The following is a 56,061-nucleotide window of genomic DNA, read 5'->3' as shown; positions in this document are numbered from 1 at the left end:
CGGTCAGCAGCAGCACTTCCAGTTCGATATCAAAAGCACCTGCGGCCTGGTCACGCTTGTCCAGCAGATACGACAACGGCTGCGGATCGCCCTCAGGGCGCGCAGGCTGGGCACAACGGAAAGGCTCCAGGGCCTCGGCGGTCACCACCCAGGGGGAAACCGTCGAGATAAAGCTCTTGGACAGGAACGGGCCCAGCGGCTGGTATTCCCAGGCCTGGATGTCACGGGCAGACCAGTCATTGAGCAGACAGAAGCCGGCGATGTGCTCAGCCGCTTCGGCGACCGGAATCGACTCGCCCATCTCGTTACCCTGGCCAATCCAGATGCCCAGCTCCAGCTCGTAGTCCAGGCGTGCACAGGGGCCGAAGCTTGGCTCGCTCTGCCCGGCTGGCAGGGTCTGGCCCTTGGGCCGGCGCACATCGGTGCCGGACGGACGAATGGTCGAGGCGCGGCCGTGGTAACCGATCGGCACATATTTGTAGTTGGGCAGCAACGGGTTGTCCGGACGGAACAACTTACCAACATTCTTGGCGTGCTCGATGCCCACATAGAAGTCGGTGTAGTCACCGATCTGTGCTGGCAGATGTAGCTGGCACGCGCCGCTGGCAAGCAACAGCGGCTTGAGCGCCGCCTGATGCTCGCTGTGCTCGCCAAGCAGTTCCAGCAGACGCTCGCGCAAGGCCACGCGGGCATCGCGACCCAAGGCGAAGAAAGCGTTCAGCGCGCCACCACGGGTCGCCTCGACGGCGGCACGGGCCTGGCCCTCGAACAGGCCAGCAGCCAGCCCGCCTTCAAGGTCGAGAATCGCATCGCCAATGGCCACACCGCAGCGTTTGCCCAGATCCTTGTGAGTGAAGATCCCCAGCGGCAGGTTCTGCAGCGGAAAATCGCGATGACCGTTGGCGTGTTCGACCCAACTGCGGGCAATAGCGGACTGATTCATGGGTTATCTCCGATTCGGGGTGAAGGTGCTCGGCAATGAAGCCCAGCAACTATCGTAGTCGGCCTGCAGCTGCGGGCACTCAAGGGCATGGCGGCTCGGGCGCAGCACCTGGCTGGTCTCGAACATGAAGGCCATAGTGTTGTCGATCTTGCTTGGCGCAAGTTCGACGGCGATGGCCTTGGCGCAGGTTTCCGCGTCCGGGCCATGGGCGCTCATGCAACTGTGCAGGGACGCACCGCCGGGCAGGAAGCCTTCGGCCTTGGCATCGTATTCGCCCTTGATCAGGCCCATGAACTCGTTCATCAGGTTGCGGTGGAACCACGGTGGACGGAAAGTGTTCTCGGCCACCATCCAGCGTGGCGGGAAGATCACGAAGTCGAGGTTAGCCATGCCCGGCACACTGGTCGGTGAAGTGAGCACAGTGAAAATCGACGGGTCCGGGTGGTCGAAGCTGACCGTACCGATGGTGTTGAAGCGGCGCAGATCATATTTGTACGGCACGTTGTTGCCGTGCCAGGCGACCACGTCCAGCGGCGAATGATTGAGCTCACAGCCCCACAGCTCACCGAGGAATTTTTGCACCAGCGGTACCGGACCCTGATGATCCTCATAATGCGCCACCGGTGCGAGGAAGTCGCGCGGGTTGGCCAAGCCGTTGCTGCCGATTGGGCCCAGATCCGGAATACGCAGGGGTGCGCCATGGTTTTCGGCGATGTAGCCGCGGGCCTGGCTGTCGAGCAACTCGACACGGAACTTCAAGCCGCGCGGCAGCACGGCGATTTCCAGCGGTTCGAGCACCAGCACGCCCAATTCGGTGACCAGACGCAGGCGGCCCAGTTCCGGCACCAGCAGCAGCTCACCGTCGGCGTTGAAGAACACCCGCTCCATGGAGCGGTTCGCGCAGTAGGTGTAGATGCTGATACCGGCCGGTTTCTCGCTGGCAGCGTTGGCTGCCATGGCGACCCAGCCATCAATGAAGTCGGTCGGCTCACTCGGAACCTCCTGTGGGCTCCAGCGCAAGCGATTTGGCGTCACCGCGCCCAGCGGGCCACCGGCCAGTTGCCGCTCCAGGCGCTCGAAACGCGGATGCAGCGCAGACGGACGGATGCGATACAGCCAGGTGCGGCGCATCTCGCTGCGGGTCATGGTGAAGGCGGTGCCGGAGAACAACTCGGCATACAGGCCGTAAGGCGCCTTTTGCGGCGAGTTCTGCCCCACCGGCAGGGCGCCGGGCAAGGCTTCGCTGGCGAATTCGTTGCCGAAACCGCTCAAGTAGTCGAGGACGGGGGTGCTATCGAGGTTCATCGAGCCTCCTGGCCCACTGCAGGCCGGTTGATGGCAGTTGGCTGCGCGCCGTTCACGGCAGCAACACTTCTGCGTTATTTTTATCGTAATTACATTACGCATAACGTAATTTGATTGACGAAGACCGTCAAGCTATAAAGACGCCCACCTGGACTACCCGGATCGAATGCACCATGGCCAAAGCCAGCTCCCCCGCCGACAGCGCCGGCAAACAAAAGGTCCGCTCGGCCGAAGTCGGCACCGACATCCTCAAGGCCCTGGCCCAACTGTCGCCCTCGACCTCACTGTCGCGCCTGGCCGAGCATGTGGACATGCCGGCGAGCAAGGTCCACCGTTACCTGCAGGCGCTGATTGCCAGCGGATTTGCCGAACAGAACCCGGCCACCAACCACTATGGCCTGGGGCGTGAAGCCTTGCGCGTGGGCCTCGCCGCCTTGGGCGGGATGGATGTGCTGAAAGTCGCGGCCATGCCGCTGTCGCAGTTGCGCGACGCACTCAACGAAAGCTGCTTCATTGCCGTGTGGGGTAACCAGGGGGCAACCGTGGTCAACATCGAGCCAGCAGTCCGCGCAGTGACCGTCGTGACCCAGATCGGCTCAGTGCTGCCACTGCTCAGCTCATCGACCGGGCTAGTGTTCGGCGCCTACCTGCCGGAGCGCGAGACTGTCGAGCTGCGCGACCAGGAGCTGGCCACCCTGGGTCACAGCGCCAGCGAATATGAAGCGCTGTTTGCCACTATCCGTCAGCGTGGCCTGCACCATGTCCATGGTTTGTTGATGCCCGGTGTAGATGCGCTCTCGGCACCCGTGCTCAATGCCGTTGGCCAGATTGCCGCCGTATTGACTGTGGTCGGTCCGACTTCGATCTTCCATGCCGACGAACAAGGCCCGGCAGCGCAGCAATTGCTGGCAGCGGCGAAGATGATCAGCTGGCGCATGGGCTACGAAGAAACCCCTTGAATCTGCTTACAAAGGCTCACACTCATTCACAAGATCCTGCGCTAGTGTGAACAGCGCTGCACTGTTGCCAGCCGTGCAACAGTGAATGTCTCAATTGACTATTTTTCCTTCTGAGTCAGCGGCTTATTCTGTTTTCAGCTGGACCGCGCCATCGCTGGCAGCCCGTCTGGCCTGGGAATTTCAGGCGTATACACCGCGCCTCCAGGCAACAGATTCACCGACGTTGATTTTGAAGCTCCTTGATCTACGTCTTACTTGGCCACTGCAGTGCAGCGGCCTTTTTTATGGCTGATTCCAGCCTTGCCCGTTCTCTATTAACGGGAGCTCGTACAACGATACGTCGCCCTCGCTTCAGGCTTTTGGGAACAGCTTGATCAAGCCCAGCCCCAAGAGCAGCCAAACTCCTCCAATTATTGCGAGCCACAAGGAAGTAACCAACCAACGCCGAAGGTAGGCGGGGGAAGTTATGTACATCATCAGCATCCACTAGCCCTTTTCGAACGCTGTACTGTGGAAACAGCATGAAACCGCTGATACCAGCGATCATGTTAAGACGTGATATCAGCAAGATAACTCCTCCTTTGTAGAGCTGCTCCTGAGGCCAGGCGCTATTTGGCAGCGCTGCGAACATGATCTGAAAGTGGCGACTACAGGCGACGTAGTAGTTAATGGCCACACCTGACAAACCGATCACAAAAGGGCAAAGCAAGAACGCAAACTGTATACCGGGATGCCAGAAGTGAACGTTGGCAGTCATTGCTCTATCCAGTTGTAAAGCACATCACCCATGAGCTCACCACCTTTAGTGCCTCCAGCGCCGCCAACTAGCGACCCGGCTCCGACCAGTACAATGGCGCACACTGGTGTAGCAATTCCGCCTGAGAATGCCACCACTGCGCCACAGACAACACCAGCGGCAGCTTGTCCCATCAAAGCACCAACAGCACCACCACCTAACCCTCCGGAGAAGCTTTCTGCCTGAAGTAAATCGAATCTTTTTACACGCCCCCGTCTCTTCCGCCCGGCACACTTCCTGGACCGTTAGAGCAGATACTCCCCCACCCAAAGCGATACCCACATACCCTCCGTACTTAAGGTACTTCGCCGTCTTCGACACCTGCTCCAGATGCGTGGCATAACCCGGAATCTCACCAGGCGCACCGGCTCGGCTCCAGTGGTGCACCAGGCTCTTGGTGGAAATACCCAGGTCACGGCGCAAGCTGTCGTAGCTGCCCAGATTCAACTGCTTGTTGAGGAACGCGCTCTTCAACTGGGCATCCAGCTGGCGGTACAACTGCTGGCGTGAGGCGAAGAACTCCGGGCTCTTCAGGTGCCCATAAGTGCTGAACATGCGTTGCTGCAGTTGCTCAAACGCCCGCAAGCCGCCTTCGACCTAGCGTAACCCCTGGTCGAGCATGTCCTTGCCAACCCCCATCGACAGGCTCGCACCACTGAGCAACCCGGCAATCTCACCTTGGTAACGGACCATGAAATTGGCCTCGTCCTCGTTGAGCGGTGCCAGAGCCTCACGCACTTGGGCGGCAGCAGCCATCAACTGGGCCTCCTCCTGCGTACAGGCCGTGCCGTTTTCAGGATCGCCGATGACGAACAGTTCACCCGCCTTGAAGCCCTGGGCAAAGGTGGGATTGAGCCGGTGCAGTCGGGCGGTCAGATAGCGGCTTTCACCGCCGAGCTGGGCCAGCACCTGCTGGCCGGACATGCTGCGTGGCACCACATAAAAGCCAGGTTCCAGAGTGCCCGGCGCGGCGGACATGGTCCGCATCGAGCGAGCTGAGGAAGCGGCGCTGGACGTGGACTTCGACGAAGACGCGTTGATGGCCTGAGGGCTTGGCTCGGAAAAACCGCGGGTGGTGCGCGCAACTGGAGACTCCCTGCCGCCCAGGGGCGCTATCAGCCGGTTTCTGCCGGGCGGGCAGCCGAAGTTGATCTGCACACCGTCAACGGCAATCGGTATTCCGTTAACGTTCCAGGCCGAGCACGGCATTTACAGGCAAGAACTCAGCGCATAACGATAGAGAAAAGTCCCACACCACTCTTGTAAATTGCCACCTGCGAGACTAGGTGCTGGGAGCGGGCTTGCCCCCCTGCCAATCAATCATCAGCTTCGTCAAAGTGAAACCGATGCAACAGTCGATGAGCGATGGGGGCCAGAATCAGACCGATACTGGCAACAAACACCAACCCGACATACAAGCCGTAACCGGCAAAGAACAGCTTGCCGCCAATGCTCTCGGGCAAGATCACCGGCCCTACGCCACCCAGCAGCAAGGTGGCGTTGAAGATCGCGTCGTGTAAGGGAATGTGCGGTTCGAAATACAGGTGCCCCAGCACGCCGAAGAGGATCGAAGCAATCAGCAGCAGGCAAGCCGCCAGGCCATGGCGTAGCAATCGAAAGCGGAATTGGCGGGACGAAATGACCGCTTCGGTTCTGGACTCGTACATACTTTGTACTCCTGCATCGGTCGTGGCCGCCCAGCATAGGCAGGAACCTCCGGCGACCACAATCTCAGGCAGTCTTCAGTTCTGCGCGAACTTTTGCAGATTGGCCATCATCTGCTGCAACGCCTCCAGGCTGTCGCTCGGGTGCACGGCGTCAGCAAAGTCGCCAATAGCCTGCCAGTTGGCCGCGACATCCTCTGGGCTAAACCCCTGATGCGGGTTGAAGCCCACGCCAAGACTACGCTCCCAACGCACTTTACCAACCCAGCCGCCGCCCACTTCATATAGGCCACCGCTGTCCTGGCACTGCTCGCTGCCCAGGTAAACCACCAGCGGGCTGACCAGTTCCGGCTTGAGCTGTTCGAAAATCTGGGGCGGAATCAACCCTTCGGTCATGCGTGTGCCACCGGTGGGTGCGATGGCGTTGACCAGAATGTTGTGTTTGCGTCCTTCAATGGCCAGGGTCTGGGTCAAGCCATACAGTCCGAGTTTGGCCATGCCATAGTTGGCCTGGCCGAAGTTGCCATAGATGCCCGAGGTCGAGGCGGTGAAAATCACCCGCCCCCAGTTCTGCTCACGCAGATACGGCCAGGCGGCACGGGTCACCTTGTAAGCGCCTTCGACATGCACCTGATAGACCTGCTCCCAGTCGCTGTATTCCATCTTGTGGAAAGTCTTGTCGCGCAGGATGCCGGCATTGTTGATCAGCACATCGACCCGGCCAAAGGTATCCAGCGCCTGTTCGACAATACGTTGCCCGTCGGCCACCGAATCATAGCTGGCCACCGCCGTACCGCCCGCTTCACGAATCTGCGCCACTACCCGGTCAGCCGCAGAGACGTTGGCGCCTTCACCATGGCTCGAACCGCCCAGATCGTTGACCACAACCCGCGCACCGTGCTGGGCAAACAGCAAGGCATGGGCCCGGCCCAAGCCACCGCCAGCGCCGGTAACAACCACCACTTTATCGTCCAGCCGCAGCGAATCGTTCATGTTCAACACTCCAGTGAAATCAGCAAGGAATGCCCGAGTGTCGGCCAGCACCGGCCAGCACACAATCAAGCGGGCACAGGGTGAATGGCAGGCGATAAGGCCAGAAGATGATACTACCGGCCTGGCCCTTCAGGACCAGGCCACCTTCTGCGGTACATGCTCCAGTGGCTGCTCGCGAAAAGCCAGATAGTGGCGCAGCACCTGTACCGGTGCTTCGATGTGGGGGTAGTGACCGATGCCTTGCAGCAGCACGGTATCGGGATTTGGTACCAGTTCCAGGTAACGCTCAAGCATGTGTCCACCAGACACCGGATCGACCGCGCCATTGATAAAGCGCAAGGGCACGCCCTCATTCTGCAGGGCAGCGACCCAACGTTCGCGGTGGACCGCACGCTCGGGCACATAGGTGACCAGCTTGTGCAGGATCCGCGTGCCGCAGTTCGACGCAATCAGGCTCCAATAGTCATCAAGCGCGCTTTCGCTGGGATGTGTGCAAGGGCCATAGATCTGAGTGACATGACGCACCAGGTCGTCGCGCCCGAACGAACGCGCCACTAGCCAGCCCAGTCGACCGAGCAGCAGCTTCTGGATCAGCAACGATCGATGGCGCTCAGGAAACAAGCCGCCGTTGAGAAACACACAGCTGGCGATACTCACCTGCCCTGCATGGTGCCGCGCCAGCAGCTCCTGGGAGACGCTGTCGCCATAGTCATGGGCGAGCAGGTGCACCGGCTGATCAACCTTCAGGTGTTCGAGCAAAGCCTGCTGCAGATCAGCCTGCTCGAGCAGGCTGTAATCGTGATGCACGGGCTTGGACGAGTCGCCAAAACCGAGCATGTCACAGGCAATCACGCGGAATCGCTGGGCCAGTGGTGCCCACAGGTAGTGCCAATCCCAGCTCGCAGTGGGAAATCCGTGGATAAGCAGCAGCGGCTCACCTTGCCCTGCCGTCCAGTATCGTATGGTCTGGCCGCGGAACGAAAAATTCAGGCCCCGGGTACGCCAGACACACAATGGAATCTCGGCCAGAGGCATCAGCGTAGCCCCGGTGAATAGAAGAACGTCGTGTTGAGCAAGGCATCAGTTGCGATCATTGCAATCACCTCGGCACATTCGTGTGCTCTACTGTGCAGCAGTCTAGTCAGCACGCTGGCAAAGGTGAGTTGCATTGGCAGCCAGCTTATTGACCTTGTGAGTCAGTCAGCAAAATCGCGTGCTCCGTCACACTATCAATGTCAGCAGCGGCGCCGCCAACAAGTTGAGCAGACCGGTCAGGACCATCACCAGGCCCGCAACAGAGCCCTCCTCGCCGCCCACTTCATGGGCCCGGCTGACCCCGGCACCATGGGCGCCGACGCCGAACAGCGCACCACGGGCCAAGGGCGTGCGCAACGGCAGGAACCTGAGCAGCACCCCGCCGAACATGGCCCCCAATACTCCGGTAAACATCACGAAAACCGCTGTCAGCTCCGGTATCCCACCCAGATCCCGGGCCAGTGGCATGGCAAAAGGTGTGGTGATCGAACGGGGCAACAGCGACAGACTCACCGCGTTATCCAGCGACAATAGATGCGCCAGGCCCCAGGAGCTGGAAATGGATACGGTGCTGCCCACCAGCATGCCCAAGGTCAATGCTGGCCAGTGGCGTGCCAGCAATGCACGCTGCTGCCAGATCGGTACGGCAAAGGCTACCGTCACCGGCCCCAGTACCGACATCAACCAATGGGTATCGCGCGAGTACTCGGCATAAGCGGTGTTCAGGGGAATGGCAACCGCCAGCAGCACCAGCGGCACCAGGATCAGTGGCGACAGCAGGTAACGACCGGTTCGCCGGTACAACCAGCGGCTGCCCAGGTAGGCCAGCAGGGTCAGGGCCAGCCAGAACAGCGGCATGGGCTCAAGCGTCATGGCGCATCCTCCAGCGGCACACCCACTCCACGGTCAGCGCCGTCAGCACCATGACCATCAAGGTACTGACGCCGATCACCAGCAGGATCCGCCAGCCCTCATCGCGCAGCAGGCTGGCGTAGTCGAGCAGGCTCATCAGTGCAGGAATAAAGAACAGCAGCATTTCAGCCATCAGCAAACCGGCACCCAACTGCAAGGCAGCCGGTTTCAGCCAGCCCAGGGCGAACGCCAGCAACAACAGCGCCAGGCCCATGACTCCGCCCGGTATCGGCCAGCCCAGCCAGGCCGCCAACTGGCCGCCTAAAACATAAAGCACAAGGAACACCGCCAGCTCGGCGAGCAGGCGCAGGAAGCGTTTGACTGATGCGGGTTTCATCGCGGGGACCTCTTCAAGGCTCTATTTTAAGAGCCCCTTCGCCACGCTAAAAACGAATTGTTAGACTAGCATCCATTCTGAAATGGAATTTCAATGATGGAATTCAAACAGCTGCGCAGCTTCATTGAAGTGATCCACCGCGGTGGCTTCACCCAAGCCTCCCACACCTTACACATCAGCCAATCGGCGGTAAGCAAACAGGTGGCCCAGCTGGAACAGGGCCTGGGCGTTCCCCTGCTTGAGCGTCAAGGCTCGCAGTTGCACCTGACGGCCGCCGGCAAGATTGTCCTGGAACGTGGCGAAGCAATGCTGCGCCTGCGCCAAGAGCTGCAGAACGAACTCGATGACCTCAGCCTGCTGGGTCGCGGCGAACTGCGCCTCGGCCTGCCGTTGCTAGGTAGCGACGCGCTTTTTGCCCGACTGTTTGCCGAGTACCGTCAGCGTTATCCGAACATCACCATTCACTTGCTTGAAGGCGGCAGCCGCAGTGTCGAGCAGGCGGTATTGAGCGGCGAACTGGAGCTGGGTGGTAGCCTGACGCCGAACGATCCGGCGTTCGCTTTCCAGCCGTTCTGCAATGAAGCACTCGATGCATTGCTGCCAATCGATCACCCCCTGGCCGGGGCCGGCCAGGTCAGCCTGGCGCAGTTGGCCGATACGCCGTTTCTGCTCTATCAGCGCAGCTTTGTGCTCAATGATCGACTGCTCAGCGCTTGCCAGCAGTTAGGGTTTACCCCCAGGGAAGGTGGACGTAGCGGCCAGGCCGACTTTCTCGCCGCCCTGGTCGCCGCAGGCCAAGGGGTTGTCCTGCTGCCCCGCGTAGTGGCCCGCGGTCTGGAGCGCCCCGGTGTGGTGCGCCTGACCCTGAGCGAGCCGACCGATCTGCGCTGGGACATCGCCTTCATCTGGCGTCAGGGCGCTTATCTGTCGCGGGCCGCCCAGGCCTGGCTGCAATTGCTACGCGAGCAACCGCAGGCAGAATGATCAGCCGCGCAGCTTGCCGATCAGCTCAGCCAGCCAAGGCTCGGCGTCGGTTTCCGGGGTGACGGTTTCGCTGGCATCCAGACGCAGCATCGGCTGCACTTCATTGATGCCCAGTTCGGCGAACAATTCACGCATCTGCTCACCGCCGCCACAGAAAGTGTCGCCGTAGCTGGAGTCGCCCAGGCCGATCACGGCACCGGGCAGACCACGCCAGGCGGCGGGCAGCACGTCACGAATTTCGCTGAACAGTGGGATCAGGTTATCGGGCAGCTCGCCCATGCCAGTGGTCGAAGTCACCGCCAGGAAGGCCTCGGGGGCAAAGCCCTGGAGGTCTTGCAAGGTGGCGCGGGCAGCGTGCCAGGCCTCGAATCCTGCGGCCTTGAGCAGCGATTCGGCATGCCGTGCGACTTCTTCGGCCGTACCGTAGACCGAACCGGAAAGGATGGCGACTTTCATAATGGATTCCGAGTGAGTAGAACAGTAGGATACTAGGTTCTGCAGGCAAATCTCAAAACATGCAGTTGAGCTGGCGATGCCAAGCCACTTACCCATAAGCCTCAGAATTTTCCCGCAACTTATTCAGACCGATCCTATATCGCCCCCTCCAGCACCGTGAAAGGCTTCCCCGCGCGCTAACTAGGGAGGAAGCCAAGCCCCCTGTACGCCACAAACAGACCAGGGAGGCTCGAACATGCTCAATGAATTACGCACGTTCTTCGACCACAGCCGGCACAAGCTCAAGGTGCGCGGCATCGATGCCGGGCTCGACATCCTCGCCTTCCACGGCGACGAGTACCTCAGCCAGCCGTTCGAATACCACATCGAATTCACCTCCAGCGAGCGTGACCTCAGCGCTGAACAACTGCTCGGCAAACACGCCAGCTTCAGCCTGTACGCCGCGCCGCAACCGCTGCTGTTCAGGTTCCCCGACGAGCCCGAAGCCAAAGCCCTGCGCACCCTGTTCGGCGTGATCAGCGGCTTTCAGCGCCTGTCCGGCTCCAACGACGAAGCCCGTTACGAAGTCCCCCTGGAACCGCGCCTGGCCTTGCTCGCCCGTGGCAAGCAGACGCGCCTGTACCAGCACCAGTCGGTGCCGGAGATCGTCGACGGCATCCTGCGCAGCCGCCACGATTTCGAAGGCCAGGACTTCTACTTCAACCTGCTGCGCGAGTACCCCAAGCGCGCCCAGGTCATGCAGTACGACGAAAGCGACCTGGCCTTCATCAGCCGCCTGCTGGCCGAAGTCGGCATCTGGTACCGCTTCACCAGCGATGAACGCCTGAAGATCGAGGTCGTCGAGTTTCACGACGACCAGCGCCGCTACCAGTTCGGCGTGACCCTGGCCTACCGCCCGCAATCGGGCCTGAGCAGCAGCGGCCAGGACAGCGTGTGGCAGTTGCAGACCCGCCACCAGGTGGTGGAAAAGCACATCAACATCCGCGCCTACCACCACCGCGACGCCCATGCCTACCTGGATGCCGAGGTCGACCAGACCCGTGGCGCGCGCACCACCTACGGCGAGGCCTACCACTACGCCGAACCCTACACCGTGCTCGGCGACGCCCTCGACCAGGACGAAGACCTGCTCAGCGAAAGCGGCTACTTCTATGCGCGCCTGCGCCATGAACGCTACCTGAACGCGCAGACCAGACTCAGCGGGGTGAGCAGCAGTCCGACCCTGGCGCCCGGCCAGGTGCTGAAAATCGACGGCAACGCGCCACACGCCTTCGCCCCCGGCGCGGTGCTCACCCACCTGAACGTTCGCGCCGGCCGCGACAGCAGTTACCAGGCCAGCTTCGAGGCCATCCCCTACGCCGAACGAGTGTGCTTTCGCCCGGCGTTGCGGGCCAAGCCGCAGATCGCCGGCACCTTGCCGGCGCGGGTCACCAGCACGCGGGAAAACGACCCCTACGGCCATATCGATATCGAAGGCCGCTACAAGGTCAGCTTCCTGTTCGACCGCGACCCGTGGAAACCCGGTGCGGAAAGCATGTGGCTGCGTCTGGCGCGGCCCTATGCCGGCGACACTCACGGCCTGCACCTGCCGCTGCTGGCCGGCACCGAAGTGGCGGTGGCGTTCGAGCAGGGCGACCCGGACCGCCCGTACATCGCCCACGCCCTGCACGACAACCGCCACCCCGACCACGTCAACCTGCGCAACTACAAACGCAACGTGCTGCGCACCCCGGCCAACAACAAACTGCGCCTGGACGACACCCGGGGTGAAGAGCACATCAAGCTCAGTACCGACTACGGCGGCAAGAGCCAGCTGAATCTGGGCCATCTGGTTGGCGCCGAGCGGCGCAAGCGTGGTGAGGGTTTTGAGCTGCGTACCGATGACTGGGGGGCGTTGCGTGCAGGCAAGGGCTTGCTCATCAGTGCCGATCAACAGCCCAAAGCCCAAGGCGAAGTGCTGGCCATGCAAGAGGCTGTGGCCCGTCTTGAGCAGGCTGGCGATGAGATGAAAAGGCTTTCCAGCGATGCCGAAACGGCCCAGGCCGACCCGGCTGATGTGCAGGCGCAACTGCAACTGCTCAGGCAAGACCTGGAGCAGTTGAAAACCTCCGTACTGCTGCTTAGCGCTCCGCAAGGGATTGCCCTCACCAGTGGCAATCACCTGCAACTGGCCGCCCAGCGCAACCTGATGCTCAACGCCGGCGCCAACGCCGACATCAGTGTGGTCAAGCGCTTGTTCATTGGCGTCGGCGAAGGGCTGAGCCTGTTCGTGCGCAAGCTCGGCATCAAGCTGATCGCCAACCAGGGCGCGGTCAAGCTGCAGGCGCAAAACGACCGTATGGAGCTATTGGCCCGCCAAGGGCTGGACATCGTCAGCACTGATGACGAGATCCATATCACCGCCAAACAGAAAATTACCCTTAATGTCGGCGGCAGCTACATCACCTTGAGCCCCAGTGGCATCGAGTCGGGTACAACCGGCGATTACATCGTCAAGTCGGCGTATTACGACAATCAAGGGCCGGCGAACATGCAGGCCTCTCACCCGGATTATCCGAAACTGGCGTCCGTACAGCATCTTCGCCTGCACATTCCTCAGGCGCCCAATGCGCCGCAAGCGGCCTGGGTGGGCATGCCTTACACACTGTATGCCGGTGCGGTCCCGCTACAAAAAGGCGTGCTGGATGGCAGTGGGCAGTTGCAGATCGAGCACCAGGTCATCACCACCGCTTACCGGCTGGAAATGGCCAACGGTGTGACTTACCAGATTCCGATCCCCAGCGACTACCGCAATGCCGAGCAGGCGCACCTGGCCAATGGCGGTTTGCATAACCACCCCTCAAAAACCGACATCGAGGTAAGCCAGCCCGATTCGCATACCGACCACCGCGCCCTGTACACAGCGACACTCGAAAAACCAGCAACCCGCCAGGAGGAAGTGCAATGACTCAGCCTGAAATCGTCGTGCCGATTGCACTCCAGCATACCCAACAGGCGTCCTGCACCTCGCCCTGGTACGTGCAGAACACCGAATACCACCCCGTGGCAGCCACCTATCAGCCCTTGATCAATGGCGAAGCAGCCTTCAAGGCGGTACACCTGGCAATCGCTCAAGCCACAAAGTCCATCGATATCATCTGCTGGGGCTTTCAGCCCTCGATGTACTTCATCAGGGACGGTAGTGCCCCTTGCATTGGCGAACTGCTGATGCGCAAGGCCCGGGAAGGTGTCGAGGTGCGCATCCTCGGCTGGGAGTTTCCGTTCAACAGCGCTGGCGCGGGTGGCGAGGCCAACCTGCCCGGTAAAGGCCCGTTTCGCATTCAGGATCGGGCGCTGCAACCGTCCACCGAGGACCAGTACGCCTATGACCGCCAGTGGTTTGCCACCTGCAGCGCACCTGACGACATGGCCGCTGCGCTCCGTGCCGAGCGCAGTATTCCGGTGTTCGTCAGTCGCGGCTTCAGCTTCTACGAAAGGGCCGAAATTGCCTATCAGGTGAAATACAAAAGCCTTGACCCACACCTCAGTGCCATCACCCAGGTCGCTTTGACCAGCACCGTGACGCACCATCAGAAGACCGTGCTGGTCGACTACGAACTGCCAGAGCGCGCGGTCGGATTTGTCATGGGCCACAACATGCTCGACGAATACTGGGACACCGATCGCCACTCAGCGCTGAATCGCTCAAAAGACACCAAGCCCGCGCCCAATCGCGGCCCCCGTGGCGATACGCCACGTCAGGATATTTCCTGCCAGGTCAGCGGGCCGATCCTGGAGCACCTGCACCATAACTTCGCCACCGCCTGGCGCAAGGAAACCGCTGAAGACCTGCTCGCATCGCGCCAGGCCAAACACCTGGGGCCACAACTGCAATGCCCCCCTGGCGCGACCCGACAACTGGCGCAACTGCTGCGCACCCAGGCCCAGGAAGGCAAGCGCGATATCGAGCAGCTCTACCTCAAAGCCGTTAACAACGCGACCCAGTTCATTTACATCGAAAACCAGTATTTCCGCTGGCCGCCCTTGGCCGAGGCGATCAAAAAAGCAGCGGCCGACCAGACCCGTGAGGGGCGCGACCCGGGGCTGCATGGCGCCTTGCACCTGTTCGTGATCACCAATGCCACGGATGAGGGCATGGGCGCAGGCTCGGTGAGCACCCAGCGCATGCTTGAAAGCCTCGGACGCGCCGACACCATTCCCGAGGTCACCAAGTTACAGCGCATCGAACAGGCGAAGGCCCAGGCCGCCGCCGAAACGCCAAGTGTCGCTGATCTGCTTGAAAAACAGGCATTGCTCATGCTGACCAGCGTAACCGACGCCTTGGGAGGCGGCGATATGAGCAGCAAGGCCAGGGAAACCCAGCAGTTTGATAACGAATGGCGGCAAGCCGTGCTCAGAGACCAGATCAGGGAAATCCAGGAAAGCCCTGTCCCGCCAGAACCGCGCCCTGGCCTGAAAATTCACGTGTGTTCGCTGGTCGCCCCCGACTCCCCGCCGGGGAAAGCCTGGATGCCGGTGTACATCCATTCCAAGTTGATGATCGTCAACGACGTGTTCACCACCCACGGCTCGGCCAATATCAACACCCGCAGCATGCAGGTCGATAGCGAGCTGAATATCGCTCATGAGTGGATGAGTGAGACCCAGGCGTTGCGGCGGGAGTTGTGGGATTTACATACCGGTGGGAAGGGGGGGCAGGATGCCCCTAAGCAAGCATTCAACGCTTGGCAAGACATCATCGATAGGAACAAAAAATTGCAAGGCATCAAAGATACACCTTACGCCCCGCTCATCGAATTTTATTACGACAAATCCACCCTGACGGACTTCGACTGATGCGGCTGTTTCTACTGCTGACAATCTTGCTGCTGACCGCTTGTGGTCCTAGCGATACCTCTACCTATTCGAAGAAGGAAAACCCATTGAATCCGCTAACGGAGATCAAAGCCAAGCTGACGTTTACCTGTGCACACGAGACCATTCCGGAGTCGCCTTCCGATGCCGATATATTGTTCCAGCACGCACGCTGGCTGCAAAAAAATAACCAGCTCAAGCAGGATAAAAGTATCGATGCGCAAATTGAGCGACTATATCGTATTGCCGCTGAACATGATCATTACAAGTCTAATATCAACTTGCAAAATGGCGCAATACGTGGCCATTTCAGGCTCCGCGGTGCGGAGTATCTTCGTCTCAGCCAGAATTTAATAGAGGCGAATGTAGCGACAGGCTATTACTTTATCGCTATTTTTTTGCAGCAGGGCGCAGCTGGGTTAAAGCAAGACCCGCAAATGGCACTGCGTTATTATCGAAAGGCAGCCGATCATGGTAATGCCGAAGCGCAATATTATCTGGCTGACAAACTTGCACCAGATGACATTGCCCCAGCTGTTTCCCGGCAAATGCGCCGGTGCGCCGCCGAACAGGGCCAAGGTAGAGCTGCAACTATTTTGTCGATCTATCTTCAGGATGAAAAAAAATACAGCGAAGCCCTTGAGGTATTACAGATGGGCGCTGCCGCAGGGTATGAAAGCGCTGCCGGCCGATTGAAAGAAGCCTTTAGCAACCCTCCTCCATCCGATGAAATGTACTACCTCGGCCAGCAGGAAGACTTAGAACGCGCAAAACGCTATGAAAAAATCTGGAACGTGCTAGCAGACTACTCTTACGCTTATCCCAAAGTCCCAGAGATCAACGAAATCGTCCCATTGCCTCCAGCCAAACTGCCAGCCTGGGACGGCAAGCTCCAATGGCTGGAAGAACGCCTCGCCAATGTCCCGCCGCCCAAACCCAGCGAAGCGTTGATCCGCGAACTGGCCAAAGCCAAGCAACTCGATTCCGCCACCGGCCGACCAATGCCGGAGTCTCCCGCTTTCATCAAGGTCGCTTATCCCGCGCCCACCTGTGACAGTGGTCAACCCTGTCCACACAGTGGTTACTGGGAAGCAACTGGCTATTTCCGTCACCTCGGGCGCGTGAGCCTGGGCGAAACCCGCCGCTTCAAACAGGGCGAGATACTGCCTACGCTGGTTGTTCGCCGCAACCATTCGCGCCTTTGGCCTCTGCCCGACCGAACCACCGTCGGTGAAGAGAAAGTCAAATGGGTAATGCTCGGTGAAGCGTAATTATAGGCGTCTCCGATTAGTGGATGCGGCACCGTGCATCCATTCCAGACAAAGCACGCCGTGTACTCGTTGGGTCATAAAGGAGCTCAGTTGATGCGGCGATGCCTACTGCTGACCATTATGTTGCTGAGCGCTTGTAAACCTGGCAATGCCGTGACCGATTCAAAAAAGGAACATCCATTGAATCCGCTCACAGAGATCAACGCCAAGCTGGCCTTTACTTGTGTGCACGAAACGATTCCGGAGTCGCCGCCAGAGGCCGACGTCCTGTTCCAGTACGCGCGCTGGCTACAGAAAAACAATCAGCTTAAAGAGGACAAAAGTGTCGATGCAGAAATCGAACGGCTATATCGCATCGCCACTGAGCATGGTCATTACAAAGCCAATATCAACCTGCAGAATGGCGCAATACGCCGCCATTTCAGACTTCGCGGTGCGGAGTATCTTCGCCTCAGCCAGCAACTAATCAAGGCGAATGTAGCGACAGGCTATTACTTCATCGCTATTTTCTTGCAGCAGGGCGCAGCGGGGTTGAAGCAAGACCCGCAAATGGCGTTGCGCTATTACCGCAAGGCGGCCAATCAGGGTAATGCCGAGGCGCAATATTATGTGGCTGACAAACTTGCACCGAGCGACATAGCCCCAGCTGTTGCCCGGCAAATGCGCCGTTGCGCCGCCGAACAGGGACAGGGCAAAGCAGCCGAGATTTTGTCGATCGCTCTTAAAAATGAGAAAAATTACATTGAAGCCCTTGAAGTCTTGCAGATGGGTGTTGCCGCAGGGAATGAAAGTGCTGCAGGACGCTTGGAAGAAGCATTCCGTGACACGTCTCCATCCGATGAACTGCTCTACCTCGGCCAGCAAGAAGACCTAGAACGCGCCGAACGCTATGAAAAGATCTGGCGAGTGCTCGCAAACTATTCCTACGCCTCCCCCAAAGTCCCAGAGATCAACAAAATCGTCCCGTTACCCCCGGCCAAACTGCCAGCCTGGGATGGCAAGCTCCAGTGGCTGGAAGAACGCCTCGCCAATGTCCCACCGCCCAAACCCAGCGAAGCGCTGATCCGGAAACTGGCCAAAGCCAGGCAACTCGATCCCGCCACCGGGCGGCCATTGCCGGATTCCCCCCACTTCGACAAGTTGGCACTCAGCAACTTGGACCCGTAAGGATAATTAATGAGAGGCGTCATTCGTATCGGCGACAAAACCACCAGTGGAGGCACTGTGCTTTCGGGCTCCACCACCATGAAGGCCAGAGGCATCGGCGTAGCGCGTGTCGGTGATCCCGTCGGTTGCCCTGTTCCCGGTCATGGTCCGACAGTCATCGTTGAAGGCCACCCTACCTTCAGGGACCGTGGCGTACCTATCGCACTCAACGGCCATCGCTGCGCCTGTGGCTGTGCGCTGATTTCATCGTTGCCCGCAGTGACTGCGAGCTAAACATGCCGGGTAGTGATTGGCGCTGGATCCAAATCTTAAGATGTGAGCCCCGAACCAATCATCTAGAATCACTTGCCGCACCACTGCTCAGACCTTGTGAGCCTGACCAATGATCAACGCCAAACTGCTACAACGCATGATCGATGCCTCCAACGACGGCATCGGGCTCGCCGAACAGGAAGGCGACGAACGGTAAAAACAAAACTACCGTTTGGCTGTCCATGACGGTGAAGAAATGCATTCACGACTGACACTTTCGAGTTCGACCATGCAAGCAGATGCCCTTCTGACTCAGGACGAGTTGGACTTCATCAGGACCATGCAGCACGCATCCCAACCCTCTTCGGCTGAGTCGATGTCGCGTCTGATGGTCAATGGCGGCAGCGAGATCAAGGATCTGTTGACCCGGCTGATTGCCCAGGAGCAGGTCACCTTGCAGGCGCAGTTCGACAACCACCAGATGACCTTTCCTCTGCATCTGGTCGAAGACGAGTTCCACTCCCTGCAGCTGCAATTGGGCGCGCCGCACATCTATGAAGAAGGCCCGATGGTGCGCCCATGGCGCCTGACTCTGGATACGCCGGTGGCACTGGAAGATGAGCTGGGCCTGAGTACCGGCCTGTGGGTGCGGGAAATCTCGTTCAAGGGGGTGCTGCTGGAAGTTCGTGACCAGCCCGAGCCGCCGAGCACCTTCGACCTCTGGTTCACCCCTGACAACTGCGCCCCGATCGCCTTGCACGGCATCCTGCAACGGCGTACCGGCCAGAGCCTGGCCGCCTACAACCTGAGTGAGAGCCGGCAACCAGAGATCGAACGGCTACGCGAGTACATCCTCCAGGCCCACCGCCTGGCTCATCCGCAGTTGCATCCTCAGCTATCCAGGTGACCGGCCAGAAACTGCTGCAAGCGACGCTGCATCAGCCGCCCTTCACTGCCCAGACACGCCACTTGCGAACCGACCAGACTGTCCTGGGCCAGGTCCGCAGCCTCCCCGGCCAGCAGCAACGGACACTCCAGGGCCAAGGCCAAACGGCCTAAACGCTTGCGCAGGTCGTGCGCCGGTGGATGATTCGAGAACAGCACCAGGGCATGGGGCGCCATGCGCTCACAGACCAGACTCAGCTCTTCCACAGGCTGCCCCTGCCCCAATACCGTCACGCCAACTTCACTGGAGCCCAGCAACAGCGCCGTCACCAGCAACTCAAGCTCCCGGCAATGCCCGGGAATCGCAGCCAGCACCACCCTGACTTGTTGTTGGTCAGCGGACAGTTGCAAGCGCTGCAGCACTCGCCCGCGCAGAAAACCATCGAGAAACAGCCATTCGCTGAGGTGGCCGAAGGCTTCCTGGGTGCTGCGCAACGCCTGCCAGACCGGCAAAAAGATGTCCTGGAAGACTACAACCAGTGGATAACTGCTGAACACCTGGCCGTAGACCTGCGCCAGGTGCCGCTCATCGAATGCGCTCACAGCTTGGCGCAGGTGCAACTGCCATTGCTTGAAGTCGCCCTCGCAAGCCTGGTTGCGGACAGGTTCAGTTTGCGGTTTGAGACTCTGGCTGCGAGCGAGAATCTTGCCGACCTTGCTGACCGCCACACCACGCTCGATCCAACCGAGGATGTTGCGTACTTCGGCGATATCCGCTTGTGAATAGAGACGGTGCCCACTTTCGGTGCGTGTGGGCTGGATCAGCCCATATCGGCGCTCCCAAGCCCGCAAGGTGACCGGGTTGATGCCTGTCAGACGGGAGACTTCGCGAATGGGGAACAGCTCCTCATGATTGAGGTCGCCAGGATTCAACGAAGGCTGGGCAGGTTCAAGCATTGCCGGAAAACCATGATTCTGGAGGGCCAGCGCACATTCTACCCCTGGCGGTAGAGAGCGACTATTGGCATTTCTTTCGACTGGCAACGTCTCAGCACTGACGGGTCAGGTTATTTCAGGAATAATCCGTGCCCGCTTTTTGCATGCAGCCAGATGCCGTCCACCACCCCGGACGCATTTCATGGGCCGGCCACCCGCCATGCCCAGTTGCCAGGAGATACACAATGTCTACCCCTCCCGTTACCTTGATGGTGACGCGCCGTGTCGCCGAAGGCCGCTATCAGGACCTGATGAGCTGGCTGCACGAAGGCGAACAACTGGCCACCGACTTTACCGGTTACCTGGGCTCCGGCGTCCTTGCGCCACCCCCGCAGGGTGACGAGTTTCAGATCATCTTCCGTTTCACCAACGAGCAGACCATGCAGGCCTGGGAGCACTCGGCCTCGCGCAAGGCCTGGTTGGCCCGCGGCAACGGCCTGTTCGAACAACCACAAGAGCTGCGGGCCAGTGGCCTGGACGGCTGGTTCGGCAGCAACACGGTGCAGCGTCCGCCGCGCTGGAAACAAGCCGTGGCAATTTGGCTGGCGTTCTTCCCGGTCTCTCTGTTGTTCAACCTGCTGTTCGGCCACTGGCTGAGTGCCCTGGACCTGGTGCCACGGATGCTGCTCAGCACGCTGGGGCTGACACCGCTGATGGTGTATTTCTTTATTCCGTTGTCGACCCGTTTGCTGGCCAATTGGCTTAATACCCCAGCGTCCCGCTCCGGGCCGCAGGGTGCGCGCAAGCCTGCCTAGTTCGGGTATGCTGGGGGTTATCCAAGCGAACCGGTAAAAGTTGACCGCCCCCACCATGAACAGCCCAATTCTTGTCACCGGAGCCAGCCAGCGAGTCGGACTGGCGTTGGCCCTGAACCTGGCGCAGGCCGGCCATACCGTGGTCAGCGCCAGCCGTAGCAAAAGCGCTGAAGCTACGCATCCGAACATCATCCAGTTCCAGGCCGACCTGTGCCGGGAAGAGGACCGCCAGGCCCTGATCGAACACCTGCAGAGCAACTATGACGGCCTGCGGGCAATCATCCATAACGCCTCGTTGTGGCTCGACGACGATCTGGCCAACCTCAACACCATGTTCAAACTGCATGTCGAAGCGCCCTACCACCTGAACCTGGCGCTGGGTGAGCAACTGCTGAAGATGGATAAGGCCGACATCATCCACATCTGCGACGAGACTTCCTCACGCGGCAGCAAGAGCCATATCGGCTATGCCGCCACCAAGGCCGCGCTGCAGAATATGGTCCTGTCCTTCGCCGAAAAGTACGCGCCGGTGGTCAGGGTCAACGCGATCCTGCCAGGGCTGCTGATACTCAAGGAAAACAGCGACGAAGCCTACCGCCAGCAAACCCTGAAAAAGGCCTTGCTGGAATTCGAGCCCGGCGCTCAACCGCTGATCGAGGCGGTGCAGTTCCTCCTTGAAAGCCAGTACAGCACCGGCAGCAACGTGGTCATCAACGGTGGCCGCCATCTGAAAAACCGCATCGCGGTAGACTGAATTGTCCTTGTCACGAGAATGACCATGAACGACCAACAGAAACTTGAGCTCGAAGCCGCCGCCTTCCGCCGCCTGGTGGCTCACCTGGACAGCCGCAAGGATGTGCAGAACATCGACCTGATGAACCTCGCAGGCTTCTGCCGCAATTGCCTGTCCAAGTGGTACAAGGCCGCCGCCGACGAGCAGCAGATCGAACTGAGCATGGATGAGGCCCGTGAAGTGGTCTACGGCATGCCTTATGCCGAATGGAAAAACCTGTACCAGAATGAAGCCAGCGCCGAACAGCAAGCGGCGTTCGCCAAAGGAAAACCTAATGACTGATCTGAACACCCTGCGCAACAGCCTGAAATCCGGCGAACATCAATTCGCCGACACCCTGGCCTTCATCGCCGGCCACTACGACTACCAACCACAAGCCTTCAACAACGGCGGCGTGGAAAACGCCACCGGGCAGAACGAAGGCTCGTGCAAGACCCTGGGCCTGGCCCTGCTTGAAGGCCTGAGCGATGAAGAAGCGCTGCTGGCATTCGGCGAACATTACCGCTCGGTACTGGCCACCCCAGCAGGTAGCGACCACGGCAACATCCGTGCCCTGATCCAGCACGGCCTGGCCGGGGTCAAGTTCGACGCCCAGCCGCTCAAAGCCCGCCAGGCGTGATCCATCGCCCCGGCGTCGCTTCGGCCAGTTGTCCCTGCTGCAACCACTGCAGGGCAATTGGCCAGAGTCGGCTCTCGAAGCGGTTGTGAAAAAAGGCGAAGTGGCCGATCCGGGTTTCGCCGATATCGCCAGGGTCGATGCGCAGATGGCTGCAATCACTCGACTCGAAATAGCCCAGCAGTCGATCAATGGCGGCAACTGTTCCAAAGGGGTCGTCAGTCAGGCTGATGGCCAAGGTTTGCGCCCTGACCTTTGCAAACGGTAACGCACTGAGCGCACGACCACTGGGCCTACCTTCATAGGTCGCAGTCAGCGTACTCCAATCCTTCACCACCCCGACCGGGGTATCTTCCAGCCAACCCAGGCGCTTGCCGGGAAAATAGCCGAACAGCCGCGTCAGCAGTGGCATCAGCACATGCCATTTAGCGAACAGTTGCCAGCGGCTGCCGGCAGCGTAATCACGCCAGTAGGCAAACTGCGCACCGACCGTAACCAGCCTGCGCAACTGATTGGCCGATGGCGCCAGCCCCGCCGCACAACCACCAAAACTGTGACCGACGACATCGATGGGTTGCCCGGCAAACTCACGCTGGGCGCGTTGCAGCATGGCTTCGAAATCCAGTGCCCCCCAGTCGGTCCAGGAAGCCTTGAAGTGGCGCATCGAAGCCGGGCGCGACTCGCCAATACCGCGATAGTCATACGTCATGACATCGAAGCCGTGGCTGAACAGGTACTGGGCAAAACGCGCGTAATAGCTGCAGCGCACCGAGGTGGCGGCGTTGATGATCACCACCGGGCGCGTGCGGTCCGGCGCGGCATGGCGCCAACAGCAACCGCCGAGGGGGTAACCGTCAGCGGCGACTTCACGAAAGGCTTGCCCGGTGTTGCGTGAGACTGGCAGCGGTGGAAATGCTTCGAGACTGCTCATCGACCTTCTATGCCGAAGCCGCTACCCGCGGCGCCGGGACCTTGCGCAGGCCGCCAAGGCGAGAGCCATCGTAACGGCTTTCACGGAACAGGCGCCAGCGTCCGAACAGGCCATACACATGCATCACCCGGCCCTGTTCGTGATAGCCCATGCGAATATGCAGTTTGAGCGCTGGGATATTATGGGTTTCGCACACGTCCACCACTTGGCTGCAACCTTGGGCGCGCATGGCATCCCATAGTGCGACCTGAGCATCCACCGACAAACGGGTGCCGAAATAGGCGCGGGTCATTTCGCCGCCGAACTCGAAGAATTCACCTGGCTTCACCGGGAAGGTACAACCGTAGTAATGGCGATCGTGATAGTCGCGCATACTGCCGAAAATAAAGGCCACGGCATCGCCCTGTTCATCCAGGTACATATGCCCGGTGTGGCCCTCGGCGGCCAGCTCACGCATGGTTTCCACGCGGTCACCAAAGTAACAGGCAAAGGCGTCGGCATTGTCCGGGGTGATATCGACCCGGCGCACCGGGGGATGGTCGCGCAGGTTGTGCGGGGGTACCGGGCTGACCAGGTCACGCTCCATCCACAGCAGTTCCCAGTGGAAGAAGATATAGCGCTCGCACAGGGTTTTCAGGGTCTTCTGTAGACCCTTTTGCCTGATCCGCTCTTTTAATTTTTGCAGTCCACTCATGGTGCCTCCTGTCGAAACCTTGGCGGTTTTAAAGGGCATGCAGAAAGTGGTATAGATCAGCGCAGTGGGGGAATAGCAAAAGGCCAGCGATGGACTTGTTTCAAATTGTGTTTCGAGTTTGTAACAGTTGCCGCACCTGTGCAAAAACAGGTGCGGCAACAAGGTCTTAGCGGGTGCTACTTACAGCTCGACGCAGTCGAACCGTACGTCGGTAGCCACATCAGCGTCGTAGTCAACGTCTTGGCGCTCGAAACCGAACAGGTTGAGGAACTGCTTCTTATAGCCAGCGTAGTCGGTTATTTCGAACAGGTTCTCGGTAGTAACCTGTGGCCACAGAGCCTTGCAGGCATCCTGCACGTCATCACGCAGTTCCCAGTCGTCCAGACGCAGACGGCCTTCTTCGTCCAGTGCTGCTGGCGCGCCATCTGCGCGGTACAGACGGTCACGGAACAGACGGTCGAGCTGATCCTGGGTACCTTCATGAACGTTCTTTTCCTTCATGATCTTGAAGACCATCGACAGGTAAAGAGGCATCACAGGAATGGCCGAACTGGCTTGGGTCACCACGGATTTCAGCACCGCGACATTGGCACCACCACCGACCTTCTGCTCCAGGCGCTTGGCGGTTGCATCCAGGTCCATCTTGGCTTTGCCCAGAGCACCGTGCCAGTAGATCGGCCAGGTGATTTCAGTACCGATGTAGCTGAAGGCTACGGTGCGCGCTTGCGGCGCCAGTACACCGGCAGCATCCAGAGCATCGATCCACAGCTGCCAGTCCTGGCCACCCATGACGGTGACGGTATCGGCAATTTCCTGCTCGCTGGCAGGCTCGATGGACGCCTCGATGATGGTGTCCTTGTTGGTGTCGATAGCGGTCGACTTGTACGGCTGGCCGATTGGCTTGAGCGCCGAACGCACCAATTCGCCGGTCTGTGGCAGCTTGCGCACAGGCGAGGCCAGCGAGTAGACCACCAGGTCGACCTGGCCGCCCATTTCGTTCTTGATCAGCTCGATCACCTTGGCCCGCGCTTCGTCGGAGAAGGCGTCACCGTTGATCGACTTGCTATACAGGCCTTCGGCCTTGGCAAATTTGTCGAAGGCTGCGGCGTTGTACCAGCCAGCGGTGCCGGCCTTGGTTTCAGTGCCCGGCTTTTCGAAGAACACACCCAGGGTGTCGGCACCGAAGCCGAACGCTGCGGTGATACGTGCTGCCAGGCCATAGCCACTGGATGCACCGATCACCAGGACCTTTTTCGGAACATCCTTACGCACGCCCTGCTTGCGGGTGGCTTCGATCTGATCACGTACGTTCAGCTCGCAACCGGTTGGATGCGTAGTGGTGCAGATAAAACCGCGAACTTTAGGATGGATGATGGCCAATGTCTGTACCTCGTCAGTGAATATGCTGAGGGAGCCGAATCGCGGGGGACTCGAGGTTCCGTTGCTGTGAGGGTGAGACTACACCCGCGGCGTTGCCGACACATCCGGCTCCCTGGAATCCTTCAGGGCGCTACTTTGTCACAGCCCGGAAAAGTTCAGCAACCGCTGATCTCAGACCCTGAACGCTCCGATCAGGCGCTTCAACTCCATGACCTGGGCCGACAACTGGCGGCTGGCGTCCTCGGTCTGGTGAGCACCCTGGGTGGTGTGCTCGGCCGCGCGGTTGATCTCGACGATGTTCTGGTCGATGTCGTGAGCCACCGCCGTCTGTTGCTCCACCGCCGCGGCAATCTGCTGGTTCTGGTCGACGATGCTGCCGACCGCGCCGAGAATGTTTTCCAGTGCCTGCTGCACCTGCTGCGACTGGCCGACCGTGCCAGCAGCCACCTGATGACTGGCGTCCATGGCCTTGACCGCCGCACCGACGCCGCCCTGCAGGCGTGAAATCATCTGTTCGATTTCTTCGGTCGAGTGCTGGGTGCGTTTGGCCAGGGTGCGTACTTCATCGGCCACCACCGCAAAACCTCGCCCCTGCTCCCCGGCCCGCGCTGCCTCGATGGCCGCATTGAGGGCGAGCAGATTGGTCTGTTCAGCGATGCTTTTGATCACCTCCAGCACGCAGCTGATGGCCTGACTGTCGCTGGCCAACTGGTTGATCACCACCACGGACTGATCGATTTCACCGGCCAGGCGCACGATGTTGCCCTGCTGGGACTCGACCAAGCCACGGCCACTGACCGTTTCCTGATTGACGCTGTGCGCGCTGCTGACCGCCGCTGCGGCACTGCGTGCCACTTCCTGGGCGGTGGCCGACATCTGGTTCATCGCCGTGGCGACCTGTTCAATTTGCCCGCGCTGGCCGCTGACCGCCTGGTTGCTGCGTGCCGACACCGCGTGCACCTGCTCGGCCTGGCGTTCGACCTCGACCACGGTGTGACCAACCTGCTCGATCAGGTCGTGAATGCGCCGCACTGTGCCATTGAACACCTGGCCCAACTCCCCCAGTTCATCACGACTGCTGGCTCGGAAGTTCACCGTCATGTCGCCAGCGGCGACCTTGTCCATGACCGCGCCCAGGGTTTTCAGGGTATGGCGGGTCGATGCGTAGAAGCCGCCATAAAGATACACGATCAGCAAAAACACCCCTGCCAGGGCCGACACCAGCAGGATCATGTGCAATCGATGCTCGCCCAGACGCTGTTGTAATTGCTGGTCGAGAAACTCGCCCGTGGCGGTGTTGAGCGCATAGGTCTGCGCCATCAGTTTGCTGACCTGCTCAAAGAATACCGGCCACGGCGCATCGAGGGTTTCGGCCATGACCACCTGCTCTTCAAACAGCTCGCCGGCCTGTTTCAACGAAGCTTGACTACTGGCCGCCAGGCTGCCCAGCCGGGCTTGCGAGCCAGGCTCGGTGACCAGGGCGTCCTGAAGCTTGAGGGCATAGTCGGCACCGAGCTTTTCGAGTCGCTGCAACAAGTCTTCGAAGCGGGTGCTGGACGCCGAATTGAGGAAACCCTGGCCCAGGGAGTACGCGCCCATGGCCCGGCCTTCACCCAGGGTCTGAGTGACTTGCGGGGTCACTGTGGTCATCAGCTCGCTGAGCTGGCGAATCGCTGAGTCACTGTCCTGGTTGAGCCCGGCCTGGCTGGCGATCACCTTACTCAGCACCTGGGCCTGGCCCAGCAGTTTGTCGAGCTGGGCTACCTTGTTCGACAGCGACGATTCCGCCTGGGCTGCCTTGAGCACGCCGAGCATTTCGTCACGCTTGGTGTGGAAATCATTGGCTTGCGTCTCGTCGGCGATGACTGCGGTGAGCCCGGAAAGCTGACTCAGCACCTGCTGTTCGAGCGTGCTGATCTGCGCCTCGACATCCTCGGCCTTGCCCGACTGACCGAGCACTGCGTTGATCTGTACCAGGTTGCCCAGGGTCTCCAGGTCGCCACGCAAGGCCAGGCTGCTGCCCAGCAGTTCAAGGCTCTGCAGCTCGACCTGGGTGGCATGGAACTGCGCATAGGAATCGCGGACCAGGTAATAGTTGGTCACCAGCATGGGCAGGAAAAACAGGATACTAATCAGGCTGAACTTCATCCCGAAGCTCAACCGATTCATCAGCGCGATGGCCGGATACAACAGGCTATTCACGGGTGGTCCCCTCCGATTCTTATTGTTCTGCGCGCGCAGTGGCACTAGGCCACTGATGATTGTCACCAGTACCTGTATAACGCATATCGGAGCGGGGTTTTGTAACTTAAGGTTAAGCGGTGAGGGGACAGACCAGCGGCTGCCCCGTCTTCACCTTCAGCCCAATACGGTCCACAAGGCAAAACAGGCGTACCAGAGCACCGCGGAGCGCAACAACAGCTCCCACAGCGAGTCCAGCCCGACCAGACCCTCGGGGCCCGACGGTGCACCGGCAGGCGAATCCCCGGCGACTTGACCGACCGCAGCAATCAGCCTGGGGGCCGTGATATTCCAGTGGAGCAGCTCATGCAGCATCACCCGGCTCACCGCCACAAAATTGCCGACCAGGGCAAAGCTCACACCCAGTATCCGCACCGGTGCCCAGTCGAAGGCATGGCGCAATTGCTCGGCACGCTCGCGTAGCGCCGGTGAATGGGCATGCTCAGCAGTCAGGGCGAGCAAGCGGTAGGCCAACGCTGCGGCCGGCCCCAGCAGGACATACCAGAAAATCACCGCGAAGAAGCTCTGGTAGGCCTGCCACAGCAAATGGCCCTGAACCCGCCCGAGCAGGGATGAGGCGTCGTCCCCTGTCACGCCCAGATCGCGCTCGGCGACATGCACCGCTGCTTGTTCATCACCCCGTCGCCAGGCATCGCGAAAAGGTCCAAGGGAGGCTTTTATATCACCTCGCCCCAAGCTGTAGATCAGTACCAAGAGGTGCACCGGCAGTGCCAGCAGGCCATAGGCAACCGGTTCCAGCACCTGGACCAGCAAGGCCACCACTGCCACTGGCAACAGCACCAGGATCGACAACACCCACCACGGATGACCCTTGCCGTTACGCTCCAGGCGCGCCAGTTCGGTGCGAAAGAAACCATCGCATTGCAGTTGCTGGCGCAGTGCCGAGAACTTCTCGACCCACAGCACCAGTAACAACACCAGAAAACTCATGATCTGTCCTCGTTGTCCTTGAGGGCCGCACGGTAACGCGGCCAGTTGAAAGCCGGACCCGGGTCAGTCTTGCGCCCCGGGGCAATGTCGCTATGACCTTGAATCCGATCCGTGCCAATGGCCGGCCAAGCGCCCTGGATCTGGCGGGTCAGGTCCTGCAATGCCTGGTACTGAGCATCGGTAAAAGGCAACTCGTCGGTGCCTTCAAGCTCGATGCCAATGGAAAAATCGTTGCAGGCCTCGCGCCCGGCAAAGCAGGACACCCCGGCATGCCAGGCACGGTCCAGACAAGAGACAAACTGGGTGACCTTGCCGTCACGCTCGATCAGAAAATGCGCAGATACGCGCAGGTGCTTGATCCCTTCGAAATATGGGTGTTCGTTGGGGTCCAGACGATTCTGGAAAAATTCCTGAACCTTGCCGGTGGCGAACTGCGCCGGTGGCAGGCTGATGTTGTGAATCACCAGCAGGGAGATGACCTCGTCTTCGGCGCGGGCATTGAAATTCGGCGAAGGGCAATGGGTGATACCGGCGAACCAACCTGTAGTGCGGTCCAGTTGCATAGCAGATCCTGAGGCACAAGAGCACCCTTTCAGTATGCCCCGAGGCGTGCAGGGATGCATTGATAAAAACGTGCAGGAAACTAGCCGGCCTGATGCCGACGCAACTGACTGACCACCGAATCCAGCGCCCGGTCGAACAGCAGGGTGTCATCGGGCTGGCGCACCGGGCTGTACCCAGGTGCTGTTTGCTGTAGGCAGGCCAGCAGGCAGCGATTGAGCTCGGCGAGCAGATCAGAAAAGATCACCGGATCATCGTCGAAGTCATTAAGCAGACGTTGAACGATTTGCTCCACCCGCAGATACACCGCATCGCGCTGGCAGTCGTCACTGGCGCCCTGGGCCGCTGTGGCGATTTCGTTGAGCAGACGCCGAGCCGGATGACTGCTGCGGCTAAAAAGGCCCTTGTCCAGCACCGCGACCTTGAGCATGGGAATCTGCATGCGTCCAATCAAGGCCCGCAGTGGATGCGGCAGGTTGCGGTCGCCGAGAATGAAATCGAAGAGCATCGCGATCAAGTTGATCACATCCTCATCACCCCCTTCGACCTTACGGCAGGTGCCACTTTTCACGCTGACCCGCGTGAGCAGTTGCTCTAGCTGCTGGTGCAGGTCGAACTCGTCGATCTCGCCGGTTGCCGGCACATAGTGCTGCAGGTGTGAGAGCAGGCGTAGCAGGTCGCAGGTCCTGATCGGCTGCATCGGGTTGCATGACTCAAAGCGTGGTGCAACACGTCCGCGTACTCTCGACAGCAAGCTCTGCAAGGAGGCAAATACAGCCTGTTCGTTGGCATCGAGCTGCGCCTCTTGCCCTGCCCTCTGCCCGGCCAGCCCCTGTGGACTCGGCGTCGGTCGAGCCTCGGCACGCCGCCGGTGCACAGTCTTGAGCTCGGGTAGCACGCCGGTAGCCATCAGCAACTGGTTGGCTTCGCCATAGAGCTGCGCGGCATCTTGCAGGACATAACGTTCGAACAGCTTGAGGATGATCAGCTTGACCTTGATGCCAACGCCCAGATTGCGCCCGGCCTGGAGGAAGTAGTCGCAAAGCATTGCCGGTCCCAGCGGATTGCGCCGGTCATCCAGGGCCCGCCCGGTCAGGGCCGACAGGCGCAGGGTCAAGTGGTTGAGGCTGAAACCGTCACGCACCAGGACCCGCTCGACCATGGCATCCAGCGCCACAGTACGCTCCCGTTCATCACTGCCCAACTGCGTGGGCAAAGGCATCGGCACGCTCTGGCCGACCCGCACGAAGGCTTCGTAGAAGCGATCGAGGTAGCCACGCTCGATACTCTTGCGCTTGAGGCGCAGGTCGCGCATGGCTTCGAAGAGGAAGTTCTGCTCGCTGTTGCTGACCGCCGTGTCGGCCATCTCAAACAGCGTATCGTCGGCATTGTCGAACAAGGCCTGCAAGCCTTGGCGCAGTTGCAACGCGGCTTTGTCACGGACCTGTAGAAGCACCACTGGCAGACGAGCAAGAGGCGCATTGAGCGCCTGATCGATGGATGCCTTGATCGGCACCACCTTCCCGTCTTTGTGCATCCCGGACTCCTTGCAGGGTAATCTTGAAATGAAGCGACAGATCGTCAAAGCCATGACGCCAAATACAAGTCGCATTATCTGGCAAAATCAAGACACTCGCCAGCACGGGCTGCCCTATAATCCCGGGCACTTAGCTTGTGGAGCCTGCCATGCCGAATTTACGCCTCGCCGACCTGACCGCCGAAATCGAAGCCAACGTGCGCCGTGCGTTGCTCGAAGACATCGGCAGCGGCGATATCACCGCCCAGTTGATCCCGGCCGAGCGCCTGGCCAAGGCCACCATCATTACCCGCGATGATTGCGTAGTCGCAGGTACCGCCTGGGTCGACGCGGTGTTTCGTCAGCTCGATCCGCGGGTGGCGGTGCACTGGCAGGTCAAGGATGGCGATCGCGCGCAGGCCAACCAGCCATTGTTCCATCTCGAAGGCCCAGCCCGCTCGCTGCTGACCGGTGAGCGCAGTGCGCTGAACTTCCTGCAATTGCTCTCGGGCGTGGCCACTCGCGCCCAGTTTCTCGCCGACAAAGTCGCCGATACCCAGGTCAAACTGCTCGACACCCGCAAAACCCTGCCGGGCCTGCGCCTGGCGCAGAAGTACGCAGTCACCTGCGGCGGCTGCCACAATCACCGCATCGGTCTGTTCGATGCCTTCCTGATCAAGGAAAATCACATCGCCGCCAGCGGTGGCATTGCCCAGGCCATCAATGCCGCACACAAAATCGCCCCCGGCAAGCCGGTGGAAGTCGAAGTGGAAAGCCTGGACGAGCTCAAGCAAGCCCTGGATGCCGGTGCCGACATCGTCATGCTCGACGAACTGAGCCTGGACGACATGCGCGAAGCGGTGCGCCTGAATGCTGGCAAGGCCAAACTCGAAGCCAGTGGCGGGATCAATGAAAGCACCCTGCGGGTGATTGCCGAAACCGGCGTCGACTACATCTCGATCGGTGCCATGACCAAGGATGTGAAGGCAGTGGATCTGTCGATGCGACTGAGCCTCTGAGGGCACAAAAAAACCGGCCATCAGGCCGGTTTTTTCTTTAACAGCCCGCGATTAGGCTTATCAGAACGAAGCGTTCTGCAGCCCATCCAGGTAACGCTCGACATCCAGCGCCGCCATGCAGCCGGCGCCGGCGGAGGTGATGGCCTGACGGTAAACGTGGTCAGCCACGTCGCCAGCCGCGAACACCCCTTCAACGTTGGTCGCAGTGGCGTTGCCGTCACGGCCGCCGTTGACCACCAGGTAGCCGTCCTTGAGGGTCAACTGGCCTTCGAACAGCGAAGTGTTCGGGGTATGGCCGATCGCGATAAACACACCGTCAACCTTGATTTCATCAAAGCTGCCGTCGTTGTTCCTCAGGCGTGCACCGGTGACACCCATGTCGTCGCCCAATACTTCATCCAGGGTGGCGTTGAGTTTCAGCTCGATCTTGCCTTCGGCAACGCGGGCATTGAGCTTGTCGATCAGGATCTTCTCGGCGCGGAAGGTCTCGCGGCGGTGAACCAGGGTGACCTTGCTGGCGATGTTGGCCAGGTACAGGGCCTCTTCGACTGCGGTGTTACCACCACCAACTACTGCCACCGGCTTGTTGCGATAGAAGAAACCGTCGCAGGTCGCGCAGGCGGAAACGCCTTTGCCCATGAACGCTTCTTCCGACGGCAGGCCCAGGTAGCGAGCGCTGGCGCCAGTGGCGATGATCAGTGCATCACAGGTGTAGGTGGCGCTGTCGCCTTTGAGGGTATACGGCTTGCTGGCCAGGTCAACGGCGTTGATATGGTCGAACACCACTTCGGTCTCAAAGCGCTCGGCATGTTCCTGCATCCGCTGCATCAGCGCCGGGCCGGTCAGGCCGTGGGCATCGCCCGGCCAGTTGTCGACTTCGGTGGTGGTGGTCAGCTGGCCACCAGCCTGCATGCCGGTGATCAGCAGCGGCTTGAGGTTGGCACGGGCGGCATAGACCGCAGCGCTGTAACCGGCAGGGCCGGAACCGAGGATAATCACTCGCGAATGACGTACTTCAGACATGACACTCTCCTGTCGATGCGGGCGCTGTATTGCCCGCATCGTAACGCCGGGATCGCCGGCTGGAATAAAAAAGAACCTGCGAAGCACTTGGGGAAGGCTTTTGGCCGCAGGTCCTGAAAATCGTTAAACCGCGGCCTTACAGGCTGGCAGCATTTTCCGCCAGGTAGTCGGCAACGCCCTTGGCGTCAGCCTTCATGCCTTTCTGGCCTGGGCGCCAGCCGGCCGGGCAGACTTCACCGTGCTGTTCGGTGAACTGCAGGGCTTCGACCAGACGGATCATCTCGTCGACTTCACGACCCAGCGGCAGGTTGTTGACCACCTGGTGCTGAACCACGCCTTGCTGGTCGATCAGGAACGAGGCACGCAGTGCTACGCCGTCATCGTGTTCGATACCGTAAGCACGGGTAATCTCGTGCTTGACGTCGGCAACCATGGTGAACTCGACTTCGCCGATCCCACCTTTCTCGACGGGTGTGCTGCGCCAGGCGTGGTGGGTGAACTGCGAGTCGATGGAAACACCGACCACTTCCACACCCAGCTCACGGAATTTATCCATGCGATTGTTGTGGGCAATGATTTCCGACGGGCAGACAAAGGTGAAGTCCAGCGGCCAGAAGAACAGCACGACGTATTTGCCGCGCAGAGAAGAAAGCTTGAAGCTGTCGACGATCGATCCGTCGCCCAGCACCGCCGCCGCATCGAAATCAGGGGCTTGCTTGTTGACCAGAATGCTCATGAAAACTCCTTGAAGATTAGAATTCGAAGGCGTTGAAAAGATGTGCACACTTTAGCGAGGCCGCAGAGATTAAGGAAATATCCTTAGACAATCCACCTTATAGGCCGACTCTATTCATCACCAAGGACTACAGCTGTTTGCCTATGAAGGTACGCCCTACAACCTGCCGAGCTTTTGTTACAGCCCGTGTCCCAGCTTGCGCCGCGCTTTCGCCGGTCGCTCAAACTCGGTAAGGTCAGCGCGTTTGCCTTTACCCGGAGCCCCCTATGCAAGCCCCTGTCCTCTCTGGCCCTCAGTACCTGCGCGAAGGACTGAAACTGGTCCTGAGCCCGAGCCTGCGCCTGTTCGTGTTGCTGCCACTGGCAGTCAACCTGCTGCTATTCGTCGGCCTGATCTACTTTGCTGGCCATCAGTTCAGCCTCTGGGTCGATTCACTGATGCCCAGCCTGCCGAGCTGGCTGAGTTTTCTCGATTATGTGCTCTGGCCCCTGTTCGTGGTCCTGGTGGGGCTGATGGTGTTCTTCACCTTCACCATGCTGGCCAACATCATTGCCGCGCCGTTCAATGGCTTCCTGGCGGAAAAAGTCGAAGTGGTGGTACGTGGCAGCGATGACTTCCCGGCCTTCAGCTGGGCCGAACTGATGGCCATGGTGCCACGCACCCTAGGCCGCGAGATGCGCAAGCTAGGCTATTTCCTGCCACGGGCGATCGCGCTGTTCATCCTCTCGCTGATCCCGGTGGTGAACATCATCGCCGCACCGTTGTGGCTGCTGTTTGGCATCTGGATGATGGCCATCCAGTACATCGACTACCCGGCGGACAACCACAAGCTGAGCTGGCAGGACATGCTCGCCTGGCTGCGCGAAAAACGCTGGCAGAGCATGGGCTTTGGCGGTTCGGTGTACCTGGTGCTGCTGGTGCCCTTCCTCAACATCCTGATGATGCCGGCCGCGGTGGCAGGCGCCACGCTGTTCTGGGTGCGGGAACGGCATTGAGGCAGCACGGCGTAGCTGCCGGCTAAAGCAGCTACGCCGCACGCAGTCATCAGCTCGAAAGCTGACTGGAGAACTGCCCCACCGCATTGACCACTTTCTTCGCGCCCTCCTGAATCTCGACGATCACTGTACCGGTCTGCCCGGCCAGGGTCAGGCCTTGCTCGGCCTGGCGCTTGCTGCTGTCGATGATGTCCACTGCGGCCTTGGCCAGTTGCTCGTTCTGCTGCACCACGCGGGCGATTTCCTCGGTGGCGGTGCTGGTACGCGAGGCCAGTTGCCGTACTTCGTCTGCAACCACCGCAAAACCACGGCCCTGCTCACCGGCACGGGCGGCTTCGATGGCGGCGTTGAGGGCCAGCAGGTTGGTCTGGCCGGCAATGTCACTGATGGTCTTGATAATCGAACCAATGACCTGAGACTGCTTGTCCAGCGCCTCGATACCGTTGGCCGCCTCCTGCATGGAGGACTCCAGGCCGCGCATCACCTCCACGGTCTGGGTAACCACCGCAGTGGCACTGCGCGCGCTGTTGTCGGTTTCCAGCGAAGTGCTGTAGGCAATATCCGCAGCCTCGGCCACGGCGATTTCCTGATTGACCTGGTCGGTGATCACGGTGGCGAACTTGACCACTTTGTAGAGCACGTCATGGGCATCGATGATCGGGTTGTAGGAAGCCTCCAGCCAGACTACGCGGCCATGGGCATCCACCCGTTTGAAGCGCTCGGCGACGAATTCGCCGCGGCGTAGCTTGTCCCAGAACGCCTGGTAAGCCTGGGAGTTGTACTCCTCCGGCTCGCAGAACTGACGGTGGTGCTTGCCGACCACTTGCTCCAGGCGATAGCCCATGGTTTGCAGAAAGCGATCGTTGGCAGCCAGCACCTCACCTTGCAGGTTGAACTCGATCACCGCGGTAGAACGCATCAGTGCCTTGATCAGGCTTTCATGTTCGCGCGAGGTTTCGATGGTGCGAGTCAGGTCGCTGGAGTGCAGGGTGAAATACTTCAGGCGCCCCTCACTGTTCTTGACCGGCTGCAGGATCGACCGCAACCAGGCCTCCTGGCCATTGCCACGCAACAGGCGAAACGCACCATTGAGATGCTCACCACGGGTGATGGCAATCTTCATGCGCTGGTAGAAATCCAGCTGTTTGACATGGGCTGGCACGATCTCTTCGATATTGCGTCCGATCAATTGATGGCTGCTGTACAGCATCTCTTTCTCGAAATTGCTGTTGACCGATTCAATCCGCCCGTGGGGGTCGAGCTGCAATACCAGCATCTCGCTGTCCAGGCTGCTCTTGACTTGTTCCATGGACAGCAGCTCTTCGCGCAGCTGGAGGTTTTCTTTTTTCAGTTTGCTGTTGAACATCAACGCTCTCCTGGAGCGAAATCGATCATTCGAATGCTTCTGCATCGGCTGATTGTCAGACATTCTTGAGCGCCCCCCTGGGAAATATTTTCTGCCGAAGAACGCCGTAAATCGGACGCCATAAATCAGTCATAAATACGTCACAGCAGCGCAATCGAGGCCGCTGAAACTGGTCTTCATGAGCGCACCAGCCCTGCATGTCACCCTGATCAGCGAAACCTTCCCACCCGAGATCAATGGCGTGGCCAATACCCTTGGCCGCCTGAGCGAAGGCTTGCGCCAGCGCGGCCATCAGGTCGAGCTGGTGCGCCCCCGCCAGGCCGACGATCCGGCGGGTGCCGGTAATGATCGGCAATTGCTCTGCCGCGGCTGGCCACTGCCCGGTTATCCGGGATTGCAGTGGGGCCAGGTGTCGATGCACAAGCTGATCCGCCGCTGGCGTCGGCAGCGCCCTGATGTGCTGTACATCGCCACCGAAGGTCCGTTGGGCTTGAGTGCCCTGCGGGCGGCACGCAGGCTGGGGATTGCCGTAGTCAGCGGCTTTCACACCAACTTCCATCAGTACTCCAGCGAGTATGGCCTGGGCCTGCTGGCAAGGCTGCTCACCCATTACCTGCGCTGGTTTCATCGGCGCACCCACACCACCCTGGTGCCCAGCGTCAGCCAGCGCTTTGAGCTGGAACGCCGCGGCTTCGACAACCTGACCCTGATGGCCCGCGGCGTCGACAGTCAGTTGTTCAACCCAGGAAGGCGAAGCCAGGCGCTACGTGAACAGTGGGGGTTGGAAAATGATGATATCGCCCTGCTGCATGTCGGGCGCCTGGCGCCGGAGAAGAACCTTGGCTTGCTGCAGCAATGCCTGCAGGCTGCTCGACAACACTATCCCCAGCGGCGCATCAAATTGATTGTGGTGGGTGACGGCCCGCAGCGCAGCGCGCTGCAACAACAATTGCCCGATGCCCTGTTCTGCGGTGCACAACGCGGCGAAACCCTGGCCGAACATTACGCCTCGGGGGATATCTTCCTGTTCCCCAGCCTGACCGAAACCTTCGGCAACGTCGTGCTCGAAGCCCTGGCCTCAGGCCTGGGCGTAGTGGCCTATGATCAGGCGGCCGCCGCCCAGCACATTCGTCACGGCCACAGCGGCGCGTTGGCCATGCCCGGCGACAAAGACGCCTTCATTGATGCGTGCAACTGGCTACTGGAAGACTCGGAAGCCTTGCGTCGGGTGCGCTTGAATGCTCGTCAACACGCCAGCCGCCAAGGCTGGCCAGCGATTATCGAGCAGTTCGAGAACCACCTGCGCGAGGCCTGTCGCCAAGGCCAGGGCAGCGTCGCGCCCCGGCACCCGACGGCGCTGACGATCAAACCAGAGTCGTCAACGCCTCGCGGCTGAACGGCAGGATGTCCTGTTCACGCCCATCACGGACCTTGGCTGCCCAATCCGGATCGACCAACAGTGCACGGCCCACGGCAACCAGATCGAACTCATCATTGTTCAGGCGCGTCAGCAGGTTTTCCAGGCTGGCTGGCTGCGCCACTTTATCGGTGGCAACCATGAACTGCAGGAACTCGCCATCCAGGCCGACGCTGCCGACAGTGATGGTGGGCTTGCCGGTGAGCTGACGGGTCCAGCCGGCCAGGTTGAGGTCCGAACCTTCGAACTCGGGCTCCCAGAAGCGGCGGGTGGAGCAGTGGAAGATATCCACACCGGCTTCGACCAGCGGCTGCAGGAACGCGCCCAAGGCCTCGGCGCTGTCAACCAGGCGGGCGCTGTAATCCTGCTGCTTCCACTGGGAGAAACGGAAAATGATCGGAAAGTCCGCGCCGACAGCCGCGCGCACGGCCTGGATCAGCTCGATGGCAAAACGCGAACGCCCGGCCAGATCGCCACCGTACTCGTCGGTGCGCTGGTTGCTGGCCGCCCAGAAGAACTGGTCGATCAGATAACCGTGGGCACCGTGGATCTCGACGCCGTCCATGCCAATGGCCCGGGCATCGCGGGCGGCCTGGACGAAGGCCTCGATAACGTCACGAATATCGTCCCGGCTCATACTATGAACCGCCACTTGGCCATCCTTGATCTTCTCGCTTGGGCCATAGCCCGGCACGCTGGCGTCCGGCTCGCTGCCCAGGCGCCGCACACTGCCGACATGCCAGAGTTGCGGGACGATACGTCCACCTTCGGCATGCACTGCATCGACCACCTTTTTCCAGCCGGCCAGGGCGTCTTCGCCATGGAAGCGCGGTACGTTCGGATAACCGTTGGCGGCCTTGTGACCGACCGTGGTGCCTTCAGTAATGATCAGACCGACACCGGCGGCGGCACGCCGGCGGTAATACTCGACCACCTTGACATGCGGCACGCCACCTGGGCAGAACGTCCGGGTCATCGGCGCCATGACCACGCGGCTTGGCAACTCGAGGGCGCCCAGTTGGACAGGGGTGAACAGTGCAGTGGCGGACATGCGGCGCTCCAGAGAAGTAGGAATGCGCCTGAGGATAGGGCGCGCCGTTAGAGCGGCCCAGTACTATTGATTTGAGTGATTTAACAGCATCGCGGGGCAAGCCCCGCGATAGGACCTGTCAGCCCAACGCCTTCTCGATTGCCTGCACCACTGCCGCATCATCCGGCGCGGTCCTAGGCGAGAAGCGAGCCAGCACCCGGCCGTCCTTGCCAACCAGAAACTTCTCGAAGTTCCAGGTGATATCCCCCGGGAACTCGGCGCCTTCCCCGGCCAGCAAGCGATACAGCTGATGACGCTCAGTGCCATTGACCTCCAGCTTGCTACCCAACGGGAAGGTCACGCCGTAATTCAGGCTGCAGAACTGCTGGATTTCTTCTTCAGTGCCCGGCTCCTGCCCGGCAAACTGGTTGCACGGCAACCCCAGCACACTGAAACCTTTGCCTTTGTACTGCTGATACAGGTTTTCCAGCGCCGCGTATTGCGGGGTCAGGCCACACTTGGAAGCGACATTGACCACCAGCACCACCTGGCCCTTGAACGGCGCCAGAGGCAACTCCTGGCCATTCAACGCCTGCAACTTCAGGTCGTGAAATGCACTCATGACGTACTCCCCTCTCCAGATCCTGGTTGCCGCTACGGGCTGCAATCAGTAACACCAGCCCATTAAAAAGGCGCCCTGCCAAGCCGTCTTCCCCTACTGGAATGCGACGGACTTGCCCGGGCGCCTTCGCGACTCTCTGAGCTTAGCGCAGAAAATCAGTGGTGATGGCCACCTTCGCCATGGACATGGCCATGGGCTACTTCCTCTTCGCTGGCGTCACGGATGTTGACGACCTTGACCTTGAAGTTCAGGCGCTGACCGGCCAGCGGGTGGTTGCCGTCGACGGTTACATCGTCGCCATCCAGGTCGCGAATGGTCACGATCTGCATCTGGCCATCGGGCGCGGAAGCGTGGAACTGCATGCCCACTTCCAGCTGATCGACGCCTTCGAACATGCTGCGGTTCAGGGTGCTGACCAGTTCAGCCAGGTATTCGCCGTAGGCGTCTTCCGGCTCGATGGCAACTTCCAGTTCGTCACCGGCAGTTTTGCCTTCCAGGGCTTTTTCCAGGCCTGGAATGATGTTGCCTGCGCCATGCAGGTAGACCAGCGGAGCGCCGCCGGCGGAGCTGTCGATGACCTCACCAGCGTCGTTGGTCAGGGTATAGTCGATGGAGACAGCCTTGTTGGCGGCGATCAGCATGGGGCGAGACCTTTTGCATAAGAATGTAGAACGAACAAGTGTAACCAACGCATCGCCTGAAAGCGAACGCAACCCGGACAAACGGGACAGGCCGCCACCAGCCCAATGCCGGGCTTTTACCTGTGGCGGGTGCGCTCAGGGTGCCGATAGCGATACCCTTGGCAATTGATTCTTTTTGCACAGCTCATTTCGAGAAGCTCGCATGCAGACATTTTTCATCGCGCCGACCGACTTCGGTGTCGGCCTGACCTCCATCAGCCTGGGCCTGGTTCGCACCCTTGAGCGTGCCGGGCTGAAAGTCGGTTTCTTCAAGCCGATTGCCCAACCGCACCCCGGCGACACTGGCCCCGAGCGCTCCACCGAACTGATCGCCCGCACCCACGGGCTCAAGCCACCACAGCCGCTGAGCCTGGCCCATGTCGAGCGCATGCTCGGCGATGGCCAGCTGGATGAACTGCTCGAAGAAATCATCACCCTGTACCAGCAAGCGTGCGTCGGCAAAGACGTGGTGGTCGTCGAAGGCATGGTCCCGACCCGCCACGCCAGCTATGCCGCCAGGGTCAACCTGCACCTGGCCAAGAGCCTGGATGCCGAAGTGATCCTGGTTTCGGCACCGGAAAACGAAGTGTTCACCGAGCTCTCCGGCCGGGTCGAGTTGCAGGCCCAGCTGTTTGGCGGGCCGAAAGACCCGAAAGTACTCGGTGTGATCCTCAACAAGGTGCGCACCGACGAGAGCATGAGCGTGTTCGCCGAACGCCTGAAGGAACACTCGCCACTGCTGCGCGGCGATGACTTCCGACTACTGGGCTGCATTCCCTATCAGGCCGAGCTCAACGCCCCGCGTACTCGCGATGTGGCCGAACTGCTCGGTGCCCAGGTGCTCAACGCCGGTGATTACGAACAGCGGCGGATGAACAAGATCATCATCTGTGCCCGCACCGTGGCCAATACCGTGCCACTGCTCAAGCCCGGCACCTTGGTAGTAACGCCGGGCGACCGCGACGACATCATCCTCGCCGTCAGCCTGGCGGCGATCAACGGTGTGCCCCTGGCTGGCCTGCTGCTGACCAGCGACAGCAAGCCTGACCCGCGCATTCTCGAGTTGTGCCAAGGTGCATTGCTGGCCGGTTTGCCGATCCTCTCGGTGAGTACCGGCTCGTATGACACGGCCAACCAGTTGAACCAGCTGAACAAGGAAATCCCGGTGGATGACCGCGAGCGCGCGGAAATCATCACCGATTTCGTTGCCAGCTACCTGGACGCCGACTGGCTGCACCAGCGCTGCGGCACGCCGCGTGAGCTGCGCCTGTCGCCAGCGGTATTCCGCTATCAACTGATCCAGCGCGCCCAGCAAGCCAACAAACGCATCGTCCTGCCTGAAGGCGCCGAGCCGATGACCGTACAGGCCGCGGCCATCTGCCAGGCTCGCGGTATCGCCCGCTGTGTGCTGCTGGCCAAACCCGACGACGTTCAGGCGGTAGCCCGGGCCCAGGGCATCACCTTGCCCGAGGGCCTGGAAATCCTCGACCCGGACCTGATCCGCGAACGCTATGTCGAGCCGATGGTCAGCCTGCGCAAGAGCAAGAGCCTGAACGCGCCCATGGCCGAGCAACAACTGGAAGACCCGGTGGTCATCGGCACCATGATGCTGGCCCTGGACGAGGTCGATGGCCTGGTCTCCGGGCTGGTCCACTCCACCGCCAACACCATCCGTCCGGCCCTGCAACTGATCAAGACCGCGCCGGGCTGCAGCCTGGTGTCGTCGGTATTCTTCATGTTGTTCCCCGAGCAGGTGCTGGTGTACGGCGACTGCGTGATGAACCCGCACCCCACCGCCGGCGAACTGGCGGAAATCGCCCTGCAGAGTGCCGACTCCGCCGAGGCCTTCGGTATTGCCCCGCGGGTGGCGATGATCAGCTACTCCAGCGGTGATTCAGCCAGTGGCGAAGAAGTAGAGAAAGTTCGCGAAGCCACCTTGCTGGCCCAGGAAAGCCAACGCAGCCTGCAGATCGATGGCCCGTTGCAGTACGACACCGCCGCTAACCTGGAAATCGCCCGGCAACTGGCGCCCAACAGCCAGGTGGCGGGGCGCGCGACCGTGTATGTGTTCCCGGACCTGAACACCGGCAACACCACCCACAAGGCGGTGCAACGCAGCGCAGACTGCGTAAGCCTCGGGCCGATGCTGCAAGGCCTGCGCAAACCGGTCAACGACCTGCCTCGCGGCGCTCAGGTCGACGACATCGTCTACACCATTGCCCTGACCGCGATTCAGGCCAACCGCTCACTGGATAGCTGAACATGCTCGGATTTCTACCCGCGCCACTGCGCGGGGTGATTGCCTCGGTGCTGCTGGGGCTCAACACCATTGTCTGCTGTACCCCGTTGTTCATCGTCAGTCTGTTCAAGCTGTGCCTGCCGTTCGCGGCGGCGCAGCGGCTCACCGACGAACTGATGCGCCATATCCATGAGGCCTGGATCAGCAACAACAACGCCTGGATCAACCTGCTGGGCCAAACCCGCTGGCAGGTCGAAGGTCTGGCCGGGCTGGACTACCAGCACAGCTACCTGATCACCAGCAATCACCAGAGCTGGGTGGATATCCTGGTGTTGCAATACGTGCTCAACCGCCGCATCCGCCCACTGAAGTTCTTTCTCAAGCAGGTGCTGATCTGGGTACCGGTGATCGGCCTGGCCTGGTGGGCATTAGGCTTTCCGTTCATGAAACGCTACTCCAAGGCGTACCTGGCCAAGCACCCGGAAAAAGCCGGCAAAGACCTGGAAACCACCCGTCGTACCTGCGCCAAGTTCCGCGGCAGACCCACCGCCATCTTCAACTTTGCCGAAGGCACCCGCTTCACGCCAGCCAAGCACCGCCAGCAGCAATCGCCGTTCAAGCACCTGCTCAAGCCCAAGGCGGGCGGCATTGCTTTCGTACTCGATGCCATGGGTGAACAGCTGCAGTCGATCGTCAACGTCACCCTTCACTACCCAGCCGGTGCACCGGGGTTCTGGGATCTGCTGTGCGGACGGGTGAAGCACATCGTCGTGCATCTGGAAGAACTGGCGATTCCGGCTGAGTTCCTGGGCAACAACTACGACCAGGATGAGGCTTATCGTCTGGCCTTTCAGCAATGGATCAACCAGCTGTGGCAGGACAAAGATGCCCTGCTTGAGCAACTGCGGCAAAACAACACCGCCTGAGTCCGTCAGAAGCATCTATGCTCTTGGCTTCATCAGCCATCACACGGAATGTAAGCCTATGAAACCGTTGCGCACCCTGACCCAGGCCATTGCCCTTGCTTCGCTCATGACTGCAGCCAGTTACTCGGTACAGGCAGAAGATATTCTGATCGACGGCATCGCCAGTGAAAGTATCGTCGATACCAAGGTCCTGGCCGTCGATGTGGATAAGCGCCTGGTAACGGTCGCGGGCCCCAATGACACTCAGGTGCCCATCCAGTTGAGCGAGAACGCCAAGGACCTGCACAACCTCAAGGTCGGTGACCTGGTCAACGTCAAGGTCAATCACTCTGTGGCAACGGTGCTGGATACCACCGTGGGGGGTGAGCCGGGTGTCAGCAAGGAAGCCGGGGTTATCCGCGCTACCAAAGACAACCCCAACCCGGGTGGCGAAGCCTTCCGCCAGGTCAAGGTCACCTCGAAGATCACCAAGGTCGACCTGAAAGCGCACGAAGTAACCCTGCTGCCTCCTGAAGGCCCGCAGAAAGTGGTGAAGGTTGAAGATCCGGAGCTGCAGGCGCGGATGAAAAACCTCAAGGCTGGCCAGACGGTCGACATCGTTTTCACCGATGTGCTGAAGATCACGACCCAGCACTAAAGCTGATCGCGGGGCAGCCCGCGCCCACAAAAAAGGGGAGCCAGGCTCCCCTTTTCACATCGTCTGAAACTTACTGGTACTGCTGACCAGGAATCGGTTTGAGGTTGACCTCTACCCGACGGTTTTGCGCACGGCCGTTGGCGTCGGCGTTGCTGGCGATCGGTTGGTCCGGGCCCAGGCCGCGTGCGGTCACGCGGCTGGCATCGACGCCTTGCGAGGTCAGGTAGGTGACCACCGACTGGGCGCGGCGCTGGGACAGGTCCATGTTGTGCTGGCGGCTACCGGTGCTGTCGGTATAGCCGACCACTTCAATGGTGTTCTGGTTGAACTGTTTGAAGGAGTTGGCCAGGTTGTTCAGCGGCGAGTAGAAGCTTGGGGCGATGTTCGCCGAATCGGTGGCGAAGGTGATGTTGCCCGGCATGATCAACTTGATCTGATCGCCCTCACGTTGCACTTCGACACCGGTATTGGCCATGCTCGCACGCAGCGCAGCTTCCTGCTTGTCGGCGTAGTAGCCGTAACCGGCAGCAGCGGCACCCACGGCGGCGGCGCCGATCAATGCGCCCTTGCCACGGTTGTTATGGTCGATGGCCGCACCGGCAATGGCACCGGCCAGCGCACCCAGGCCGCCGTACTTGGCGGTTTTACTCATCCCGGTGGAGCCTTGTTGCGCCTGGCCCTGGCTGTCGTACGGGTTCTGGCTGGCACAACCGGACATCAGGGCGGCAACGCTAGCGACGATAATCAAACGACGCATGGTGAACATGGACAAGCTCCTACTGAATTCGAAAGTGCAGCAAACCGATTTGCGGTTCTGCGCCAGCCTTGGATTGCAGAAAAACAAAAAAATTCCCTGAAACCTCAGGCGCGTACAAAAGGATTCTGGCGCATCTCATCGCCCAGGCGGGTATCCGGGCCGTGACCGGTGACCACCGTGGCATCCTCATCCAGGCTGTACAGGCGCTGCTTGATCGAACGAACGATAGTTGCTTGATCACCGCCCCACAAATCGGTGCGACCAATGCCCCGACGGAACAGGGTATCGCCGGCGATCAGCAGTTTGGCATCGGCAAACCAGAAACTCATCGACCCTGGCGTGTGCCCCGGCGTATGCAGCGCCACGCCGCAACCACAGGCCAGTTCCTCGTCATCGGCCAACCAACGGTCTGGCGATGGCACCGGTGTGTAGGGCACGCCGAACATCTGGCATTGCATTTCCAGGTTGTCCCAGAGGAACTGGTCGTCCTTGTGCAAGTGCAAGGTGGCGCCGGTCTTTTCCTTCAGTTGCCCGGAGGCGAGGAAATGATCCAGGTGCGCGTGGGTGTGGATGATGCTCACTACCTTCAGGCCATGTGCATCTAGACGGGCGAGGATCTGCTCATGGTTACCGCCCGGATCGACGACGATGGCCTTTTTACTGATCGGGTCGCCGATGATGGTGCAGTTGCACTGCAACGGGCCGACGGGGAAGGTTTCGCGGATGAGCGAGGGTTTTCCGGGTTCCATGGAGGTTCCTTGAAGATTGGTGGCCCATTTTGGCGCAGTAGGTAAGCGTGGGCGAGCATAGTACGACGAGCGAACTGACGCAGATCAATGCAGTTCCTTGGTATCCACTCGATCAAAACGAGTGAAAGACCATCAGCCCGCCCTCGGCATCCGGGCTGGCGTCGGAAAACCCCTTGACCGCGTACAGTTGAACCTTCCATTGCTGGTTGAGCTTATGGGTGACAAACAGCGTGAGTTCCTGGATTTGCGATCCCGTGGAGACGACTTTCTGCCTCCAGTCGTAGGAGGCGCCCGCCGTGGTACGCACTGCCACGGGGGTAGAGAAACCAAGGCTGGCAAATACCGGATCGTCGAAATCGCTATCAGGCGGGTCGCCGTACTTTTTCCAGCCCAGGGTAGCGAAACCGGTCACCGGGCCAAAGGTCCTGGCGAGGTCGACCTGAGCGGTATAGTCGGTTTCGCCGGTGCCCAGGCACTGGTCTTCATCCGCTGTGGGAAATTTGACCTTGCCGATCAGATCCACCAATACGCCGCCCTCACTGCCGTCGAGCAAGGCATAGCCTGCGCTGGCGACCGTATCGCCCAGGCCGCTTTCCACGTCCCGGCAACCGCCAGGTAATGGATCGCCATCCGGCCCGACTTCAGGGTTGGTGATGCGCAGCCAGGGCACGGTGACTTTGTAGGTCATGGGGCCGGTTTCGTACTTGCCCACCACTGGCATGTACCAGATTTCCGAGGTGGTCTCGGTGCCATAGTCACCGCGTGAGTAATCGAGGCCAATGGCAGTGCTGAAGGTCTCGGCCACGGCCGGTACGCAGACGCTGGCAAGCAGGCCGGTAAACAGAGTGAGCGTGGGTCTCATCTTCACCTCAAGGTCTCGGAGGCAAACGCTATCGGACTTACCCAGCCTAGTTGTTTATTCACTGGATGCAGGTTGGCCTCGCGGCTTGAGGCTAACGACCGGATCGTTCCGGGCGCTCTACTTTCTCGGTCTTCTCTACTTTCTCAGGCTTTTCCACTTTCTCGGCCTTCTCCACTTTTTCAGGCCTTTCGACTTTCTCAGCCTTCTCCACTTTTTCAGGCCGTTCGACTTTCTCGACCTTCTCTACTTTTTCAGGCCTTTCTACCTTCTCGACCCTCTCCACCTTTTCAGGCCTTTCGACTTTCTCGACCTTCTCCACTTTCCCAGGCTTTTCTACCTTCTCGGCCTTTTCTACTTTCTCTGCTTTCTCGACCTTATCGGGCCGCCCGCTGTTGTCCTCTTTCTCGGGTTGCTCGACTTTCTCAACGCGCTCCGACTTGCCAGAGTTGTCCACCGCTTCAGACTTCCCGCTATCTTCACGACCGCTACCGTGGCTCCCTTCGCTGCGCGCCTCACCACTGTGACCGCTGTTGCCGTCGCTGGAGCTACCCGAGGTGTGGTCACGTTGTTCAGTGTCGTCGTGCGTGCCACTCTTGCGTCCTGAATGGTCCCTGCCGGAGGTATCGGCGCGCTCGCTGTGGAGTTCGACCCGGGTTGCCCGCACCTCTCGTGCGCCACTGAGCACCCCGCTTACCCGTACGCGTTGATTCAGTGCCAGCCTGGAGGGCTGCTCACCGACAACCACCGTGTCGCGCGCCACCGTCACATTGAAGCCGCCCACTACCAGGCGCCGATCCTGCCGGCCTTGCACCAGACCTTCGATCACCACCTCGCGTACCCGACCGGCGAATGGCAGGCTCGGGTCAGGCCGGCTCTGGGCGACTTCCAACTGGCGGCCGGACCACTGACCACGGACAAGCACTTCCTGCGCAGACGCCACCCGGCTCCCCAGTTTCAAGCCCTGAAGGCTACCGCTGCGATCGATCGATCCGATGGCACTGACCTGCTTGAGGCCCGGTGCCCGCTCGATGCGGCTGGCCACCACCTCACCACTGGCATTGCGTAGCCCGCTGACCCTGACCGGTTCACCCGGGCGTAGCCCTACGGCAACCCGCGCGCCCTTGGCCAGATGCACCGGCTGGCCCATGACCCGCAGTGGCGACGCAGCATTTGCCAGCGCCGTCAGCGGCCCTTCGTAGACATTCAGGATCGCAATGCGCCCGGCCTCCAGGCCTCGCTTGCTGGGGTAAGACTCCACCGCAACCACTTGCCCGATTGCCAGGTGGTCGCTGCTGGCGGCGACGCCGTTTTCGCTCACGGGGACATCTTTGCCGAAATGCACTTCCATGCCATTGACGCAGATCGAGGCAAACCCGGTAATGGTGCCGACGATACCGGTGCCACCGGTACCGCCCGGCGACCCGATCGGCGCCCCCGTACCGCCGGTTCCACCGGGCCGCTGCTGGATCGGCGCACCGCTACCACCGACCCCACCATTGTCGCTCTGGATACCGGTGCCACCGGTGCCGCCCAGAAACTGCAGGCCCGCAGCGTCCGTCATGCCGATTTCATCGCGACTGACACAGACCGGTGCTGCGTTCCCCCATGAGGGAAACCCCAGGTTCAACGCGAAACCCAGGACGAGGGCGACAGCATGAAAGCGGCGCAGTGGCGAGATCATGGGGGAGGCGCCGTCGGCGAATTAGGCTCAGTGTAGAAATAAAGTCCGATGGTGATGCGCTGGCGTGGATCGGGGCTGGATAGATCGCGGTTTTCGAGGTCTGCGGCAAGCCGGCTGAAACCGAGCAAGGTCTGCATCCCCTCGCTGGCCACAGTCTCGCGTAAGGTTTCGACGCTGACTGGGGACAGGGCGTCGTAGTGCACGCTGCGTTCGAAGAAAGGCTGCCCTTGCGCGGTCAGGTTGTGCACCGCTGCGCTGGCATGGTCGTGCAGGTTGTGGGCAAGGTAGGCGGCTTTTTCGTCAAAGCCCTTCTGCGGTACAAATGCCTGGGCCTCGAGGTGCACACAATCCTGTTCATCAAGCCGCACCACGCCAAGGCGCAACCATTCGTCGAGCACCACCCGGGCGCGGATGTCCGTGCTGACCTGCGCCACCAGCGCATCAAAGGAGACATCACCGCCAACACTTGCCAGTCGCGGCAGCGGTAGCGCTTGGCCAGCCGCCTTGCAAAACGGCTGGCTGTTGGTCCAGGCATTAACCAACTGCGCGCCCAAGGTGATGTTCTCCGGCAATGCCATACTCGCCGTGTCGCCCTCCTTGCGCAGGCGCCTGACGTCCTTGCGATGGACCCCGGTAAGCAGGCTGATGCGGCTGTCGCTCGGCGCTTTGTCGTCCAGACGAAACTCTCGATCAGCCACATCGACAAACACCTCCTTGAGCAAATCGGCGAACACCGTATAGGTGACACCTTTGCGAAGCATCAGGCGTACCAGGGGACGCATGACCCGTCGCAAAGCGCTCAACAGCGAAGGAGGGAGTGTGGGCGAGTGCATTGCCGTCAATCAGCTCCTGCTGTTGTCGTCACCAGGTTCGCCGCCGACGTGATTGCCACGGTCATCACCCGGTTCGCCACCCACATGATTACCACGGTCATCACCAGGCTCACCGCCAACATGATTGCCATGGTCGTCGCCAGGTTCGCCGCCAACATGATTACCATGGTCATCGCCGGGCTCACCGCCCACATGATTGCCATGGTCATCGCCGGGCTCACCACCCACATGATTGCCATGATCATCGCCAGGCTCTGAGTGGTTGCTGCTACGCCCGGAGTTCGAGTTGCCGGCCTGGCCCTGGCCTGCGTCGCCATGGCTGCTGCCGCTATGACCGCTGCCACCGCTGCTGCCACTGCCGTTGCCAGCATGGCCACCACCATTGCCGCTTCCACCATGGCCGCCTGAACCTCCGCTTCCACCGTGACCGCCACCGTTGCCGCCTCCATGGCCACCTCCACCATGGCCGCCACCGCCGCCGCCATGACCACCGCCGCCACCACCGTGGCCGCCACCGCCGCCGCCATGACCACCGCCACCTCCACCGTGGCCACCACCACCGCCACCGTGACCACCGCCGCCTCCACCGTGGCCGCCTCCACCACCACCGCCACCATCTTTGGCGTAGGCACTAGAGTTCTGGGTAATCGAATCGGGGATCAAAACGAGGGAGGCCGACAGCACACCGCCAATGGCCATCGCCAGTAGAGCCTTCTTGAACAGCCGATGAGTCTGCATCTTCCGTCTCCTGGTCATTACCGCGAGAAACGCAATATCAAGTCGGAAATCGTTCGGTATTGTTGTACTTTTTATATCGTGGGAAATTTTCCCACATAAAAAAACTAGACCCCTTCGCCCAGGGATTCAAGCGGCGCAGAGGAAAGCCGACCAGCGGAAGATATTTTCGCGGGGCAAGCCCGGTGGGAGCGGGCTTGCCCCGCGATCAATTGCTCACGGCAGATAAAGCCTGAACAAGCCCCCGCCCAACGCCCCGCCATTGGCGATCTCGATCCGCCCCTTCACCCCATTGCGCTCGTGCAAGGCCGCAATCCGCGCGGCAAAGTACAGCCCCAATCCCGTGCTGCCACTCTGCGCATCAATGCCCTGCACGTAGTCATGCTGACGTTCGAGCATACGCGCCGGAAATCCCGGGCCATCGTCGTTGATGCTCAGCAACAGCTGCTCGTCTTCGTCACTTACCGTGATCAGCAAGGTGTGACCGGTGTAGCGAATGGCATTGTTGAGGACGTTGGCGACCACCGAGCTCACCAGTTCACGGTCGAAAAATCCCAAGGGGCTGGCGGTTTCAATACGCCAACTGGCGAGGATATCGCGGTGCTGCAGCAGGTTCTGCTGGGCCGCCAGTTGCGCCTCGATAAAGTCGTCGAGTTCGTGGTAATCCGGGCACATCGGCAGCTGATTGATGCCGAGTTTGTACAGCCCCAGCAACTGCACCAGCATGCCGTTGAGATGAGTGAATTCGTGCTCCATCACCCCCTGCTCGCTACCGCCGCGCTGGGCTTCGGGCAGACGTGCCAACCACTGCTCATGGGCCTGGGTCAGGGCCGACAGGGAGTTTTTCATGTCATGTACGGTGGAGGCGATCACCGTGGCGAAATCCAGCCCCTGATTGTCCTGGTTCATGCGCCAAAGGCCCGGATGTGCAGTTTGCGGTAACGGTCGTAACGGCTGTCGCTCTCGGGGATGCCGGCCACGCAGGTCAGGCAGGCGCGGCATTCATCCGTGATCGCCGGCGGTGGTGTTTCTCCACCGATGCGCAACAAGGCTTGGGCAGTGTTGAGGGCGATGCTGATGTTCTTTGGCTGCAGCGCCAGGGCACGACGGAACAGCCCCAGTGCTTCACTGAGCTGACCACCCTGGTAGCTGCGCACGCCTTGACGGTTGAGGTCGACCGCTTCAGTCACCGCCCCCAGCACTGCCGGGTCGTCAGTCAGGCGCGAAACGCTCTGCATCACCTTGGGGTCATCGCCGTAGGTTTCCACGCAGTTTTTCAGAATCGAGGTGCCGGCCGATTCCTGGCCGAGCTTCTGCAACTGGGTAGCCACCACCAACGCCGCGTCGACGGAGAAGAACTGCTCCATCTTGTCCAGGCGGGCCATGGCTTGCTCAGTCAGCTTGGCGGCGGTTTCGGCGTCGCCGGCCTGTTGCAGGCTCGCCGCTTTCATCAACCGCGCACGTACCTGCAGGCCCTGGTCCTCGACATTTTCCTTGGCCACCTCACTGAGCACAGTGTTGATCTCGACCCGGGTGCGCGCATCCAGGCCGTTGCCGGCGTTCTTGTTCATCAGCGCCTGGACCAGGCCCAGGTTGCTTTCCGGGTCCTTGTAGCGCGAACTCTGACCCTGGTTGACCGCATGCCGATAAGCCTTCGAGGAGGTGTCGAAGTCATCGTTGCTCAGCGCCAGCTTGCCCAACATCATCTGCCGGCGCACCGCCAGGGGCGACAGGCGTACCGCTTCTTCCAGCACGCCCTGGGCGCGCTTGCTTTCCCCCTGGGCTACCAGCACCTCGGCCAGTCCGTCGTAAAGACCAGGCATCATTGGGAAAGCTTTGAGCGCCTGCTCATATACGCTCTGGGCCTGGGAAAACTGATTGCGCTTGTACAGCAGGTTGCCCAGGGCCGCGTAGGCCCAAGGGGTGGCCCGGCTGGAGATAATGGTGGTGAGGAATTTTTCCAGCTCGTCATAACGATTCAGGTCGCGCAACGCATCGGCGCGGTAACGCAAGCACAACGGCGCGAAGCGCGGGTCCTTCTTGCATAACTCGGCGCAAGCCGCCAGCACCTCGGCCGGGCGGCCACGGTCCAGGGCCTGCAGGATCGGCTTGAGCAAGGTCTTGCGCTGCACCAGCTTTTCCAGGCGCTGGGCCAGCCCGATACGGTTGAACGGTTTGGTCAGGTAAGCATCCGGCTCATGCTCCAGGGCACTGAGAACAATCGCTTGGCTAGTCTCGGCGGTGACCATGAGAAACACACACTCATGGCTGATCAGCTTGTCGAGAATCAGGTCTTCGAGCACCTGTTGGCCGTTCTTCTTACCATCGCCCAGATGGAAGTCCTGGAGGATGAAGTCATAACGTTTCTGCGCGCACATGCGCAGGGCCTGCTCACCGCTGTCGGCAGTATCGACATCACGCACACCCAGCTCGCGCAGCATGGAGCGGGCGGAACTGCAGAAGTCCGAGAAATCATCGACGATCAGAAAACTTTTTTGGCTGTAGACCTGCATCCACGAAACCTGACATGGCAAATAAAAAAAATGCACAGACCTCAACAACCACAGGCTGGCTTCGCGGGTAAATATGGTACGACATCAGGGGCGGCACCCATGGGCTGTCAACAAACGTTATGCTCAGGCTCCTGTTGCAGCGACCCGGAACTGATTGTCGCCACTGCGCTTGGCCTCATACATGGCCAGGTCCGCAAGGTGAATCAAGGTGTCCATGCTCGCGGCATGATCCGGATAGATCGCTACACCCAAGCTGGTGCCTACCTGAAATAGCTCACCGGAAATGATCATGGGAAAAGCCAGCGACTCGATCACGTTGCTGCAGATCAGCCGCACTTCCTCCTCTAACCCCAGACCGGGTGAGAACCCTTCAAGGATCAGGACAAACTCATCACCACCGATCCTGGCCACGGTATCGGCCGGCCGCAGCATTTGCTTGAGCCGCTTGGCCGTAAACATCAGCACCTGATCACCGATGGCATGGCCTTTACAGTCGTTGATCACCTTGAAGTCGTTAAGATCGAGAAACGCCAAGGCCACCCTGGTGTTTGTCTCGCGGGCCTTTTCCAGGGCCAGCGCCAGGCGTTGCTCAAGCACCAGGCGGTTGGGTAGCCCGGTCAAGGCATCGTTGTGAGCCAAGCTCTGCAGCTGGTTGGCCCAAGCCTTTTCCTCGGTGATGTCGCGCACCACACCCATCATTTTCACTGCCACGCCCTGGTTGTTGCACACCACGTTACCGGTCTCGCGCAGCCAGCGGATGCTGCCGTCGGGCCAGACCACACGGTACTCTTCATCATGATTTTCACCGGTTTCGATGCAGCGCAGTTCACCGGCGCGGACCTGGGCGCGGTCATCCGGATGCACGCTGGCACAGAAGCGTTCGTAGCTGGGGACGACTTCCCCGACCTGAAAGCCGAACATGGGATAGATGGCGTCAGACCAATAGAGCTTTTCGGTGTCGATATCCCAGTCCCAGGTGCCAATACGGGCGAAGTACTGGCTGCGCTTGTAGCGCTCGATGTCCTCCGGCAGCACAGCGCAACCCGCTGCCTGGCTAGCGTCCAGGTCATCAAGCTGCTGGCGGCATTCGCGCAACTGCCGTTGAAGGTCACGCCCACGCAACAACGCACGAAACCACAGGATCGACAAGACGCCCAAGCCGATCCATGGCGCGACGATGTACAGCATCTGCGTCATGGCAAAGCGCTCAACAATGATAGCAAGCAGCCATCATCTTCGATCCTCAGCTCCTCGTAAAGCCTGGCGCAGGCTATCCCTCAGCGCACAGACTGGCAGGTCAGCTCGGCACCGTACCATTTCACTTTAGCTTCGCCCTGATGCTCCCAGAACTCGACCCCTTGGGCGCCATACTTGCTACCGCTGCCTGAAGGTTGGGCAATAGCGATGGTCTGATCATCGCCATAGGTGAGCACCGCCGCCTGGGGTTCGAGCTGGTTGTAGAACACAGCCGTGAAGGGTTTGCTGTTGTCATCGCAGTCAAATTCGACGGCTGCCGGCACCTGCACCGCACCTGACTGGATCTGCAATTTGACGATGCGTACCTGGTATTGCTCAAGCACACAGGCATCAACATCGCTGGCTTTCCAACACTCATCGCGGCCTTTGATCCAGCCGCGCTGTGTCGCCTTGAGCTGCTTTTGCGTATCGCTATCGGCTTGCCCGAGCGCGCGTTTGTAGAGTGCTGCGAGGTCACGATCCAGTTTGCTCATTTGCGGGCTCTGGCACACTTTCAGCGCCATGCCTTGGGCATTGTCACAGGAGAAAGACGGCCCTTCTGCCGCCAGCGCTGCACCTGTGGACAACAAGCAGGTCAACAGCAACAGGGTGCGCGCACGAAACATGGGCAAAGCCTCCACCAGGAAAGAACCTGTCAGAGAGTACAGCAGAAACTTGTCCCGCAGCCCTGCTCGTCAGAGCAGGCCCAAGGCCTTCGCCCGGGCGACAGCCTGGGTCCGGCGCTCAACGCCCAGCTTGCTGTTGATGTGGCTGGCGTGAGTCTTGACTGTGTGCAGCGAGATGAACAGCTGCTCGCTGATTTCCTGATTGGAGCAACCCTGGGCGATCAACTCCAGCACCGCCCTCTCCCGTGTGCTCAAGGCTTCACAGCTGCCGCTGACGACTTCCGGGGTATCCAGGACCGGCAACAGCGCCAGAAGGCTGGCCTGAGTCGGGCTCGCGGGCTGTATCAGCAACTGATCGCGCAGCCACAGCGGGTGTTCCTGCAACAACCGCTGGAACGGTTGCAAGGCGCCACCACGTGCGGCTTCCAGGCTCAACGCCAATAAATCGCGGGCCTGCCTCTCATTGTTATTGGCCAGTAGCAAACCTGTCCATTGGCACAGTGCAGTGACGCTGAGCATGTGTCCACCGCTGGCCTGACCGCGTTCCACCAACGCTTGCAGGCGCTGTCCGGACTGTTCCAGACGCCCTTGGATACGCTCTAGCAAGGCCTGCTGCAGTTCGATATGCAACGGCAACAAGGGATGGAACTCCGGTGCTGCAGCCGCCTTCTTGCCGCCATAGGTCTGGCCCAGGCGCAACAGCCAGGACTCGGCCAGGTCGGTACGCCCCTGAGCCAGCCAGAGTTCGCATTTGACCAGGGTGATCATCGCCAGATAGAAAATCGGCGGTACGTCCCAGATGTGCATCAGCCGTTCGGCCTCGGCCAGCTCGGCGAAAGCTTCGGTAAAGCGACCCTCACGGCCATCCAGCGAAGCGATCACACAGTGGCCGATCAGCACGCTGATGTCGCGACAGGCCCGCGCCTCGACCAGGCCGGCACGCAGGCGGCTGCGCCCGGCCTCCGCTTGCAGGCACGCGGCGAGTAGATAGCCTTCGTATAAGGTCAGGCGTGCCCGCGCCGCGTACAAGCGTTGCGCTGACAGGCCCTGCAAGCGCTGCAAGCCCTGGCGCACTTCATCCAGGGCGCGCAGCACCTCGCCGCGCGCATGCAGCACCCGCGCGCGGTCGTAATGCGCCAGGGCTTCGAACAGCGGGTTGCCAACCCGCTGAGCCAGTTCCAGGGCTTCGCGGTTCCAGCTGCGGGCCCGTCCAAAATCAGCATCGGCTATGGCCAGGTTGGATAGTGTCGACAAGCACACCAGGCGCTGGCCATAGCGCTTCTGCGGCAGACTGCGCAGGGCCTCGACACAGAACGACCGGGTGCCCTCACGATCGCCACGGCCGCGAGCGATGACACCGCTCAAGGCCAACCATTGCGCGAGCATGGACTTCTGCGCGGTCGCCGACGGCGCAGGCAGAAAGCGACTCAGGTGACTGGCCAGTTCTTCGGCGGCGTCGAGTTGTCCGGCCAGGCCCAAGGCCCAGCTGTACAGCACAATCAGTCGTGGCGTGCTGATCAGCAGGCTGTCGGGCAGGTCCATCTTCCAGCGCAACAACATGCCGACGTTCTGCTCGGCCAGCAGTTGCTCTTCGGAAAGGTTCTGCACCAGGTTGGCAGCGACATCCAGGTGCCCTGCCCGCAAGGCCTGCTCTACCGCCTCGTCGAGCAAGCCCTGGCCATGGAACCAGCGACAGGCACGCAAGTGCAGGCTCGACAGCGGCAGGCTGGGCTGACGACTGCGCAGCAGGTCGGAAAAAAGATGGTGATAGCGATACCAGCGCCCATGTTCGTCCAGCGGCACCAGGAACACCTGATGCGCCTGCAGATAAGCGATGATCTCGGCACTGTCGTGGCTGTCGCGCAACGCATCGCACAAGTCGCTGCAGAAGCGCTCCTGACAGGCGGTGTCGTTGAGAAAGCTCTGGACTTCGGCCGGCAGAATATCGATGACTTCTTCGAGCAGGTAATCGCGAATCAGTCCCTCACCGCCATGCAAAGCCTGGGGCAACGCACTGTCCGCGCCAGACTCGCTGGCCGCCAGTTGCCAGAAACGCAGCCCGGCAATCCAGCCGTCACTGCGCTGGATCAGGTTGTCCAGGGCCTGGCCGCGCAAGCCGGTTGACTGCTGGCCCAACACCGCCAGCGACTCGTCGGGGGTCAGGCGCAGGTCCTGTTCGTTGAGTTCGAGCAATTGGCGCGACAGGCGCAGACGCGCCAGGTGCCAGTCCGGACGCAGGCGGCTGGTGACCAGCAGGACCAACCCCGGTGGCAGGTGATTGAGGAAAAACTGCAGGCAGCGATCGAGTACCGGGCCCTGCGCCAGGTGGTAGTCATCGAGCACCAGCAACAAGGGATTGTGTGGCTGCAGGTGGTGGGCCAACTCATCGAGCAGGCCATCGATCCACTCTTCGAAGGCAAAGGGTTGATGGCGCTGGCGCATCTTGAGCAGGCCCAGGGCCTGGTTGCCCACCGCCGGGCAATACTGCTGCAGGCCTTCAAGCAAGCGTTCGAGAAAGCGTCCCGGATCGTTGTCACGACGGCTCAATCCCAACCACAGGCTGCTCCAGTGATTGGGCAGGCCCTGGCAGAACTCCACGGCCAGGGAGCTCTTGCCGAAACCTGCCGGCGCATTGACCAGCAACAGTCGGCCGCCCAGCCCTGATTGCAGCCGCTGGGACAAACGCGCCCGCGGCACGTGCCCTTCAGGCAGTGGCGGACGATAGAAGCGTCCCTCCAGGACGCTCATGGCCTGGCTGGCGAACCCTTGCGTACGGGACAGATCAGTCATGGCCGGCTCGTTTTAGTTAGAGGTTCTTCGGCAGTACGGGTCAGGGCAGACTAACGGTTAAAAACGCACATTTGAAGATGATTGCCACCCTTTGCGGGGAAAAGACTACAACAAAAAGCGATATTAGCGAGCCAGGCAGGCTACGCAATCGGCATAGGGGGCGGCCTTCATAGGCCGCGCCCCTGCCACACCACCCGGCATGCGGGTCCGCACCGGGCGGTTCGAGAGATTGAGGTTATGAGAGACGCACCAGACCCATCCTGTCAAACCACGCTACGTTCAGCACTCGGTTGAGCTCAAAGCGGCTGTTGCGCCACCAACTGCATGAGCTGGCTGCCACCT

Annotated in this window: 52 protein-coding genes and 3 pseudogenes (1 of these 55 only partly in view); 19 read left to right on the top strand and 36 right to left on the bottom strand. The window is 60.5% G+C overall.

Annotated elements, in window-relative coordinates; genetic code table 11:
• Both fahA and hmgA read right to left on the bottom strand, forming a co-directional pair.
• Window positions 1–943 carry the 5' portion of a fumarylacetoacetase gene (fahA, locus tag ACRESH_RS16810; RefSeq protein ID WP_431743040.1) on the bottom strand. It extends 350 nt beyond the left edge of the window, so the window shows 943 of its 1,293 coding nt (coding positions 1–943); it begins with the start codon at window positions 941–943; the stop codon falls past the left edge of the window.
• A 3-nt stretch (window positions 944–946) separates the two neighbouring features.
• Window positions 947–2,248, bottom strand: coding sequence for a homogentisate 1,2-dioxygenase (hmgA, locus tag ACRESH_RS16805; protein WP_431743039.1), 1,302 nt, complete (start codon window positions 2,246–2,248; stop codon window positions 947–949).
• Window positions 2,249–2,421: 173 nt separating this feature from the next.
• On the opposite strand from hmgA, the gene ACRESH_RS16800 reads away from it, so the two are divergent.
• Window positions 2,422–3,207: an IclR family transcriptional regulator gene (locus ACRESH_RS16800; RefSeq protein ID WP_431743038.1), complete on the top strand. Its 786-nt coding sequence runs from the start codon at window positions 2,422–2,424 to the stop codon at window positions 3,205–3,207.
• Window positions 3,208–3,451: 244 nt separating this feature from the next.
• Here the strand turns inward: ACRESH_RS16800 and ACRESH_RS16795 are convergent, their stop codons facing one another.
• The 7 genes from ACRESH_RS16795 to ACRESH_RS16765 all read right to left on the bottom strand — a co-directional run bounded on the left by ACRESH_RS16795 (window position 3,452) and on the right by ACRESH_RS16765 (window position 8,944).
• Complete coding sequence (locus tag ACRESH_RS16795; RefSeq protein ID WP_431743037.1) at window positions 3,452–3,964, bottom strand: hypothetical protein; 513 nt, start codon at window positions 3,962–3,964, stop codon at window positions 3,452–3,454.
• Window positions 3,965–4,600: 636 nt separating this feature from the next.
• Window positions 4,601–4,981, bottom strand: coding sequence for a hypothetical protein (locus ACRESH_RS16790; RefSeq protein ID WP_431743036.1), 381 nt, complete (start codon window positions 4,979–4,981; stop codon window positions 4,601–4,603).
• A gap of 338 nt (window positions 4,982–5,319) precedes the next feature.
• Window positions 5,320–5,670: a hypothetical protein gene (locus tag ACRESH_RS16785; RefSeq protein WP_431743035.1), complete on the bottom strand. Its 351-nt coding sequence runs from the start codon at window positions 5,668–5,670 to the stop codon at window positions 5,320–5,322.
• Window positions 5,671–5,745: 75 nt separating this feature from the next.
• Window positions 5,746–6,660 carry an SDR family oxidoreductase gene (locus tag ACRESH_RS16780; protein WP_431743034.1) on the bottom strand — a complete coding sequence of 305 codons (915 nt, stop codon included), beginning with the start codon at window positions 6,658–6,660 and terminating at the stop codon, window positions 5,746–5,748.
• A 129-nt stretch (window positions 6,661–6,789) separates the two neighbouring features.
• Entirely contained in the window at window positions 6,790–7,695 is a 906-nt protein-coding gene (locus tag ACRESH_RS16775; RefSeq protein WP_431743033.1) for an alpha/beta fold hydrolase, read from the bottom strand.
• A 186-nt stretch (window positions 7,696–7,881) separates the two neighbouring features.
• Window positions 7,882–8,568, bottom strand: coding sequence for an LrgB family protein (locus tag ACRESH_RS16770; RefSeq protein WP_431743032.1), 687 nt, complete (start codon window positions 8,566–8,568; stop codon window positions 7,882–7,884).
• Window positions 8,558–8,944, bottom strand: a complete 387-nt coding sequence (locus tag ACRESH_RS16765; RefSeq protein WP_431743031.1) for a CidA/LrgA family protein — start codon at window positions 8,942–8,944, stop codon at window positions 8,558–8,560. The genes ACRESH_RS16770 and ACRESH_RS16765 overlap by 11 nt, the downstream gene beginning before the upstream one ends.
• 96 nt (window positions 8,945–9,040) lie before the next feature.
• Here ACRESH_RS16765 and ACRESH_RS16760 point away from each other — a divergent pair, with 96 nt between their 5' ends.
• Window positions 9,041–9,928 carry a LysR substrate-binding domain-containing protein gene (locus ACRESH_RS16760; RefSeq protein ID WP_431743030.1) on the top strand — a complete coding sequence of 296 codons (888 nt, stop codon included), beginning with the start codon at window positions 9,041–9,043 and terminating at the stop codon, window positions 9,926–9,928.
• On the opposite strand, the gene ACRESH_RS16755 is transcribed toward ACRESH_RS16760, so the two are convergent.
• Window positions 9,929–10,384 (bottom strand): flavodoxin, encoded by a 456-nt coding sequence (locus ACRESH_RS16755; RefSeq protein ID WP_038614638.1) that lies wholly within the window; start codon window positions 10,382–10,384, stop codon window positions 9,929–9,931.
• A gap of 235 nt (window positions 10,385–10,619) precedes the next feature.
• Between ACRESH_RS16755 and ACRESH_RS16750 the strand changes: the two genes are divergently transcribed.
• The 6 genes from ACRESH_RS16750 (at window position 10,620) to ACRESH_RS16725 (ending at window position 18,835) form a co-directional block, all read left to right on the top strand.
• A complete protein-coding gene (locus tag ACRESH_RS16750) occupies window positions 10,620–13,331 on the top strand; it encodes a type VI secretion system Vgr family protein (protein ID WP_431743029.1) in 2,712 nt (903 codons plus the stop codon).
• Complete coding sequence (locus ACRESH_RS16745) at window positions 13,328–15,220, top strand: phospholipase (protein WP_431743028.1); 1,893 nt, start codon at window positions 13,328–13,330, stop codon at window positions 15,218–15,220. The genes ACRESH_RS16750 and ACRESH_RS16745 overlap by 4 nt, the downstream gene beginning before the upstream one ends.
• On the top strand, window positions 15,220–16,509 hold the full coding sequence (locus ACRESH_RS16740) for an SEL1-like repeat protein (RefSeq protein WP_431743027.1): 1,290 nt from the start codon (window positions 15,220–15,222) through the stop codon (window positions 16,507–16,509). The genes ACRESH_RS16745 and ACRESH_RS16740 overlap by 1 nt, the downstream gene beginning before the upstream one ends.
• A gap of 93 nt (window positions 16,510–16,602) precedes the next feature.
• A complete protein-coding gene (locus ACRESH_RS16735; RefSeq protein WP_431743026.1) occupies window positions 16,603–17,676 on the top strand; it encodes an SEL1-like repeat protein in 1,074 nt (357 codons plus the stop codon).
• A gap of 9 nt (window positions 17,677–17,685) precedes the next feature.
• Entirely contained in the window at window positions 17,686–17,949 is a 264-nt protein-coding gene (locus tag ACRESH_RS16730; protein WP_431743025.1) for a PAAR domain-containing protein, read from the top strand.
• Window positions 17,950–18,217: 268 nt separating this feature from the next.
• Window positions 18,218–18,835 carry a hypothetical protein gene (locus ACRESH_RS16725; protein WP_431743024.1) on the top strand — a complete coding sequence of 206 codons (618 nt, stop codon included), beginning with the start codon at window positions 18,218–18,220 and terminating at the stop codon, window positions 18,833–18,835.
• On the opposite strand, the gene ACRESH_RS16720 is transcribed toward ACRESH_RS16725, so the two are convergent.
• Entirely contained in the window at window positions 18,820–19,770 is a 951-nt protein-coding gene (locus tag ACRESH_RS16720) for a MerR family transcriptional regulator (RefSeq protein WP_431743023.1), read from the bottom strand. The genes ACRESH_RS16725 and ACRESH_RS16720 overlap by 16 nt on opposite strands.
• A gap of 224 nt (window positions 19,771–19,994) precedes the next feature.
• On the opposite strand from ACRESH_RS16720, the gene ACRESH_RS16715 reads away from it, so the two are divergent.
• From ACRESH_RS16715 to ACRESH_RS16700, 4 genes are read left to right on the top strand one after another with little or no spacing between them, the layout of a single operon-like run.
• Window positions 19,995–20,564, top strand: a complete 570-nt coding sequence (locus ACRESH_RS16715) for an antibiotic biosynthesis monooxygenase (RefSeq protein ID WP_431743022.1) — start codon at window positions 19,995–19,997, stop codon at window positions 20,562–20,564.
• 55 nt (window positions 20,565–20,619) lie between these two features.
• Window positions 20,620–21,318 carry a dihydromonapterin reductase gene (folM, locus tag ACRESH_RS16710; protein ID WP_431743021.1) on the top strand — a complete coding sequence of 233 codons (699 nt, stop codon included), beginning with the start codon at window positions 20,620–20,622 and terminating at the stop codon, window positions 21,316–21,318.
• A gap of 24 nt (window positions 21,319–21,342) precedes the next feature.
• Window positions 21,343–21,639, top strand: coding sequence for a DUF1244 domain-containing protein (locus tag ACRESH_RS16705; RefSeq protein ID WP_431743020.1), 297 nt, complete (start codon window positions 21,343–21,345; stop codon window positions 21,637–21,639).
• The gene (locus tag ACRESH_RS16700; RefSeq protein ID WP_431743019.1) at window positions 21,632–21,976 is read left to right on the top strand and encodes a HopJ type III effector protein; all 345 of its coding nucleotides are present in this window, start codon (window positions 21,632–21,634) and stop codon (window positions 21,974–21,976) included. Before ACRESH_RS16705 ends, ACRESH_RS16700 begins: the two co-directional genes overlap by 8 nt.
• Here ACRESH_RS16700 and ACRESH_RS16695 read toward each other — a convergent pair.
• The 7 genes and pseudogenes from ACRESH_RS16695 to ACRESH_RS16665 form a co-directional block, all read right to left on the bottom strand.
• Window positions 21,957–22,904 (bottom strand): alpha/beta hydrolase family protein, encoded by a 948-nt coding sequence (locus tag ACRESH_RS16695; protein WP_431743018.1) that lies wholly within the window; start codon window positions 22,902–22,904, stop codon window positions 21,957–21,959. The genes ACRESH_RS16700 and ACRESH_RS16695 overlap by 20 nt on opposite strands.
• 7 nt (window positions 22,905–22,911) lie before the next feature.
• Window positions 22,912–23,598, bottom strand: a complete 687-nt coding sequence (locus ACRESH_RS16690) for an N-acetyltransferase family protein (RefSeq protein WP_431743017.1) — start codon at window positions 23,596–23,598, stop codon at window positions 22,912–22,914.
• A gap of 180 nt (window positions 23,599–23,778) precedes the next feature.
• Complete coding sequence (gene fabV, locus ACRESH_RS16685; RefSeq protein ID WP_431743016.1) at window positions 23,779–24,978, bottom strand: enoyl-ACP reductase FabV; 1,200 nt, start codon at window positions 24,976–24,978, stop codon at window positions 23,779–23,781.
• Window positions 24,979–25,149: 171 nt separating this feature from the next.
• Window positions 25,150–25,854: a methyl-accepting chemotaxis protein gene (locus tag ACRESH_RS16680; RefSeq protein ID WP_431743049.1), complete on the bottom strand. Its 705-nt coding sequence runs from the start codon at window positions 25,852–25,854 to the stop codon at window positions 25,150–25,152.
• Window positions 25,855–27,336: 1,482 nt separating this feature from the next.
• Complete coding sequence (gene ampE, locus ACRESH_RS16675; protein WP_431743015.1) at window positions 27,337–28,170, bottom strand: regulatory signaling modulator protein AmpE; 834 nt, start codon at window positions 28,168–28,170, stop codon at window positions 27,337–27,339.
• On the bottom strand, window positions 28,167–28,733 hold the full coding sequence (gene ampD / locus ACRESH_RS16670; RefSeq protein ID WP_431743014.1) for a 1,6-anhydro-N-acetylmuramyl-L-alanine amidase AmpD: 567 nt from the start codon (window positions 28,731–28,733) through the stop codon (window positions 28,167–28,169). Before ampD ends, ampE begins: the two co-directional genes overlap by 4 nt.
• A gap of 218 nt (window positions 28,734–28,951) precedes the next feature.
• A pseudogene (locus tag ACRESH_RS16665) lies at window positions 28,952–30,268 on the bottom strand (DUF1631 family protein); the annotation flags it as partial.
• A gap of 149 nt (window positions 30,269–30,417) precedes the next feature.
• On the opposite strand from ACRESH_RS16665, the gene nadC reads away from it, so the two are divergent.
• On the top strand, window positions 30,418–31,266 hold the full coding sequence (nadC, locus tag ACRESH_RS16660; RefSeq protein WP_431743013.1) for a carboxylating nicotinate-nucleotide diphosphorylase: 849 nt from the start codon (window positions 30,418–30,420) through the stop codon (window positions 31,264–31,266).
• A 60-nt stretch (window positions 31,267–31,326) separates the two neighbouring features.
• On the opposite strand, the gene trxB is transcribed toward nadC, so the two are convergent.
• Entirely contained in the window at window positions 31,327–32,289 is a 963-nt protein-coding gene (trxB, locus tag ACRESH_RS16655) for a thioredoxin-disulfide reductase (protein WP_431743012.1), read from the bottom strand.
• A 136-nt stretch (window positions 32,290–32,425) separates the two neighbouring features.
• On the bottom strand, window positions 32,426–33,025 hold the full coding sequence (locus ACRESH_RS16650; RefSeq protein WP_431743011.1) for a peroxiredoxin: 600 nt from the start codon (window positions 33,023–33,025) through the stop codon (window positions 32,426–32,428).
• 266 nt (window positions 33,026–33,291) lie between these two features.
• Between ACRESH_RS16650 and cysZ the strand changes: the two genes are divergently transcribed.
• Entirely contained in the window at window positions 33,292–34,020 is a 729-nt protein-coding gene (gene cysZ / locus ACRESH_RS16645; protein WP_431743010.1) for a sulfate transporter CysZ, read from the top strand.
• Between the two features lie 49 nt (window positions 34,021–34,069).
• Here cysZ and ACRESH_RS16640 read toward each other — a convergent pair.
• Window positions 34,070–34,489, bottom strand: a pseudogene (locus ACRESH_RS16640) (methyl-accepting chemotaxis protein); the annotation flags it as partial.
• Window positions 34,490–34,615: 126 nt separating this feature from the next.
• A pseudogene (locus ACRESH_RS16635) lies at window positions 34,616–35,296 on the bottom strand (PAS domain-containing protein); the annotation flags it as partial.
• A 268-nt stretch (window positions 35,297–35,564) separates the two neighbouring features.
• Here ACRESH_RS16635 and ACRESH_RS16630 point away from each other — a divergent pair.
• Entirely contained in the window at window positions 35,565–36,782 is a 1,218-nt protein-coding gene (locus ACRESH_RS16630) for a glycosyltransferase family 4 protein (RefSeq protein ID WP_431743009.1), read from the top strand.
• Here the strand turns inward: ACRESH_RS16630 and ACRESH_RS16625 are convergent.
• The 3 genes from ACRESH_RS16625 to ACRESH_RS16615 form a co-directional block, all read right to left on the bottom strand.
• Entirely contained in the window at window positions 36,751–37,854 is a 1,104-nt protein-coding gene (locus ACRESH_RS16625) for an NADH:flavin oxidoreductase (protein WP_431743008.1), read from the bottom strand. The two genes, ACRESH_RS16630 and ACRESH_RS16625, sit on opposite strands and share 32 nt — an antisense overlap.
• Window positions 37,855–37,972: 118 nt before the next feature.
• Window positions 37,973–38,455 (bottom strand): glutathione peroxidase, encoded by a 483-nt coding sequence (locus ACRESH_RS16620; protein ID WP_431743007.1) that lies wholly within the window; start codon window positions 38,453–38,455, stop codon window positions 37,973–37,975.
• Window positions 38,456–38,610: 155 nt separating this feature from the next.
• Window positions 38,611–39,096: an FKBP-type peptidyl-prolyl cis-trans isomerase gene (locus ACRESH_RS16615; RefSeq protein ID WP_028944158.1), complete on the bottom strand. Its 486-nt coding sequence runs from the start codon at window positions 39,094–39,096 to the stop codon at window positions 38,611–38,613.
• Between ACRESH_RS16615 and ACRESH_RS16610 the strand changes: the two genes are divergently transcribed.
• From ACRESH_RS16610 to ACRESH_RS16595, 4 genes are read left to right on the top strand one after another with little or no spacing between them, the layout of a single operon-like run.
• Entirely contained in the window at window positions 39,065–39,265 is a 201-nt protein-coding gene (locus tag ACRESH_RS16610) for a hypothetical protein (protein WP_431743006.1), read from the top strand. The genes ACRESH_RS16615 and ACRESH_RS16610 overlap by 32 nt on opposite strands.
• A gap of 33 nt (window positions 39,266–39,298) precedes the next feature.
• A complete protein-coding gene (gene pta / locus ACRESH_RS16605) occupies window positions 39,299–41,395 on the top strand; it encodes a phosphate acetyltransferase (protein WP_431743005.1) in 2,097 nt (698 codons plus the stop codon).
• Between the two features lie 2 nt (window positions 41,396–41,397).
• The gene (locus tag ACRESH_RS16600) at window positions 41,398–42,300 is read left to right on the top strand and encodes an acyltransferase (RefSeq protein WP_431743004.1); all 903 of its coding nucleotides are present in this window, start codon (window positions 41,398–41,400) and stop codon (window positions 42,298–42,300) included.
• A gap of 58 nt (window positions 42,301–42,358) precedes the next feature.
• On the top strand, window positions 42,359–42,937 hold the full coding sequence (locus ACRESH_RS16595) for a hypothetical protein (RefSeq protein WP_431743003.1): 579 nt from the start codon (window positions 42,359–42,361) through the stop codon (window positions 42,935–42,937).
• Window positions 42,938–43,007: 70 nt separating this feature from the next.
• On the opposite strand, the gene ACRESH_RS16590 is transcribed toward ACRESH_RS16595, so the two are convergent.
• The 11 genes from ACRESH_RS16590 to ACRESH_RS16540 form a co-directional block, all read right to left on the bottom strand.
• Window positions 43,008–43,703: an OmpA family protein gene (locus ACRESH_RS16590; RefSeq protein WP_431743002.1), complete on the bottom strand. Its 696-nt coding sequence runs from the start codon at window positions 43,701–43,703 to the stop codon at window positions 43,008–43,010.
• 95 nt (window positions 43,704–43,798) lie between these two features.
• A complete protein-coding gene (locus ACRESH_RS16585; protein WP_157194192.1) occupies window positions 43,799–44,443 on the bottom strand; it encodes an MBL fold metallo-hydrolase in 645 nt (214 codons plus the stop codon).
• Window positions 44,444–44,555: 112 nt separating this feature from the next.
• On the bottom strand, window positions 44,556–45,305 hold the full coding sequence (locus ACRESH_RS16580; RefSeq protein WP_431743001.1) for a hypothetical protein: 750 nt from the start codon (window positions 45,303–45,305) through the stop codon (window positions 44,556–44,558).
• A 91-nt stretch (window positions 45,306–45,396) separates the two neighbouring features.
• Entirely contained in the window at window positions 45,397–46,986 is a 1,590-nt protein-coding gene (locus ACRESH_RS16575) for a DUF5666 domain-containing protein (protein WP_431743000.1), read from the bottom strand.
• Window positions 46,983–47,819 (bottom strand): DUF6502 family protein, encoded by an 837-nt coding sequence (locus ACRESH_RS16570; RefSeq protein ID WP_431742999.1) that lies wholly within the window; start codon window positions 47,817–47,819, stop codon window positions 46,983–46,985. The genes ACRESH_RS16575 and ACRESH_RS16570 overlap by 4 nt, the downstream gene beginning before the upstream one ends.
• Window positions 47,820–47,828: 9 nt before the next feature.
• Window positions 47,829–48,557, bottom strand: a complete 729-nt coding sequence (locus ACRESH_RS16565) for a hypothetical protein (RefSeq protein WP_431742998.1) — start codon at window positions 48,555–48,557, stop codon at window positions 47,829–47,831.
• A 213-nt stretch (window positions 48,558–48,770) separates the two neighbouring features.
• Entirely contained in the window at window positions 48,771–49,463 is a 693-nt protein-coding gene (locus tag ACRESH_RS16560) for a sensor histidine kinase (protein WP_431742997.1), read from the bottom strand.
• Window positions 49,460–51,067 carry a response regulator gene (locus tag ACRESH_RS16555; protein WP_431742996.1) on the bottom strand — a complete coding sequence of 536 codons (1,608 nt, stop codon included), beginning with the start codon at window positions 51,065–51,067 and terminating at the stop codon, window positions 49,460–49,462. Before ACRESH_RS16555 ends, ACRESH_RS16560 begins: the two co-directional genes overlap by 4 nt.
• Before the next feature lie 123 nt (window positions 51,068–51,190).
• Window positions 51,191–52,264 (bottom strand): diguanylate cyclase domain-containing protein, encoded by a 1,074-nt coding sequence (locus ACRESH_RS16550; protein ID WP_431742995.1) that lies wholly within the window; start codon window positions 52,262–52,264, stop codon window positions 51,191–51,193.
• Window positions 52,265–52,344: 80 nt separating this feature from the next.
• Window positions 52,345–52,929: an MliC family protein gene (locus ACRESH_RS16545; RefSeq protein ID WP_431742994.1), complete on the bottom strand. Its 585-nt coding sequence runs from the start codon at window positions 52,927–52,929 to the stop codon at window positions 52,345–52,347.
• A 69-nt stretch (window positions 52,930–52,998) separates the two neighbouring features.
• Window positions 52,999–55,719 (bottom strand): LuxR C-terminal-related transcriptional regulator, encoded by a 2,721-nt coding sequence (locus tag ACRESH_RS16540; RefSeq protein ID WP_431742993.1) that lies wholly within the window; start codon window positions 55,717–55,719, stop codon window positions 52,999–53,001.
• Window positions 55,720–56,061 lie beyond the last annotated feature (342 nt).

The sequence above is a fragment of the Pseudomonas sp. genome, from assembly GCF_050739775.1.
Lineage (GTDB): Bacteria > Pseudomonadota > Gammaproteobacteria > Pseudomonadales > Pseudomonadaceae > Aquipseudomonas.
The sequence above is the reverse complement of the archived record's forward strand: the minus strand, read 5'-3'. Positions and strand labels throughout refer to the sequence as shown.

What these genes read in the sequence shown, in the direction of transcription:
- hmgA (WP_431743039.1), bottom strand. Translation starts at nt 2,248, where the DNA reads ATGAACCTCGATAGCACCCCCGTCCTCGACTACTTGAGCGGTTTCGGC.
- ACRESH_RS16800 (WP_431743038.1), top strand. Translation starts at nt 2,422, where the DNA reads ATGGCCAAAGCCAGCTCCCCCGCCGACAGCGCCGGCAAACAAAAGGTC.
- ACRESH_RS16795 (WP_431743037.1), bottom strand. Translation starts at nt 3,964, where the DNA reads ATGACTGCCAACGTTCACTTCTGGCATCCCGGTATACAGTTTGCGTTC.
- ACRESH_RS16790 (WP_431743036.1), bottom strand. Translation starts at nt 4,981, where the DNA reads ATGTCCGCCGCGCCGGGCACTCTGGAACCTGGCTTTTATGTGGTGCCA.
- ACRESH_RS16785 (WP_431743035.1), bottom strand. Translation starts at nt 5,670, where the DNA reads ATGTACGAGTCCAGAACCGAAGCGGTCATTTCGTCCCGCCAATTCCGC.
- ACRESH_RS16780 (WP_431743034.1), bottom strand. Translation starts at nt 6,660, where the DNA reads ATGAACGATTCGCTGCGGCTGGACGATAAAGTGGTGGTTGTTACCGGC.
- ACRESH_RS16775 (WP_431743033.1), bottom strand. Translation starts at nt 7,695, where the DNA reads ATGCCTCTGGCCGAGATTCCATTGTGTGTCTGGCGTACCCGGGGCCTG.
- ACRESH_RS16770 (WP_431743032.1), bottom strand. Translation starts at nt 8,568, where the DNA reads ATGACGCTTGAGCCCATGCCGCTGTTCTGGCTGGCCCTGACCCTGCTG.
- ACRESH_RS16765 (WP_431743031.1), bottom strand. Translation starts at nt 8,944, where the DNA reads ATGAAACCCGCATCAGTCAAACGCTTCCTGCGCCTGCTCGCCGAGCTG.
- ACRESH_RS16760 (WP_431743030.1), top strand. Translation starts at nt 9,041, where the DNA reads ATGGAATTCAAACAGCTGCGCAGCTTCATTGAAGTGATCCACCGCGGT.
- ACRESH_RS16755 (WP_038614638.1), bottom strand. Translation starts at nt 10,384, where the DNA reads ATGAAAGTCGCCATCCTTTCCGGTTCGGTCTACGGTACGGCCGAAGAA.
- ACRESH_RS16750 (WP_431743029.1), top strand. Translation starts at nt 10,620, where the DNA reads ATGCTCAATGAATTACGCACGTTCTTCGACCACAGCCGGCACAAGCTC.
- ACRESH_RS16745 (WP_431743028.1), top strand. Translation starts at nt 13,328, where the DNA reads ATGACTCAGCCTGAAATCGTCGTGCCGATTGCACTCCAGCATACCCAA.
- ACRESH_RS16740 (WP_431743027.1), top strand. Translation starts at nt 15,220, where the DNA reads ATGCGGCTGTTTCTACTGCTGACAATCTTGCTGCTGACCGCTTGTGGT.
- ACRESH_RS16735 (WP_431743026.1), top strand. Translation starts at nt 16,603, where the DNA reads ATGCGGCGATGCCTACTGCTGACCATTATGTTGCTGAGCGCTTGTAAA.
- ACRESH_RS16730 (WP_431743025.1), top strand. Translation starts at nt 17,686, where the DNA reads ATGAGAGGCGTCATTCGTATCGGCGACAAAACCACCAGTGGAGGCACT.
- ACRESH_RS16725 (WP_431743024.1), top strand. Translation starts at nt 18,218, where the DNA reads ATGCAAGCAGATGCCCTTCTGACTCAGGACGAGTTGGACTTCATCAGG.
- ACRESH_RS16720 (WP_431743023.1), bottom strand. Translation starts at nt 19,770, where the DNA reads ATGCTTGAACCTGCCCAGCCTTCGTTGAATCCTGGCGACCTCAATCAT.
- ACRESH_RS16715 (WP_431743022.1), top strand. Translation starts at nt 19,995, where the DNA reads ATGTCTACCCCTCCCGTTACCTTGATGGTGACGCGCCGTGTCGCCGAA.
- folM (WP_431743021.1), top strand. Translation starts at nt 20,620, where the DNA reads ATGAACAGCCCAATTCTTGTCACCGGAGCCAGCCAGCGAGTCGGACTG.
- ACRESH_RS16705 (WP_431743020.1), top strand. Translation starts at nt 21,343, where the DNA reads ATGAACGACCAACAGAAACTTGAGCTCGAAGCCGCCGCCTTCCGCCGC.
- ACRESH_RS16700 (WP_431743019.1), top strand. Translation starts at nt 21,632, where the DNA reads ATGACTGATCTGAACACCCTGCGCAACAGCCTGAAATCCGGCGAACAT.
- ACRESH_RS16695 (WP_431743018.1), bottom strand. Translation starts at nt 22,904, where the DNA reads ATGAGCAGTCTCGAAGCATTTCCACCGCTGCCAGTCTCACGCAACACC.
- ACRESH_RS16690 (WP_431743017.1), bottom strand. Translation starts at nt 23,598, where the DNA reads ATGAGTGGACTGCAAAAATTAAAAGAGCGGATCAGGCAAAAGGGTCTA.
- ACRESH_RS16680 (WP_431743049.1), bottom strand. Translation starts at nt 25,854, where the DNA reads ATGTCGGCCACCGCCCAGGAAGTGGCACGCAGTGCCGCAGCGGCGGTC.
- ampE (WP_431743015.1), bottom strand. Translation starts at nt 28,170, where the DNA reads ATGAGTTTTCTGGTGTTGTTACTGGTGCTGTGGGTCGAGAAGTTCTCG.
- ampD (WP_431743014.1), bottom strand. Translation starts at nt 28,733, where the DNA reads ATGCAACTGGACCGCACTACAGGTTGGTTCGCCGGTATCACCCATTGC.
- nadC (WP_431743013.1), top strand. Translation starts at nt 30,418, where the DNA reads ATGCCGAATTTACGCCTCGCCGACCTGACCGCCGAAATCGAAGCCAAC.
- trxB (WP_431743012.1), bottom strand. Translation starts at nt 32,289, where the DNA reads ATGTCTGAAGTACGTCATTCGCGAGTGATTATCCTCGGTTCCGGCCCT.
- ACRESH_RS16650 (WP_431743011.1), bottom strand. Translation starts at nt 33,025, where the DNA reads ATGAGCATTCTGGTCAACAAGCAAGCCCCTGATTTCGATGCGGCGGCG.
- cysZ (WP_431743010.1), top strand. Translation starts at nt 33,292, where the DNA reads ATGCAAGCCCCTGTCCTCTCTGGCCCTCAGTACCTGCGCGAAGGACTG.
- ACRESH_RS16630 (WP_431743009.1), top strand. Translation starts at nt 35,565, where the DNA reads ATGAGCGCACCAGCCCTGCATGTCACCCTGATCAGCGAAACCTTCCCA.
- ACRESH_RS16625 (WP_431743008.1), bottom strand. Translation starts at nt 37,854, where the DNA reads ATGTCCGCCACTGCACTGTTCACCCCTGTCCAACTGGGCGCCCTCGAG.
- ACRESH_RS16620 (WP_431743007.1), bottom strand. Translation starts at nt 38,455, where the DNA reads ATGAGTGCATTTCACGACCTGAAGTTGCAGGCGTTGAATGGCCAGGAG.
- ACRESH_RS16610 (WP_431743006.1), top strand. Translation starts at nt 39,065, where the DNA reads ATGGAGACAGCCTTGTTGGCGGCGATCAGCATGGGGCGAGACCTTTTG.
- ACRESH_RS16615 (WP_028944158.1), bottom strand. Translation starts at nt 39,096, where the DNA reads ATGCTGATCGCCGCCAACAAGGCTGTCTCCATCGACTATACCCTGACC.
- pta (WP_431743005.1), top strand. Translation starts at nt 39,299, where the DNA reads ATGCAGACATTTTTCATCGCGCCGACCGACTTCGGTGTCGGCCTGACC.
- ACRESH_RS16600 (WP_431743004.1), top strand. Translation starts at nt 41,398, where the DNA reads ATGCTCGGATTTCTACCCGCGCCACTGCGCGGGGTGATTGCCTCGGTG.
- ACRESH_RS16595 (WP_431743003.1), top strand. Translation starts at nt 42,359, where the DNA reads ATGAAACCGTTGCGCACCCTGACCCAGGCCATTGCCCTTGCTTCGCTC.
- ACRESH_RS16590 (WP_431743002.1), bottom strand. Translation starts at nt 43,703, where the DNA reads ATGTTCACCATGCGTCGTTTGATTATCGTCGCTAGCGTTGCCGCCCTG.
- ACRESH_RS16585 (WP_157194192.1), bottom strand. Translation starts at nt 44,443, where the DNA reads ATGGAACCCGGAAAACCCTCGCTCATCCGCGAAACCTTCCCCGTCGGC.
- ACRESH_RS16580 (WP_431743001.1), bottom strand. Translation starts at nt 45,305, where the DNA reads ATGAGACCCACGCTCACTCTGTTTACCGGCCTGCTTGCCAGCGTCTGC.
- ACRESH_RS16575 (WP_431743000.1), bottom strand. Translation starts at nt 46,986, where the DNA reads ATGATCTCGCCACTGCGCCGCTTTCATGCTGTCGCCCTCGTCCTGGGT.
- ACRESH_RS16570 (WP_431742999.1), bottom strand. Translation starts at nt 47,819, where the DNA reads ATGCACTCGCCCACACTCCCTCCTTCGCTGTTGAGCGCTTTGCGACGG.
- ACRESH_RS16565 (WP_431742998.1), bottom strand. Translation starts at nt 48,557, where the DNA reads ATGCAGACTCATCGGCTGTTCAAGAAGGCTCTACTGGCGATGGCCATT.
- ACRESH_RS16560 (WP_431742997.1), bottom strand. Translation starts at nt 49,463, where the DNA reads ATGAACCAGGACAATCAGGGGCTGGATTTCGCCACGGTGATCGCCTCC.
- ACRESH_RS16555 (WP_431742996.1), bottom strand. Translation starts at nt 51,067, where the DNA reads ATGCAGGTCTACAGCCAAAAAAGTTTTCTGATCGTCGATGATTTCTCG.
- ACRESH_RS16550 (WP_431742995.1), bottom strand. Translation starts at nt 52,264, where the DNA reads ATGACGCAGATGCTGTACATCGTCGCGCCATGGATCGGCTTGGGCGTC.
- ACRESH_RS16545 (WP_431742994.1), bottom strand. Translation starts at nt 52,929, where the DNA reads ATGTTTCGTGCGCGCACCCTGTTGCTGTTGACCTGCTTGTTGTCCACA.
- ACRESH_RS16540 (WP_431742993.1), bottom strand. Translation starts at nt 55,719, where the DNA reads ATGACTGATCTGTCCCGTACGCAAGGGTTCGCCAGCCAGGCCATGAGC.